The organism is Streptomyces sp. M-16, from assembly GCF_052114405.1.
In the GTDB taxonomy this organism is placed as follows: Bacteria; Actinomycetota; Actinomycetes; order Streptomycetales; family Streptomycetaceae; genus Streptomyces.
Genome location: NZ_JBFRER010000051.1, coordinates 1 through 50,329, shown reverse-complemented (window position 1 = coordinate 50,329; position 50,329 = coordinate 1). Strand labels below are relative to the sequence as shown.

At 73.4% G+C, this 50,329-nt stretch carries 47 protein-coding genes and 2 pseudogenes; 26 read left to right on the top strand and 23 right to left on the bottom strand.

The annotated features are described in order from the left end of the window. Positions 1 to 181 (bottom strand): annotated as a pseudogene (locus tag AB4039_RS23320) (hypothetical protein); the annotation flags it as partial. Positions 182 to 932: 751 nt separating this feature from the next. Here AB4039_RS23320 and AB4039_RS23315 point away from each other — a divergent pair. Both AB4039_RS23315 and AB4039_RS23310 read left to right on the top strand, forming a co-directional pair. Continuing rightward, positions 933 to 1,382, top strand: coding sequence for a hypothetical protein (locus AB4039_RS23315; RefSeq protein WP_442271719.1), 450 nt, complete (start codon positions 933 to 935; stop codon positions 1,380 to 1,382). A gap of 142 nt (positions 1,383 to 1,524) precedes the next feature. Beyond that, positions 1,525 to 1,932 carry a transposase gene (locus AB4039_RS23310; protein WP_442271718.1) on the top strand — a complete coding sequence of 136 codons (408 nt, stop codon included), beginning with the start codon at positions 1,525 to 1,527 and terminating at the stop codon, positions 1,930 to 1,932. Here the strand turns inward: AB4039_RS23310 and AB4039_RS23305 are convergent. Beyond that, on the bottom strand, positions 1,880 to 2,227 hold the full coding sequence (locus AB4039_RS23305; protein WP_442271717.1) for a hypothetical protein: 348 nt from the start codon (positions 2,225 to 2,227) through the stop codon (positions 1,880 to 1,882). The two genes, AB4039_RS23310 and AB4039_RS23305, sit on opposite strands and share 53 nt — an antisense overlap. A 499-nt stretch (positions 2,228 to 2,726) precedes the next feature. On the opposite strand from AB4039_RS23305, the gene AB4039_RS23300 reads away from it, so the two are divergent. Further along, the gene (locus tag AB4039_RS23300) at positions 2,727 to 3,890 is read left to right on the top strand and encodes an HNH endonuclease (protein ID WP_442271724.1); all 1,164 of its coding nucleotides are present in this window, start codon (positions 2,727 to 2,729) and stop codon (positions 3,888 to 3,890) included. Positions 3,891 to 4,376: 486 nt separating this feature from the next. Here AB4039_RS23300 and AB4039_RS23295 read toward each other — a convergent pair whose 3' ends face one another. After that, the gene (locus AB4039_RS23295) at positions 4,377 to 5,342 is read right to left on the bottom strand and encodes a pirin family protein (RefSeq protein ID WP_442271716.1); all 966 of its coding nucleotides are present in this window, start codon (positions 5,340 to 5,342) and stop codon (positions 4,377 to 4,379) included. A 130-nt stretch (positions 5,343 to 5,472) separates the two neighbouring features. Here AB4039_RS23295 and AB4039_RS23290 point away from each other — a divergent pair, with 130 nt between their 5' ends. The 6 genes from AB4039_RS23290 (at position 5,473) to AB4039_RS23265 (ending at position 9,761) form a co-directional block, all read left to right on the top strand. Next, positions 5,473 to 5,853 (top strand): tetratricopeptide repeat protein, encoded by a 381-nt coding sequence (locus tag AB4039_RS23290; RefSeq protein ID WP_266846883.1) that lies wholly within the window; start codon positions 5,473 to 5,475, stop codon positions 5,851 to 5,853. Positions 5,854 to 5,923: 70 nt separating this feature from the next. Then, positions 5,924 to 7,120, top strand: a complete 1,197-nt coding sequence (locus AB4039_RS23285; protein ID WP_442271723.1) for a methyltransferase — start codon at positions 5,924 to 5,926, stop codon at positions 7,118 to 7,120. A gap of 28 nt (positions 7,121 to 7,148) precedes the next feature. After that, complete coding sequence (locus AB4039_RS23280; protein ID WP_266846885.1) at positions 7,149 to 7,904, top strand: MerR family transcriptional regulator; 756 nt, start codon at positions 7,149 to 7,151, stop codon at positions 7,902 to 7,904. Positions 7,905 to 8,128: 224 nt separating this feature from the next. Further along, positions 8,129 to 8,686, top strand: a complete 558-nt coding sequence (locus AB4039_RS23275) for a DUF6230 family protein (RefSeq protein ID WP_030229922.1) — start codon at positions 8,129 to 8,131, stop codon at positions 8,684 to 8,686. Further along, the gene (locus AB4039_RS23270) at positions 8,677 to 9,114 is read left to right on the top strand and encodes a DUF6114 domain-containing protein (protein ID WP_266846886.1); all 438 of its coding nucleotides are present in this window, start codon (positions 8,677 to 8,679) and stop codon (positions 9,112 to 9,114) included. The genes AB4039_RS23275 and AB4039_RS23270 overlap by 10 nt, the downstream gene beginning before the upstream one ends. Beyond that, positions 9,111 to 9,761, top strand: coding sequence for a hypothetical protein (locus tag AB4039_RS23265; protein ID WP_266846888.1), 651 nt, complete (start codon positions 9,111 to 9,113; stop codon positions 9,759 to 9,761). Before AB4039_RS23270 ends, AB4039_RS23265 begins: the two co-directional genes overlap by 4 nt. Before the next feature lie 88 nt (positions 9,762 to 9,849). Here AB4039_RS23265 and AB4039_RS23260 read toward each other — a convergent pair whose 3' ends face one another. The 7 genes from AB4039_RS23260 to AB4039_RS23230 all read right to left on the bottom strand — a co-directional run bounded on the left by AB4039_RS23260 (position 9,850) and on the right by AB4039_RS23230 (position 17,216). After that, a complete protein-coding gene (locus tag AB4039_RS23260; protein WP_442271715.1) occupies positions 9,850 to 10,614 on the bottom strand; it encodes a metallophosphoesterase in 765 nt (254 codons plus the stop codon). A gap of 217 nt (positions 10,615 to 10,831) precedes the next feature. Then, complete coding sequence (locus tag AB4039_RS23255; RefSeq protein ID WP_266846892.1) at positions 10,832 to 10,987, bottom strand: hypothetical protein; 156 nt, start codon at positions 10,985 to 10,987, stop codon at positions 10,832 to 10,834. Between the two features lie 108 nt (positions 10,988 to 11,095). Then, on the bottom strand, positions 11,096 to 12,526 hold the full coding sequence (locus AB4039_RS23250; protein WP_442271714.1) for a dihydrolipoyl dehydrogenase family protein: 1,431 nt from the start codon (positions 12,524 to 12,526) through the stop codon (positions 11,096 to 11,098). A gap of 43 nt (positions 12,527 to 12,569) precedes the next feature. Further along, entirely contained in the window at positions 12,570 to 12,971 is a 402-nt protein-coding gene (locus AB4039_RS23245; protein ID WP_266846894.1) for a thioredoxin family protein, read from the bottom strand. Between the two features lie 81 nt (positions 12,972 to 13,052). Next, entirely contained in the window at positions 13,053 to 14,492 is a 1,440-nt protein-coding gene (locus AB4039_RS23240) for an aldehyde dehydrogenase family protein (RefSeq protein WP_442271713.1), read from the bottom strand. A gap of 151 nt (positions 14,493 to 14,643) precedes the next feature. Then, a complete protein-coding gene (locus tag AB4039_RS23235) occupies positions 14,644 to 15,843 on the bottom strand; it encodes a thiolase family protein (RefSeq protein ID WP_442271712.1) in 1,200 nt (399 codons plus the stop codon). Positions 15,844 to 16,139: 296 nt separating this feature from the next. Continuing rightward, positions 16,140 to 17,216: a LacI family DNA-binding transcriptional regulator gene (locus AB4039_RS23230; RefSeq protein WP_442271711.1), complete on the bottom strand. Its 1,077-nt coding sequence runs from the start codon at positions 17,214 to 17,216 to the stop codon at positions 16,140 to 16,142. Between the two features lie 264 nt (positions 17,217 to 17,480). On the opposite strand from AB4039_RS23230, the gene AB4039_RS23225 reads away from it, so the two are divergent. The 6 genes from AB4039_RS23225 to AB4039_RS23200 all read left to right on the top strand — a co-directional run bounded on the left by AB4039_RS23225 (position 17,481) and on the right by AB4039_RS23200 (position 23,202). After that, a complete protein-coding gene (locus AB4039_RS23225; protein WP_266846901.1) occupies positions 17,481 to 18,734 on the top strand; it encodes an MFS transporter in 1,254 nt (417 codons plus the stop codon). 49 nt (positions 18,735 to 18,783) lie between these two features. After that, complete coding sequence (locus AB4039_RS23220) at positions 18,784 to 19,479, top strand: alpha/beta fold hydrolase (RefSeq protein WP_442271710.1); 696 nt, start codon at positions 18,784 to 18,786, stop codon at positions 19,477 to 19,479. A gap of 117 nt (positions 19,480 to 19,596) precedes the next feature. Then, positions 19,597 to 21,069, top strand: coding sequence for an amidase (locus AB4039_RS23215; RefSeq protein ID WP_266846904.1), 1,473 nt, complete (start codon positions 19,597 to 19,599; stop codon positions 21,067 to 21,069). A 55-nt stretch (positions 21,070 to 21,124) separates the two neighbouring features. Further along, positions 21,125 to 21,343, top strand: coding sequence for an ester cyclase (locus AB4039_RS23210; RefSeq protein WP_266846905.1), 219 nt, complete (start codon positions 21,125 to 21,127; stop codon positions 21,341 to 21,343). A gap of 140 nt (positions 21,344 to 21,483) precedes the next feature. Continuing rightward, complete coding sequence (locus tag AB4039_RS23205; protein WP_266846907.1) at positions 21,484 to 21,828, top strand: hypothetical protein; 345 nt, start codon at positions 21,484 to 21,486, stop codon at positions 21,826 to 21,828. Between the two features lie 96 nt (positions 21,829 to 21,924). Continuing rightward, positions 21,925 to 23,202 (top strand): pyroglutamyl peptidase, encoded by a 1,278-nt coding sequence (locus AB4039_RS23200; RefSeq protein ID WP_442271709.1) that lies wholly within the window; start codon positions 21,925 to 21,927, stop codon positions 23,200 to 23,202. Here the strand turns inward: AB4039_RS23200 and AB4039_RS23195 are convergent. Continuing rightward, entirely contained in the window at positions 23,186 to 24,685 is a 1,500-nt protein-coding gene (locus AB4039_RS23195; RefSeq protein ID WP_266846910.1) for a cellulose binding domain-containing protein, read from the bottom strand. The two genes, AB4039_RS23200 and AB4039_RS23195, sit on opposite strands and share 17 nt — an antisense overlap. Positions 24,686 to 25,065: 380 nt before the next feature. Between AB4039_RS23195 and AB4039_RS23190 the strand changes: the two genes are divergently transcribed. Further along, positions 25,066 to 25,530, top strand: a complete 465-nt coding sequence (locus tag AB4039_RS23190; RefSeq protein ID WP_266846911.1) for a type II toxin-antitoxin system PemK/MazF family toxin — start codon at positions 25,066 to 25,068, stop codon at positions 25,528 to 25,530. Positions 25,531 to 25,696: 166 nt separating this feature from the next. Here the strand turns inward: AB4039_RS23190 and AB4039_RS23185 are convergent, their stop codons facing one another. After that, on the bottom strand, positions 25,697 to 26,509 hold the full coding sequence (locus tag AB4039_RS23185; RefSeq protein ID WP_442271708.1) for a TIGR02452 family protein: 813 nt from the start codon (positions 26,507 to 26,509) through the stop codon (positions 25,697 to 25,699). A 107-nt stretch (positions 26,510 to 26,616) separates the two neighbouring features. Between AB4039_RS23185 and egtA the strand changes: the two genes are divergently transcribed. From egtA to egtD, 4 genes are read left to right on the top strand one after another with little or no spacing between them, the layout of a single operon-like run. Then, a complete protein-coding gene (gene egtA / locus AB4039_RS23180) occupies positions 26,617 to 27,933 on the top strand; it encodes an ergothioneine biosynthesis glutamate--cysteine ligase EgtA (protein WP_266846914.1) in 1,317 nt (438 codons plus the stop codon). Beyond that, positions 27,930 to 29,252 carry an ergothioneine biosynthesis protein EgtB gene (egtB, locus tag AB4039_RS23175; protein ID WP_266846915.1) on the top strand — a complete coding sequence of 441 codons (1,323 nt, stop codon included), beginning with the start codon at positions 27,930 to 27,932 and terminating at the stop codon, positions 29,250 to 29,252. The genes egtA and egtB overlap by 4 nt, the downstream gene beginning before the upstream one ends. After that, on the top strand, positions 29,252 to 30,010 hold the full coding sequence (egtC, locus tag AB4039_RS23170; protein ID WP_266846916.1) for an ergothioneine biosynthesis protein EgtC: 759 nt from the start codon (positions 29,252 to 29,254) through the stop codon (positions 30,008 to 30,010). Before egtB ends, egtC begins: the two co-directional genes overlap by 1 nt. A gap of 11 nt (positions 30,011 to 30,021) precedes the next feature. Beyond that, positions 30,022 to 30,993, top strand: coding sequence for an L-histidine N(alpha)-methyltransferase (egtD, locus tag AB4039_RS23165; RefSeq protein WP_442271722.1), 972 nt, complete (start codon positions 30,022 to 30,024; stop codon positions 30,991 to 30,993). Positions 30,994 to 31,400: 407 nt separating this feature from the next. Here the strand turns inward: egtD and AB4039_RS23160 are convergent. The 3 genes and pseudogenes from AB4039_RS23160 to AB4039_RS23150 all read right to left on the bottom strand — a co-directional run. Further along, positions 31,401 to 31,781, bottom strand: a pseudogene (locus AB4039_RS23160) (lysophospholipid acyltransferase family protein); the annotation flags it as partial. A 146-nt stretch (positions 31,782 to 31,927) separates the two neighbouring features. Continuing rightward, positions 31,928 to 32,746 (bottom strand): GNAT family N-acetyltransferase, encoded by an 819-nt coding sequence (locus AB4039_RS23155; RefSeq protein WP_442271707.1) that lies wholly within the window; start codon positions 32,744 to 32,746, stop codon positions 31,928 to 31,930. 156 nt (positions 32,747 to 32,902) lie between these two features. Then, a complete protein-coding gene (locus AB4039_RS23150; RefSeq protein WP_442271721.1) occupies positions 32,903 to 34,168 on the bottom strand; it encodes an extracellular solute-binding protein in 1,266 nt (421 codons plus the stop codon). 173 nt (positions 34,169 to 34,341) lie between these two features. Here AB4039_RS23150 and AB4039_RS23145 point away from each other — a divergent pair, with 173 nt between their 5' ends. Further along, a complete protein-coding gene (locus AB4039_RS23145; protein ID WP_030241592.1) occupies positions 34,342 to 34,557 on the top strand; it encodes a dodecin in 216 nt (71 codons plus the stop codon). 259 nt (positions 34,558 to 34,816) lie between these two features. On the opposite strand, the gene AB4039_RS23140 is transcribed toward AB4039_RS23145, so the two are convergent. After that, positions 34,817 to 35,311 carry a phosphatase domain-containing protein gene (locus AB4039_RS23140; protein ID WP_266846921.1) on the bottom strand — a complete coding sequence of 165 codons (495 nt, stop codon included), beginning with the start codon at positions 35,309 to 35,311 and terminating at the stop codon, positions 34,817 to 34,819. 118 nt (positions 35,312 to 35,429) lie between these two features. On the opposite strand from AB4039_RS23140, the gene AB4039_RS23135 reads away from it, so the two are divergent. After that, complete coding sequence (locus AB4039_RS23135; protein ID WP_442271706.1) at positions 35,430 to 36,422, top strand: MsnO8 family LLM class oxidoreductase; 993 nt, start codon at positions 35,430 to 35,432, stop codon at positions 36,420 to 36,422. 18 nt (positions 36,423 to 36,440) lie between these two features. Then, complete coding sequence (locus AB4039_RS23130; RefSeq protein ID WP_266846924.1) at positions 36,441 to 38,870, top strand: excinuclease ABC subunit UvrA; 2,430 nt, start codon at positions 36,441 to 36,443, stop codon at positions 38,868 to 38,870. 10 nt (positions 38,871 to 38,880) lie between these two features. On the opposite strand, the gene AB4039_RS23125 is transcribed toward AB4039_RS23130, so the two are convergent. The 4 genes from AB4039_RS23125 to AB4039_RS23110 form a co-directional block, all read right to left on the bottom strand. Beyond that, on the bottom strand, positions 38,881 to 39,534 hold the full coding sequence (locus tag AB4039_RS23125; RefSeq protein ID WP_266846925.1) for a hypothetical protein: 654 nt from the start codon (positions 39,532 to 39,534) through the stop codon (positions 38,881 to 38,883). Between the two features lie 237 nt (positions 39,535 to 39,771). Further along, entirely contained in the window at positions 39,772 to 40,512 is a 741-nt protein-coding gene (locus AB4039_RS23120) for a succinate dehydrogenase/fumarate reductase iron-sulfur subunit (RefSeq protein ID WP_266846927.1), read from the bottom strand. Continuing rightward, entirely contained in the window at positions 40,509 to 42,422 is a 1,914-nt protein-coding gene (locus tag AB4039_RS23115) for a fumarate reductase/succinate dehydrogenase flavoprotein subunit (protein WP_442271720.1), read from the bottom strand. The genes AB4039_RS23120 and AB4039_RS23115 overlap by 4 nt, the downstream gene beginning before the upstream one ends. Before the next feature lie 113 nt (positions 42,423 to 42,535). Further along, positions 42,536 to 43,240, bottom strand: coding sequence for a succinate dehydrogenase cytochrome b subunit (locus tag AB4039_RS23110; protein ID WP_442271705.1), 705 nt, complete (start codon positions 43,238 to 43,240; stop codon positions 42,536 to 42,538). Between the two features lie 94 nt (positions 43,241 to 43,334). On the opposite strand from AB4039_RS23110, the gene AB4039_RS23105 reads away from it, so the two are divergent. Then, positions 43,335 to 44,213 carry a LysR family transcriptional regulator gene (locus AB4039_RS23105; RefSeq protein ID WP_266846930.1) on the top strand — a complete coding sequence of 293 codons (879 nt, stop codon included), beginning with the start codon at positions 43,335 to 43,337 and terminating at the stop codon, positions 44,211 to 44,213. A 189-nt stretch (positions 44,214 to 44,402) separates the two neighbouring features. Here the strand turns inward: AB4039_RS23105 and AB4039_RS23100 are convergent, their stop codons facing one another. Then, on the bottom strand, positions 44,403 to 45,053 hold the full coding sequence (locus AB4039_RS23100) for a TetR/AcrR family transcriptional regulator (protein WP_442271704.1): 651 nt from the start codon (positions 45,051 to 45,053) through the stop codon (positions 44,403 to 44,405). Positions 45,054 to 45,158: 105 nt separating this feature from the next. On the opposite strand from AB4039_RS23100, the gene AB4039_RS23095 reads away from it, so the two are divergent. Further along, positions 45,159 to 46,232: an FAD-dependent monooxygenase gene (locus AB4039_RS23095; protein WP_442271703.1), complete on the top strand. Its 1,074-nt coding sequence runs from the start codon at positions 45,159 to 45,161 to the stop codon at positions 46,230 to 46,232. 407 nt (positions 46,233 to 46,639) lie between these two features. Here AB4039_RS23095 and AB4039_RS23090 read toward each other — a convergent pair whose 3' ends face one another. Both AB4039_RS23090 and AB4039_RS23085 read right to left on the bottom strand, forming a co-directional pair. Further along, positions 46,640 to 48,796, bottom strand: coding sequence for an EAL domain-containing protein (locus AB4039_RS23090; RefSeq protein ID WP_266845877.1), 2,157 nt, complete (start codon positions 48,794 to 48,796; stop codon positions 46,640 to 46,642). Between the two features lie 131 nt (positions 48,797 to 48,927). Beyond that, complete coding sequence (locus AB4039_RS23085; protein ID WP_442271702.1) at positions 48,928 to 49,758, bottom strand: SAM-dependent methyltransferase; 831 nt, start codon at positions 49,756 to 49,758, stop codon at positions 48,928 to 48,930. Positions 49,759 to 50,084: 326 nt separating this feature from the next. Between AB4039_RS23085 and AB4039_RS23080 the strand changes: the two genes are divergently transcribed. Then, the coding region (locus AB4039_RS23080; protein ID WP_442271701.1) for a hypothetical protein at positions 50,085 to 50,329 on the top strand (245 nt) is incomplete at its 3' end.

Here is a 50,329-nt window from a genome sequence, read left to right as displayed (position 1 = left end):
CCGCCAGGATCTTGTCGGCGTTCGGATAACCGAAGTCCTCGATCGCGTAACCAGGGCCCTCGTCCGCGACGGAACCCATCGCCGAGGCGCCGACCGGCGCGCCCGTTCCGGCGACTCCGCCCGCGACCGCGAGCCACGCCAGGGCACCCGCCCCCAGGGCCGCGCCAACAGCGCGGCGCATCGTCTTCCGTGCCTTCATCACTGTCCTATTCGTCGGTTCGGGAGAGCCCCGAAGCAATGAATCAAAGCGGAAGAGAAGGCCGCCGTACGGCGCGGATGGATGAACGCGTACACGAGTCCATCACCCCGCGGAAGCCCCCCGCTCCCGGAATGAGCGTAACTGCACGTTCAGTTGCGATAGCCCCGGAAGAAGTCGGGGTTACGAACTCGGCGGCGGTAAGGGTGGCCGTCGAGAGCCCTCCATATGTAAGCACTCGGCTTGAATTTTCGTCCAACGACACCGAAGTGACGTGCGCCACATCTGGGATTGCGGAGGCCTCGGAGCGCCGGGTTCCGAAGGTGTCATTCCGGAGCATCGGAATTCCTTATTCCGGGGCATCTGCATAAGTTGTTTCGGAGTGCTGGATTCCAGGAATGCAGCCCGGCCGAATGATTCCCGAAGATGGGCATGGCGGCGCGAGTCCCGGGAGGCCGGACCCCAGCCATGCGGTGAAGCTGGCCGAGGCCCATGGGGAGCCCTCCCCTCGGACCGACCGGCGCCGGCTGAGCGGCAGGTACACAGGGGGCTTCCCCGGCGCAACCGGGTTCGGCGGCCGGTCGGCGCAAGGCGATCCGCCGTTCGCGCCTGCTCCTCGGCGCGACGATGGTGATCCTCATGGCCAACCAGGCCGGGCCGTTCGAGCCGGACCCCGCCCCCACGCCATGCAGCCCGCCCCGGTACGAGCACGGACGCGGGCCTGGACGAGCTCGACGTGACCCGCGGCCTGCTCTGGACCGGCCTGGCCGGGGTGGTCTTCGTGATCCTGGTTCCGTCGCGGGTCTCGGTGCGTCCGGGGCTGCTGAGCAAGAGCGGAGTACTGGTGGAGGAAACGGTCCGTGCCGACTCCCTGATCTCGGTCCGGTGGTACGACGGGGTGGCCCAGCGGATGGCCCTCCGCGACACGGAGGGAAGCCGGGTCGAGATCGACCCGACCGTCCTGATCCGGAACCCCGCGATGTGGCACCTCCTCGACATGGACGCCCGCACATCGATCCGGGGCGGCACCCTGCTGAGCGGCGCGGCCGCCCTGCGTGAACTGTCGGAGCGCATCAACCGCGGGATGGCCCACGGCGTGTTCAAGGTTTCCGGTCTGCCCTCGTGGCCTCCACCCGTCCCGGCATGGCCACGGCGGCAGGACGTCCTGCCGTGGCGACCGGGGTGATCATGATCGCGGTCGGCGGTTTCGGCCCGACATCCGATTGGGCATCGACCGCCTGCGGACATCCCCGCCTGGGGCCGGGTCTACGCCTTCTTCCGCCGCTGGCGCGAGCACGGGCTGATCACCGAGTTCCACGACCGGCTGCGTGGGAAGGTCCGGATGCGCGAGGGCCGCGAGGCGGAGCCCACGGCGGGGATCATCGACGCGCAGTCGGTGCGGGCCGCAGCGACCGTGCCGGCCGCTTCACGCGGCTACGACGGCGGGAACCCTCGTCTGGGCCGACGGCGGCTACACCGGCGGCCTCGTCGACTGGTGCCGGGACACACTCGCCCTGATCCTGGAGATCGTCAAGCGGACCGACGGCATGACGGGGTTCGTGGTGCTTCCAAGGCGCTGGGTGGCAGAGCCCACGTTCGCGTGGCTGATGAACTCCCGCCGTCTGGCCCGGGACTACGAGACGCTGCCCGCTTCCAGCGGAGCGGCGATCCGGTGGTCGATGATCACCCGGATGAGCCGGCGTCTGGCACGGCCCCGGACCGCCGTCCGGCACTGAACGCCCCCGACGCCTCGGCGAGGAGCCACCCGCGGGGCAGCGGCACGGCCGACGCCGCTGTTTCCCGCTCCGCCTCGGCCTCGGTCACGGCAGTGGACTCGGCGGCGGACGCGGCCAGGGCTTCTACCAACTCCTCCCGCGCGATCACCCCCCGGTCCAGCTCGATCTCCGCGGCCTCCAGCACCTCAGCCAACCGCGCGTCTTCCTCCCGCAGGCCCTCCACCCGCACCCGGGCAGCAGCCTCCCGCTCCTCCAGCATTCCCAGGCACCGACGCCACCGCGACCCCTCGGTCATGAAGCGGACACAAGACGCCGCATGCCTCCCTCACTCCGAAGGAGACCATGCCTGACCAGCAGAAACCAACGGATCACGTTCGGTTGAGATACGGCTTCTCAAGGCAACCGCCAGAAGGACTCAGCGCACGCCGTTGGTCGTGCAGCCAGCCACCGGAGCGTCAGCTGGCGCTCACTCAGGCCGTTGTCAGTGCCGTGACCTACCTTGCGGCTGGAAGCCGCAGTGGGTGCCGCCCGACGGGCCGAGCAACGGACGGAGGTACTCCCCCGTGAGGACATGTGCCGTATGTACGAAGGACATCAGTCACCGGCATGGGCTGGCGAAGTACTGCTCTGACACTTGCGCCTTGGAAGCACGTCGCCCGTCCGTGCTCATCTGCGAGGAGTGCCACGTGCCGTTCGCCCGCCCCAACCGAGTGGGGGCGCCGCCGCGCTACTGCACCGAGGCACACAGAGTGGCAGCAACGATCCGTAAGCGCAGCGACTACCACACCGTCCGCATGGACGAAGCGCGCCTGCTGCGTGGCAAGAGAACGTGCGAAGTCTGCGGGGCCGACATCACTCACCGCCACCCGAAGGCAAGGTTCTGCAGTGGCCAGTGCCGCTATGACGCACAAGGGCACGTCCCCCGTGAGCCTGCCCTGTCTCGCGAGGAGCGCCTAGTCCGGCGGCGCGTAAGACGTGCCGCCGCACGACCCGCTTGGGTATCGCTTCTGTGCAGGCGTTGCGGCAACACCTTCCTCGTACCCAGTGATCTTCCTGGACGCAAACCGCAGTCCTGCCAGCCGTGCCGCGATCTCGACAAGCCACGGGAGCGCACGGGGCCCCGGTCTTGCAAGGGCTGTGGTCTAACGATTCCGATCGGACGGCGCGCTCTCGCCCTCTTCTGCTCCGCCGATTGCCAGGCCAGCGCAAACAATGCAGCTCAGGCCAGGCGGCGCAAGGTGGAGCGGCTGGAAGGGAAGCCGGACCGGGAGTGCGCGGTCTGCGGTCTGGCGATCGACGTGCGTGAACACGGTCTCCGCTCATACTGCGGCCAGGGCTGCTGGTACAGGGCCAACTACACCCCTCGGCCGAAGGCCGGCGAATGTGCCTGGTGTGGTGGCGCGATGTCTCAGCGTCGGGCTGGCGCCCGATTCTGTGGTCAGGCCTGCCGCTTGAAGGCCCAGTACGAGCGCACTGTGGGTTCCGCTCTTCGTTCGCGCCCTTGCAGCCATTGCGGGCAGCGGATGCCTCTCAGTACGGCGCACCGCATGTACTGTTCGGGCCGCTGCTCCCGCCGCGCCTACTTTGAGGCGAACACGGAAAAGGTACGGGCTGCAAAGCGTCGCGGAAACCATCAGCGCAGAGCGATGCTTGCCCAGGCGAAACGGTACAGGGTCAGCGACCGCGACCTCCTGCGTCTGTGGGCTCGGTACGAGGCCGGGTGCGCGTACTGCGGGGATCGTTCGCGAGCCCTGCACCAGGAGCACGTGGTGCCCATCTCCCGAGGAGGGGTCGACGGAATCGGCAACCTGGTACCGGCTTGCCCCGACTGCAATCTCGCAAAGGGCGACAGGACTCTCATGGAATGGCGGCTCGGACGAAAATCGCCGCGCTACCGCGTCCCATCCAATCGGCAGGACTCGGTTCGGCTCCCGACCAGACCGGCGCGGGTTCAGTGAGGCAGGGTCCGCTGCAGGCGCGATGCGGTGGCCCTTCCCTCCTTCCGGAACTGGGTCACACCACCCTCGCCGACCCGCCGCTGGCGGGGCGCCGGCGCTGGCCTGGCGGACCGAGGAGGGGCTACGGCGTCAGGCGAGTTCCCGGACGTCGAGTGGCAGCCTCCAGGGGTGCGGCTGTGGGCCGCGTGGGCCCGAGCACACCACGAGCAGTCCTCCGGGTGGCGCTCGACGTCGGCAAGCTCGGCGCCCGCCGTGCCCCGCACCGTGCGGCCCGTGCCGGTGACGGTCGGGGTCCCGGCGCCGAACACGGTGTCGAGTACCTGCCGCAGGCGATCCGCCGCAGCCGACCGGGACGCACCCCGCGGGAGGTGCGGCCGCCCGGTCCGCCGTTCGGGCCACGCCAGTACAGCGCACAGTGCCACCGGCAGCAGCCGGGCCTCGACAGCAGCCCTGTGAAGTGCTGCGAGGTCCGCGCAAACCAGCAGGTCAGCGAACCCTTCCTCTCGGCTTCAGGTGCGTGGGGGGCAGGTCCGGGGCAGGAATCGGAGGGCCGTCATAGCCCTTCACCTCACCGAATCGGGACCCGTTCATCCAGTCTTCGCGGGCCTGCGCGATATCGCCGTGTGACCGTCCGATCCAGTTCCAGAACATGACGATCTCCTCCTCGAACGGCTCGCCCCCCAGCAGCATCAGGCCTGCGTCCGAGAGGGCGCGCAGGGGGAGTTCGGTGCGGCCGCAGCCCAGGTAGAGCATCGAGCCCGGGAGGACGGGGACGTCGTCGACGCGGGCCTCGCCCGACATCGACAGGACCGCGTACTCGAAGTCCGGGTCCAGGGGGAGGCGGGTCTCGGTGCCGGCCGCGAGGGTGAGGTCCGCGCCGACGATGGGGGTGTACGCCGTGCCGGGCGAGGTCGCCGTGTCGAGGGTGCCCAGGATCACGGTCGCGGTGAGGCCCGGGGCCGTGACCGTCGGGAGGTCGGCGTGGTGCTGGAAGTGGGGGTCCACGTCCCGGTGGGCGTCCGGCAGGGCCACCCACAGCTGGGCGCCGTGCAGGAAGCGGGCGTGCGGGCGGGGGCTCTCCTCGGAATGGCTGATGCCCCGGCCCGATGTCATCAGGCCCAGCTCGCGCGGGCGGATCGTGGCGAGGCTGCCGACGCTGTCGCGGTGCAGGACCTCGCCCTCGTGCAGCCAGCTGACCGTCTGGAGGCCGGTGTGCGGGTGCGGCGCGACCTGCATGCCGGGCTCGTCCGCGATGTCGTCCGGGCCGTAGTGGTCGACGAAGCACCAGGCCCCCACCATGCGGCGGCCCAGGTTCGGCAGGAGGCGGCGGACCTCGGTGGCCTCCCCGAGCTTGACGGTGCGCGGGCTGAGGAGTTCACGGACCGGTTCGGCGACGACGAAGCCGCGGCCGCCGCAGGTGGCGAGAGCGGGCTGGCGATCGAGATTGCTCATACGCCACAACTTAACGCCGCCGGGCCCGGCGGCTCCCGTTCCGCTTGCCGGAATGTCCGCCCCCGCGACGGTGTTGCAGCCACCGATGACCGACAGCGGCCACGAAAGCGAGCGGAAGGAGCCTGCGGGCATGGACGTGAGGACGGGGAAGATGACGGTGGGCACCGGTGGGGACGCCTACCACCTGCACGGGAGTGCCGCCGAGCGCTGGGAGCGCGGGCAGCTGTTCTTCGAGGCCCGGGAGTACGCGACGGCCGCCCGCGTTCTGGTGTCGGTCGCCGAGGAGTCCCCGGAGCAGCTCGCTCCGCGGCTGCTGCTGGCCCGCGCCTACTACCACTCCGCGCAGCTCTCCCGCGCCGAGTCCGAGCTGCGCGCCATCCTGGAGCGGTGGCCGGTGGAGGAGTACGCGCGCCTGATGCTCGGCCGCACCCTGGAACGGCGCGGCCGGGCCGAGGAGGCCCGCCCGCACCTGCGGCTGGCGGCCGCGATGGCCGGCGAGTTCCCGCAGTAGTGGGCCGTCCGGCCCCGCGTGTGCGGGGCCGGGGGGCGGCCTCGGCTAGCCTGGGTCCCATATGAACCGCCTGACCACGCCATTCGGCTCCTACGAACTCACCCGCTTCCCCGTCGACCCGCGCGACCAGCTCCGCGCCTGGGACGCCGCCGACGAGTACCTGCTGCGTCATCTCGACGCCGGTACCGGCGAGCGCGGCCCGGTGGACCTGGCCGGTGCCGGGCAGGTCACCGTGGTCGGCGACCGCTGGGGGGCGCTGACGACGGCCCTGGCCGCGTACCGTCCCACGCAGATCACCGACTCCTCGCTGACCCGCGCCGCCACCGAGGCGAACCTGGACCGGGCCGGCATCGGCACCGCGAAGTCCACGGTGACCCTGCTGACCTCGCAGGACGCGCCGCCCGAGCGGATCGACGTCCTGCTGATCAGGGTGCCCAAGAGCCTGGCGCTGCTGGAGGACCAGCTCTACCGGCTGGCCCCGCACGTGCACGAGGGCACCGTGGTCGTCGGCACCGGCATGGTGAAGGAGATCCACACCTCCACGCTGCGCCTGTTCGAGAAGATCCTCGGGCCGACGAAGACCTCGCTCGCGGAGAAGAAGGCCCGCCTGATCTTCTGCACCCCCACCGCCCCGGGCGCGGCCCGGCCGGCGGGCGCGGGGCCGTGGCCGGTGACGTACACGGTGGACGAGGACGGGGGCTCGGGCGCCGGGCTGACCGTGGTCAACCACGCCGGGATCTTCTGCGCGGACCGGCTGGACGTGGGCACGCGCTTCTTCCTCCAGAGCATCCCGACGAACACGGACGGGGCCCGGGTCGTGGACCTGGGCTGCGGCAACGGCGTCGTCGGCACGGCGGTCGCCGTCGCCGACCCGGACGCCGAGGTCGTCTTCACGGACGAGTCGTACCAGGCGGTCGCCTCGGCGCGGGCGACCTACGAGGCCAACGTCCCGCCGGGCCGGCGCACGGCGGAGTTCCGGGTCGGCGACGGGGTCGCGATGCTGGAGCCCGGTTCGGTGGACCTGGTGCTCAACAACCCGCCCTTCCACTCGCACCAGGCGACGACGGACGCGACGGCGCTGCGCATGTTCGCGCAGTCCCGCAAGGTGCTGCGCACCGGCGGCGAGCTGTGGGTGGTGGCCAACCGCCACATGGGGTACCACACGCACCTGCGGCGGCTCTTCGGCAACAGCGAAGTCGTCGCGAGCGAGCCGAAGTTCGTGGTCCTGCGGGCGGTCAAGCGGGAGGCGAAGCAGCGCCCCATGTGACCTGCCGGTACGTCCTACACTCGGCCGCGTGAGCAACGGGGCGCGGACGGACACGGGCGGGGAGCGGCGCTACCGCCGCGAGGAGGTGGCCCGGGCGGCGGGCGTCAAGGTGCGCAACCTGCGCTACTACCAGGAGCGGGGGCTGCTCCCGCCGCCGCTCCGCGAGGGCCGGATCGCCTGGTACTCCGACGACCACCTGACCCGGCTGCGCCTGGTCAGCGACCTGCTGGGGCGCGGCTACACCGTCAACGGCATCGCGGAGCTGCTCTCCGCGTGGGAGCAGGGCGGCGGCCTGTCGCAACTCCTGGGCCTGGAGCGGGAAATGACCCGGGACTGGGTGCAGGAGGACCCGGTGTCGATGACCCGGGCCGAGCTGCGCGAGCTGTTCGGCCCGGCGGCTTCGGCCGAGGACACGCGGCGTGCGGCCGAGCTGGGCTACGTACGCCTGGACGGGGACCGGGTCACGTATCCGAGCCGGCGGCTGCTGGAGGCCACGGTGGCTCTGGTGCGGCAGGGGGTGCCGCTGGCGGAGATCCTGGACGCCGGGGAGTTCGTCCAGGCACAGGCCGCCGCGCTCGCGGACCGGTTCGTGGGGCTGTTCCGTCGGCATGTGATCGGCCCGGACGGGCTGGAGCATCTTTCGGCCACCCAGCTGGATCACATCCGCGAGGCGGTGGCGGCCCTGCGGCCGGTCGCGGGTGAGGTGGTGGCCGCGGAGTTCGCGCGGGCGATGGCGCGGCGGGTGGAGGCGGAGGTAGCCGAACTGCTGCGTACGGAGCAGTAGGAGTCGGCCGAAAAGGTGCGCTCACGCAACCTTGCCAACCACCATTGGCACTCTTACATTCAACTCGTCGGTAACAAAGGTGCACAGCCGAGATAAGGGACGATCTCATGGCAAGCTCACCGAACTTATCCGAACCGCCCGGCGGGGAAGGCGTGGCCTCCCCGGACCCCGCGGACACCGCCGACAGAGGTGAGGGCCGGGTCCGCTGGCGCCGCTTCGCCCTGTTGACCCTGCCCGCCGTGGCGGTGACCGCGGGGCTGGGCATCGCCCTCGCCCAGGGAGCGCTCGCCGCCTCCTTCGCGGTGTCGGGGCAGCAGTTCAAGGTGTCGGCGACGAGCCTGGAGGGCGAGGGCTTCGCCCAGTACGGCAGCGTCGACGTCAACGCCCGCGAGGAGCTGATCCCGGTGGCGGTCACCGCCATCAAGGAGGCCAAGCTGCACAGCCTCTGCCAGTCGGTGGTCACCACCCTCCCGGTCATCGGCGACATCTCGCTCAACCTGACCGCGGGCAAGAAGGACCCCGTCGAGGCCAGCAACCTGTTCGTGGACGCGACCCAGCTCGCCGGCGACGCGGTCTTCAAGAACATCGAGATCGGCCGCGACGCCTCCACCCTCGACAAGGGGCCGGCCGAGGCGGTCGGCATGCAGGACCTCTTCGCCCAGCAGGCCGACACGGTCACCATCTCCAACCTGCAGCAGACGGCGTGGGCGACCAACGCCGGCACCTTCAAGCTCTCCGGGCTGAGCATGAACATCAGCAAGGGCAAGAAGGAATGCTTCTGAGCCGCTGGCGGCGGTGGCGGCGCGGCCGGCCCTTCTGGGGCGGGCTCTTCGCGGTCCTGGCCGGGGCCTGGATCTGCGTACTGCCGCTGGCACCGCTGAAGATCATGCTCCAGCAGGGAGTGGCGGGGATCCCGTCCGTCCTGATGGGGATCATCATGATCGTCCTCGGTCTCACCGCCTGGTTCTCCCCCCGGCAGCGCTCCCTCGCCGGGGTCCTCACCACGCTCATCGCCACCGCCGCGCTGGTCCTGTCGAACCTCGGCGGGTTCCTGATCGGCACCCTGCTCGGCATCCTCGGCGGCGGGCTGATGTTCGCCTGGCAGCCGTACGCCGCCCCGCGCACCGGGGGCTCCGCCGCCCCCGCCCGGCCCTCCCCCGCCGGGGACTCCCCCACCCCGCACCCCGATCCCCAAGGAGCACAGCCATGAGCCGTACGCGTACCGCGCTCGCCCTCGGCATGGCGGCCGCGGCCGCCCTGACGGTCGCCTCCGCCACCGCCACCGCCGCGCCGTTACCGCTGGCCGGGTCGACGACCGTCACCCCGGCCGGGCACACCTTCCAGGCCACCCTCAGCGGGAAGGCCACCCTCAAGGCCGGTTCGGTCACGGTGACCTGCACGGTCTCCGTCTCCACCGGCACGGTGCCGGCCGCCCCCGGCAACCACAACGCGGCCGGGCCCGTCTCCTCGCCCATCTCGCCTCCGACCTACAGCTCGTGTACGTCGAGCCTGCCGGGCGTGACCCCGACCGTGACCACCAGCGGCGCCTGGTCGGTGTCCATGCAGAACGGTTCCCCGATCACGGCCACCATGACGGTGCCGACCGGCGGTCTCGTCGTGCACACGACCGGACTCGCCACCTGCACCGTCACCGCCGCCCCCGGCGGTCCGGCGTCCGTCCCGGGCACCTGGGCCAACGGCGCCCCGCCGAGCCTGACCTTCACCAACGCCTCGGTCCCGGTCACGGTGACCGGTGGCTTCGGCTGCCCGACGAGCGCGACCTCGTCCGCCTTCAACGCCGTCTACAAGGTCACCGACACCACCGACCCGGCGCAGCAGATCACCGTCGCCCCCTGACCGGGGCCGCCCCGCGCACCGCCGTCCCACCGTTGCCGGAACCTCCCGGTGACGGTGGGACGACGTACCGCTACGGCTACGGCTACGCCTACGGACGCTCGATGACCACCCGGTAGTGCGTCGTGAGCCGCCCGTCGTCGCCGATCACGTGGAAGGCGACGGCCGGCGGCTCGTCGAGGTGGACGTGGTGGTCGGGATCCGTCTGCTCCTCCCAGGGCAGGCGCAGGGTCGACACCACCCCGGGCGCCACCAGCAGCGGGCGGCCCGCGAAGGTGGTCACGGCCGCCGTGTGGGCGTGCCCGCACAGGAAGGCGAGCAGGTGGGGGTGGCGCTCCGCGAGGGCCGCGAGCCGCTCCTCACCGAACTGCCTGATGTCGTCCACGTACGGGGTGTGCAGCGGGACCGGCGGGTGGTGGAAGGCGACCAGTACCGGGACCTCGTGCGGGGTCCCGGTGAGGATGCCGTCGAGCCAGGCGAGCGTGGAGTCCTCCAGGTACCCGTGGTCCTTGCCGGGGACCGAGGAGTCGCACACGGCCAGGACGAAGCCCTCGCCGCGCAGCACCTGGTCGACGGGGTCCGCGGACGGTTCCTCCTGACCCAGCAGGACCCGGCGGAACGCGCCGCGCTCGTCGTGGTTGCCGGGGCAGACGACGGCCGGATGGCGGGAGGCGAGCGCCTTGCGGGCCTCCTCGTACTCGGCGTCCGTCCCGTGGTCGGCTATGTCGCCGCTGATCAGGACCGCGTCCAGGTCGTACGGGAGGGCGTCCAGGTACTCCAGTACGGCGCGGGTGCGCTCCGCGGCGCGGGTCCCGCCGTCGAAATGGACATCACTGAGCTGCGCGATCACGATCACGAACGGTGGCTCCTTCGTCGCCGGTGCGTGGCCGACACCGGCGCGGCGCGTGGCGGTCGGTCACGGCCCGGCCGGGGACGGCTCGTTCGGCCCATTCAACAGGGTGCGCGGGCAGACCCCGCTCCCGCCCAGGGTGCGGGAACTCCCCGTCGCCCGGCCACGGGGAGTTCCGCCCGGAATCAGGGCCCGACGCGCGGGCACCCGCGCCGGAGCCCGGTCAGGCCCCAGCCGGCCGCCGAGAGGACGACGGCACCCCGGCGAGGGCGGCCACGGCCGTGCCGGTGGAGGCGAGCGGGCCGCCGCCGGCCGGGGCGGTTCCCGTACCGCCGACGGCGCGGCCGGAGCCGGTGGCACCGGCCGCCGTGCGGCTCACCGCGCCCGCCTCCGCCGCCGCGGCCGGGCAGACCCCGAGGCCCCAGGTGCCGCCGCCGTCGGTGACCGCACCGGTAGAGGTGGCCGCCTCACCGGCGGGGGCCCGCCGCTACCCCCGGTACGTCTCCAGCAGCCGCAGCCACACCTCGCTGATCGTCGGGAAGGAGGGAACCGCGTGCCACAGCCGCCCGATCGGCACCTCGCCCACCACCGCGACCGTCGCCGCGTGCACCAGCTCGGCCGCGCCGGGCCCCACGAAGGTGGCGCCCAAGAGCACCTCCCGGTCGAGGTCGACGACCATCCGGGCCCGTCCTCGGTACCCGTCGGCGTACAGGCCCGCGCCGGACACCCTGCCGAGGTCGTGGTCGACGGCGCGCACCCGGTGCCCGGCCCGCTCCGCCTCGGCGAGGGTGAGGCCGACCGCGGCGGCCTCCGGGTCGGTGAACACCGCCTGGGGCAGGGCCTCGGTATCGGCGGTGGCGGCGTGCGCGCCCCAACGGGCGGTGTCCGGGGCCGGCGATCCGGCCGCGCGGGCGGCGATGGCCGCGCCCGCGATCCGGGCCTGGTACTTGCCCTGGTGGGTGAGGAGCGCCCGGTGGTTGACGTCCCCGACGGCGTACAGCCAGTCGTGCCCGGGGACCCGGCAGCTCTCGTCGACACCGATCCAGCCGCCCGGGGTCAGCCCGACCGTTTCCAGCCCGATGTCCTCGGTCCGCGGCGCCCGCCCCGTCGCCATCAGCAGCTCGTCGCCCTCCAGGGTCTCGCCGCCCTCCAGCACCACGGTCACCGGCCCGGTCGGACCGTCCCGTACGACCGCCTCGACCGCCACCCCGGTGCGCACCACCGCGCCGGCCTCGGTCAGCGCCTCGACGACCAGCTCGCCCGCGAAGGGTTCCATCCTCGGCAGCAGCCCCGACCCCCGGACGAGGACGGTCACCCGGGATCCGAGGGCCTGCCAGGCCGTGGCCATCTCGGCGGCCACCACGGAACCGCCCACGATCAGCAGCCGGCCGGGCACCTCGCGGGCGGAGGTGGCCTCACGGCTGGTCCAGGGCCGGGCCCCGGCGATCCCGGGGAGGTCCGGGACCACGGCCCGGGTGCCGGTGGCGACGACCACGGCGTGCCGGGCGGCGAGGATGTGGTGCTCCCCCTCGGGACTGGTGACGGCGACCTTGCGGACCCCGTACAGGCGGCCGTGGCCCCGGTAGAGGTGGGCGCCGATGGAGTCCATCCAGTCGAGCTGGCCGTCGTCCTTCCAGTCACCCGTCCAGTAGTCGCGGTGCGCGAACACCGCCTCCGCGTCGAGCGGCCCCCGGACCGATCCGGCCAGTCCGGGGACCCGGCGTGCCTCCGACCGGGCGAGCGCCGGGCGCAGCAGGGCCTTGCTGGGGATGCAGGCCCAGTACGAGCACTCACCGCCGACGAGTTCGCTCTCCACCAGCGCCGTGCTCAGCCCGGCGGCGCGGGTCCGGTCGACGATGTTCTCGCCGGCCGGGCCCCCACCGAGCACCACGACGTCGTACTCCACCGCTTCAGTCATGCGGTCCAGTGTCACCGCAGCGCGGGGGGCACGTCCCGCAAGGTCAGGCTTCCGGCGTGCCGGGGGTCCCGTCCGCGCCGTCGGCCGGGGCGGACTCGGCGATCTTCGCCCGGACCTCGTCCATGTCCAGGGCGCGGGCCTGCCCGATGAGGTCGGTCAGCGCCGCCTCGGGCAGCGCTCCGGGCTGCGCGAAGATGGCGACCTGGTCCCGGACGATCATCAGCGTCGGGATCGAGCTGATCTGGAAGGCCGCCGCCAGCTCCTGCTGCGCCTCGGTGTCCACCTTGGCGAAGACCAGGTCGGGGTTGGCCTCGGCGGCCTTCTCGTAGACCGGGGCGAACTGCAGGCAGGGGCGGCACCAGCCCGCCCAGAAGTCGATCAGCACGAACGGGTTCTCGCTGACCGTCCGGTCGAAGTTCTCCTTGGTGAGTTCGACTGTAGCCACGGTTTCCGGACCTCCTGATCGCAGTGTGTCCTGCTGGAACGATCGGCCGGCGCCCTGAATTCCGCCGGCCCCGCCGGGTCGCTAGAACGGGTGGGCCGGCGGGGTGGTGCGGGCCGTGGTCCAGCGCAGCTCGGTGAAGGCGTCGAGGTTGGCCTCGCCCCCGAAGCGGGCGCCCGTACCGGAGGCGCCGACTCCGCCGAAGGGGGCCACCGCCTCGTCGTTCACGGTCTGGTCGTTGATGTGCGCGATGCCGGTCGGGATGCGTCCGGCCAGCTCCAGGCCGTGTCCCGCGTCGCGGGTGACGATGCCCAGGGAGAGTCCGTAGGGGCCCGCCGAGGCCAGCTCCACCGCTTCCTCCTCCGTCGCGAAGGAGCGTACGGGTGCCACCGGACCGAAGACCTCCTCCGCGTAGGCGGGGGTGTCGTCGGCCACCCCCGCGAGCACGGTCGGCCGGTAGAACAGGTCCCGGTGGGTGCCGCCCGCGACCAGCTTGGCGCCCTGCTCCACGCTGGCCTCGACCAGGCCGTGGACCCGCTCCAGCTGGGTCCGGTCGAGCAGCGGGCCGAGGTGCACGGGCTCGCGGTACGGGTCGCCGACGGCCAGGGCCTCGGCGCGGGCGGCGAGCCGTTCCACGTACTCGTCGTAGAGCGAGGCGTGGACGAGGTGGCGCCCCGCGGTCATGCAAATCTGGCCCTGGTGGAAGAAGGAGCCCCAGGAGGCCTGTGCGACGGCGGCCTCGACGTCCGCGTCGGCGAGCACGACGAGGGCGGAGTTCCCGCCCAACTCCAGGTGGGCGCGAGTGAGGTGACGGCCCGCCAGTTCACCGACGGAGCGCCCCGCGGCGGTGGAGCCGGTGAAGGACACGACCCGCACGCGCGGGTCGGCCACCACCGCGGCACCCGTCCGCGCCCCGCCGGGCAGGACGTGCAGCAGCCCGGCCGGCAGTCCGGCGGCCGCGAACACGGCGGCCGGCGCGRGGCCGCCGCAGACGGCGGTGCGGCGGTCCGGCTTGAGCAGGACCGCGTTGCCGAGCGCGAGCGCGGGCGCCACGGAGCGGATCGAGAGGATCAGCGGGGCGTTGAAGGGGGCGATCACCCCGACCACCCCCGCCGGCACGCGCCGGGTGAAGGAGAGCCGGGGCGCCTCACTGGGCAGCACCTGCCCGACCGGGCGGGAGGCCAGCGCGGCGGCCTCGTAGCACTCCTGGGCGGCGACGTGCAGCTCGAAGTCCGCCTTGCCGGGAATCGAGCCCGATTCCCGGACCAGCCACTCCCGCAGTTCACCGGCGTGGGCCGTGAACAGGTCCCCGGCGCGGCGCAGCACGGCCGCGCGCTCCGGGTGGCCCGCCCGCGCCCAGTCGCGCTGGGCGGCGCGGGCCCGTACGGCGGCCTCTCCCACGTCGGCGGGCCCGGCGAGGTCGATGGTGGCGAGGGTACGGCCGGTCGCGGGTTCGACGACCGGGGCCGTGCCCCCGGTGAGGGTGGGTCCGTCCTGCCAGAGAGTCGGGTCGAGCAGGGGCATGACGCGGGGCCTCCGGATGGGGGTGGGCGGGGCGGGGGGCGGCAGCACGCGCCATCGTGCCAGACCGGGGGCACCACTTCTGTTCAGTTATTGGGCAGTTGACAGGATCCGGTGACCGGAAACGATCGACTCCCCTGGGGCGTGGGCGGGTTCAGCGCTCCAGGACCAGCGCGATGCCCTGCCCGACGCCGATGCACAGCGCCGCCATACCGGTACCCGAACCGGCCGCCGCCAGCTGGTGGGCGACCGAGCCCGCCAGCCGGGCGCCCGAGGCGCCGAGCGGGTGGCCGATGGCGAGGGCCCCGCCGCGCGGGTTCACCGCGGCCGGATCCAGCTCGGGCCAGGCCCCGAGGCAGCCCAACGCCTGGGCCGCGAAGGCCTCGTTGAGCTCCAGGACGGACAGGTCGGCCAGTCGCCGGTCCGCCTTGGCGAGCGCCCTCGCGACGGCGTCGACCGGTCCGAGGCCGAAGAGCTGCGGCTCGATGCCGGTGACGGCGGAGGCGCTGATCCGGGCCAGCGGCTCGCGTCCGGTGGCGGCCAGCCCCGCCTCGTCGGTGAGCAGCAGGGCGGCGGCCCCGTCGTTGAGGGGGGAGGCGTTCCCGGCGGTGACGGTGCCGGAGCCGTCGCCGCGGAAGGCGGGCTTGAGGCGTGCCAGGGACTCGGGGGTGGACCCCTCGCGGATGGACTCGTCGCGTACGAGGTCCACGCCCGGGTAGCCGACGACCTCGCCGTCGTAGAGCCCGGCGGACCAGGCGGCCGCGGCCTTGCGGTGGCTCTCCAGGGCGAACAGGTCCTGCGCCTCGCGGGAGATGCCGTGCTTCTCGGCGATCAGCTCGGCGCCCTCGCCGAGGGAACCGGTCCACTCGGGGGGCATGGCCGGGTTGGTCATCCGCCAGCCGAGGGTGGTCGACCACATCTGCTGGTGCCCGGCGGGGAAGGCGCGTTCGGGCTTCTGCACCACCCAGGGGGCGCGGGTCATCGACTCGACGCCGCCCGCGATGGCGACGGAGGCGTCACCGACCGCGATGGCGCGGGCGGCCTGGATGACGGCTTCGAGCCCCGATCCGCAGAGCCGGTTGACGGTCACGCCGGGCACCGTCACCGGCAGTCCGGCGAGCAGCACGGCCATGCGGGCCACGTCACGGTTGTCCTCGCCCGCGCCGTTGGCGTCGCCGAAGACGACGTCGTCGATGCGGGACGGGTCGAGGTCGGGCGTACGGTCCACCAGGGCGCGCACCACGTGGGCGGCCAGGTCGTCCGGCCTGACCCCGGCGAGGGCCCCGCCGAACTTGCCGATCGGGGTGCGGACGGCGTCGACGACGTACACGTCGCGGACGGTGCGGATGCTCATGGGGTCGCTCCTGGGCGGATCCGTACGGGCGGCGGCGCGTTCGGTGCCGGTGTGGGCACCGGGACGCACCCCCGGGGCACGCCCGGTGGGGCGCGCCCGCAGTCTCCGCCCCCACGTCGCCGCCTGTCAACGGCCTCCCGGCCACCCTCGGCAGCCACCGGGCCGGCGCCCGGGCGCGCGCACCACAGCCCGCGGCTCCGGCTCCGGCTCCGGCTCGGGGCTCGGGGCTCGGGGCTCGGGGCCCATGACCCGGCGGCCCCGGGCTCACACCCTCCGGCGGACTCGCGCTCCCGGCGTCAGGTGGATTCGCGGTGGACCGCCGTCGCGGCCATCAGATCGTGCCGCCGGGTGATCTCGGACGGCTCCCGCACCGCGCGGTCCACGAGCGAGGCCAGGTGGTCCCCGGTCGGCAGCTCGATCTGGACGGTGCTGAGCCGGGGGCGCAGCAGCCGCCCGATGAGCAGGTCGTCGGCGCCCATGACGGCGACGTCCCCGGGGACGTCCAGCCCCTCGTCCTGCAGGGCGCGCATCAGCAGCATCGCGTACTCGTCGTTGTACGCGAACACGGAATCCAGGCCGAGCGAGCGCCAGCGGCCCGCCAGCTCCGCCGCGGACTGCTCCGTGTAGGCCATCGGCAGCACCTCGGTCCGCGCGCCCTCCACCGACCGGGCCCCGGCCAGCCGGGGTGCCGAGAACAGCTCCAGGCCTTCCTCCTGCGGGACGATCACGCCGATCCGGCTCCGGCCGCGTTCCACGAGGTGGGCGGCGGCCCGTGCCCCGACCTCCGCCTGGTCCATCACGAGGGCGTGGGCCCCCGGGACGCCGACCGGGCCCAGCGTTATCACCGCGCGCGCCCCGGCCCGTTTGAGGGTGGCGACGTTGCGCGCGGACAGACTGATCTCCCCCAGCGAGATCACCGCGACGGGCCGCAGTTCGGCCCACGCCCGCGTCGCCTCGTCACCGCTCAGGCCGACGCTGCCGTACTGGACCACCGTGTAGTCGAGACGGCGCAGGGCCCACTGGAGCTCGTTGAGGAAGGCGCTGTACAGCGGGCCCACCGGGACGTGCGAGCTGGGCAGCAGGACGATGCGGGTGTGCCCGGCGCGCAGGCTGCGGGCCGCGGCGTGCGGGACGTAGCCCAGTTCCTCGGCGGCCTCGCGGACCTTGCGGCGCGTGGGCTCGCTGATGCGTACGGCTTCCGCGTTGTTCAGCACGTACGAGACCGTCGCGCGCGACACGCCGGCCAGGCGGGCGACATCGGCGCTGGTCGGGACGGGTGCGGGTGCCGGTTCGGGGGGCGGGGTGGCCGGGGCCCGGCGGCTGCGCGGCTTCGGCGAGCTCGGGGGGATCGGCGCGTTCGATGAGTGAGACATTGCCGAGGCATCCTTCCAGACCGATCACGCCCGGGGTCTAGCGGATGGCCGGAAACGGGTGCTAGGCAGTGGTTACACGATTCATTGACACGTGTAACCTCCGCCGTCACCACGGCATACGGGCGTCGCCCTCCCCGCTCCACGAGGCAGCGCCACACGTGTCCCGCCGTGCCGCCGCCCCGTCGCGTTCTCCCGCACCCCGCCCTCGCGACGGGGCGGCGCGCACCCCCTCACCCGCTCGCATTCCCTGCCCAGGAGGGCACCGTGGCCCTTTCCTCCCCCGGCACCGGCAACACCGCCGCCACCTCCGACACCTCCGCCGCCCCGGCCCCCGGACGCGGACTGCTCCCGCTGCTGCTCGTCGGCAACACCGCGATGTACTCGCTGTACATCGGCGTCGGCGGCATCCTGCTCGCCCTCCAGGTCGAGCACGTCGACCCGGTGCACAAGGTCTCCGACTTCGGCCTGATCGCGGGGGTCTCGGCGGTCTTCGCGACGGTCTTCAACCCGGTCGCCGGCGCCCTCTCCGACCGCAGCGGACGGCGCAACCCCTGGATCCTCGGCGGCGGCCTCGCCGCCGTGCCCGCCATGTTCCTGCTGGGTCTGGCCGACACCGTCCTGCTCATCGCCATCGCCTGGTGCCTCGGCCAGGCCGTCATGAACGTCTACCAGGCCGCCCTCACCTCGGTCGTCCCCGACCGGGTCCCGACCGCCGCCCGCGGCAGGGCCTCGGCCGCCGTCGGCCTCGGCCTGCCCTTCGGCTCCGCCCTCGGCGCACTGGCGGGTGCCGCGTTCTCCGAGGACCACCGCACCGGGTACCTCTTCTTCGGCGCGCTGGTGGCGGCCGCGGCGGTGCTGTTCACCGCCTGCACGCGCGAGCAACGGCTCCCGGCGCGCGCACCCCTGCCGGTCCGGGCCCAGCTGGCGGCCTTCACCGGTGCCCTGCGCGACCACGACTTCCGCTGGGCGTTCATCGGGCGCGCGCTGCTCGTGCTCGAATACTTCGCGGTCAGCGGCTATCAGCTGTACATCCTGCAGGACCACACCGTGCTGCCGGAGGGGATGAAACCCGAGGCGGCCGTGGCCGTGCTGATGCCGCTGACGAGCGTGGCGATGGTCCTCTCCACCGTCCTGGGCGGCTACCTGTCCGACCGCTTCGACCGCCGCAAGCTGTTCGTCGGCGCCTCGGCCCTGCTGTCGGCGGTGGCGCTGGCGATCCCGGCCGTGTCGGCGAGCTGGTCGGCGATGCTGGCCTTCTCCGTGGTCAACGGCCTGGCCTTCGGCTGCTACATGGCGGTCGACACCGCGCTCGTCACGATGGTGCTGCCCAAGGCCGAGGACGCCGCGCGCGACATGGGCGTGCTCAACATCGCGAACGCGGGACCGCAGATCGTCGCACCGTTCATCGCCTCGGTGATCGTCTCGGTGAGCGGCGGCTACACCGCGCTGTTCGTCATCGCCGCCGTGCTGGCCGTGGCGGGCGCGCTGGCGGTACGGCCGATCCGCGGCGTCCGCTGACGGCTCCCCCACCCCTTCGTACCCACCTACCTCCGAGAAAGGCTCCACCGTGCAGCTGCGCACCCAGACCTGGGGCGAGGGCGACCGCCTCGCCCTCCTCGTCCACGGCATCATGGCCGACCACCGCACCTGGCGCCGGGTCGGTCCCGCCCTCGCCGGGCGCGGCTACCGGGTGATCGCCGTCGACCTGCGGGGCCACGGAGCCAGCGGACGGGGCGAGTACAGCCCCGAGCTCTTCGCGGACGACCTCGCCGAGACCCTGCCCGCGGGCGCCGAGCTGACCCTCGGCCATTCCCTGGGCGGCCTGACCCTGTCCCTCGCGGTGGCACGCCTGAAGCCCGCCCGGGCGGTGTTCTCCGACCCGGCCTGGCACCTGGCCCTTCCCGAACCGGGCCTCGGGCCGGAGCTGTTCGCCGGTTTCAAGACGGCCGACCGCGAGCGGATCCGGGCGATGAACCCGCGCTGGGACGAGGAGGACGTGGACGTCGAACTGAGCACCCTCGCCGTGTGGGACGAGGCCACCGCGCTCGGCCTCGCCCCCCTGGCCGGCCGGGACCTGCTGCCGGCGGCCCCCGTGGTCCCCTCGCTCGTCCAGCTCGCCGACCCGAGCTTCCTCGTCCCGCCGGAGCGGGCCGCACTGTTGGAGGAGCGCGGCTTCGAGGTCCGTACGGTCGCCGGGGCCGGGCACACCATCCACCGGGACGACTTCGACGGATTCATGGCCTCTCTGGAGGGCTGGGTCTAGCGAACACCCCCTGACGCCCAACGGACACACCACGGGCCCGCCCCGCCGGTGGTCCCTTCCGGATCGGGGCCGCATCCCCTTACCGTCGGTACTACCGATCGGTAAGGGGGAGGTCCGATGGCGGGTTCGTTGCATGCGGCCGGTACGACGGGGGCCTTGGGGGGTCGTGCCCCCCAAGGCCCCTCAGGTCTGCTGGAGATGGCCGAGGCCCTGGCCGAAGGAAGGGTCACGGCACGTCGGCTGACCGAGCGTTCGCTGGAAAGGATCGCCGCGTCCCAGGTCTCGCTCAACGCCTTCCGGGTCGTCCGGACCGAGGCGGCCCTCGCCGAGGCGGACGCGGCGGACGCGCGGCTGGCCCGCGGTGAGCGGCTGCCGCTGCTGGGCGTGCCGGTCGCGGTCAAGGACGACATGGACGTGGCCGGGGAGCCCACCGCCTTCGGCTGCCCGGGGGACTTCCCGCCGAGGACCGCCGACAGCGAGGCGGTACGCCGCCTGCGCGCGGCCGGCGCCGTGATCGTGGGCAAGACCCAGACCCCGGAGCTGGGGCAGTGGCCGTTCACCGAGGGTCCCGCCTTCGGTGAGACCCGCAACCCGTGGAACCCGGCCCACACCCCCGGCGGTTCCTCGGGCGGCTCGGCCGCCGCCGTGGCCGCGGGGCTGGTGCCGGCCGCGCTCGGCTCCGACGGTGCGGGCTCGGTGCGGATCCCCGCGGCCTGGACCCACCTGGTGGGGGTCAAGCCCCAGCGCGGGCGCATCTCCACCTGGCCGGAGCCCGAGTCCTTCCACGGGCTCACGGTCAACGGCGTGCTGGCCCGTACGGTGGCCGACGCCGCGCTGCTGCTGGACGCGGCGAGCGGACCCGCCCCGGGGGACCTCCACCGCCCGGCACCGTTCTCGGCGGTGGAAGCGGCCGGCCGGCCGCCGGGCCGCCTGCGGATCGCCCTGTCCTACGGGACGGCCTTCACCGCCTCGGCCACGCCCCTCGCCCCCGTGGTCCGTGCGGCGGTGGAGCGGCTGGCCGGGCGGCTGGAGGCGCTGGGCCACGAGGTGATCCCGGAGGATCCTCGCTACGGCCCCGTCGGTCCCGCCTTCGTGCCGCGCGCGACGGCGGGCGTACGGGAGCTGGCGGCGCGGGTTCCGGACCCCGGGCTGCTCGATCCACGCACCCACGGGGCGGCTCGTACGGGCCGCCTGCTGGGTGGGCTGGCGCTGCGGCTCTCGCGGCGGGCCGAGGGGCTGCTGCGCCGCCGGACCGGGGAGATCTTCGACCGCTTCGACGTGGTGCTGACCCCGACGACGGCCACCCCGCCCCTGCGGATCGGCGCTCTGGCCGGGCTGGGAGCGCTGGCCACGGACCGGTCGATGATCGCCGCGTGCCCGTACGCCTGGACGTGGAACGTGCTGGGCTGGCCGGGTGTCGGCGTCCCCGCGGGGTTCACCCCCGACGGACTTCCGCTGGGCGCCCAGCTGTTGGGCCCGGCGGAGTCGGAGCCGAGGCTGCTGGCGCTGGCGGCGCAGCTGGAGGCGGCCGAGGACTGGGCACGGCACTGGCCGCCGGGGAACGTTCGCCCGGAGTCGGGGCGTCCTTGAACCGCCCCGGACAGCCGCCCGTCCACGCTCGCGGCGGCTTGGATTCGATCTTGCATTGCCCGCCGAGGACGACCGCGTGGTCTTCCGGGTGACCCGGCTCGGACGGCACACCGGGCGGCATCCGCGGATGCCCGAGCCCACGGGCCGCGAGTTCGAGGTCGAGGCCATCTGGCTGTTCACCCTGACGGAAGGGAAGATCTCGCGGATCCGCGGGGTCAGCGACCGGCTGGGGCTCTTCATCCAACTGGGCCGGGACTGGCCCGAGGTCGGCTGATCCGGGCGGGCCACCGGGGCCACGGAGAAGACCGCGACCGCATTATTCGGCCACCTGTCTCATTCGCATATGATTCGGCACGGCCGGCTCGCGGCGCGATCCGGACTTCTCCAACTCCTTGCAGAACAGGTGGCCTTGCCATGCCCAGAAACCTCAAGTTCGCCTCGGTCGCCCTGGCCGGCGTCCTGGCCGCGACCGGCCTGACGGCCGCGACCGCCTCGCCCGCCGCTGCCGCGCAGACCTGCCCCTGGCCGTACGTCTGCTTCCTCGACGGCAACGAGAACATCCTGACGATGTACAAGGACACCGGCTGGCAGCCCACCAGTGCCAAGACCCGCACCGCCCGCTGGGTGACCGACGCGCGCAACCAGGACTGCGCGTACCTGAAGTACGCCAGCGGCTACGTCGACCAGATCCGCCCCGGCCAGAGCTTCGGCCTCGGCTCCGGCGTCGTCGAGATCAACATCACCAACGGCTGCCCCTGATCCTGTGGGCCCCGCCTTCCCCGGCCACCGCGACCGTGGCCGGGGAAGGCCGGATCCCCCTCCCCTCCCGCGCGCCCCTGAGTAACGTCACGTCACATGATGTTCTTACGCCGCGCGGCCCTCGCCGCCGCCTTCCTCGGCGTCACCGCCGTCCTCCCGCCCGCCGCCGCGCACGCGGCCCCCTCCCCCGCCTGCCAGGCCTCCCCGGCCTCGGCCGCCGCCCCCGCACCGGACCCGGAGCAGGCCCGCCTCGCGGACCCGCGGACCGCCGCGTTCCCGGAGCGGGCCGGACTCGACTCCTTCGTACGGCGCTTCCCCGCCGCCCTGTGCACCGCCCGCGACGCCGCCGGGGCGGAACGCCTCCTCGACACGTGGGGCGAGGCGCTGTGGCAGGCCGCCGTGAACCGCGCCCAGGGAAACCGGACCGACGGTGACCTGCCCGCCGGCGACGACCGGCCGCTCTACTGGGCCAGGCTCGCCATGACCGTCCGGCTCGCGCGGTGGCAGCCGGAGTTCCCGGTCGACCGCGCGGCCCTGAAGTCCCGGTTCGAGGACGCCTCGCGCGGGCTCACCTCCAACGGGTTCCGGCCGGCCCCGGGCGTACGGCGGATCTTCGTCAGCGGCTTCGACCCCTTCGGGCTGGACGCCGAACTGCGCCGGGCCAATCCCTCCGGCTCTGCGGCGCTCCGGCTCAACGGCCGCCGGATCACCCTCGCGGACGGGACGACCGCCGAGGTCCGGGCCGTCGTCCTGCCCGTCCGCTACGCCGACTTCGACGCGGGCATCGTCGAGCGCGCCTACGGCCCCCGGCTGGCGGCCGGCCCGCGCTCCGCCGACATGATCACCAGCATCAGCCAGGGTTACCCCGGGATCTTCACCCTGGAGGCCTGGGCGGGCCGGGCCCGTTCGGCGGACCCGTATCCGGACAACGCGGGCGCCCTCTCCGGCGGTACGTACGAACAGCCCGTCACGGCGCCCGGCCTCGGCCCGGGGGCGGAGTTCCTGCGGACGAGTCTGCCCACCGAGGCCATGACCGGCGTCCAGGCGCCCCATCCGGTACGCCTGAACACCGCCGTCACGGAGATACCCGCCGGGCAGCAGGGCCCGGTGGACCGGGCGGACGGACCCACCCCCGGATCGCGCGCCGTGGCGGGCGGAGGCGGCGGCTACCTCTCCAACGAGGTGGCCTACCGCTCCAACCGGCTCCGCCTGGAGCTGCGTCCGGACCTTCCCGGCGGCCACCTGCACACCCCGGTGCTCACGGGACTGCCCGCCGACCCCGGCCGGTTGACCGGGGCCGAGTTCGAGCACAACGAGGACGCGATCACCCAGGAGGTGCTGGAGGTGCTGCGCGCCTCTAACGCAGGGCGCTGAACGCCTTGGTGAAGGCGAGGGGCTGCTGGAGGATCGAACTGCACGTGGCGTCGGCGTGGTTCACCGCTCCGGCCGCGCACTGCTTGTCGCGGGTCGCCGACCACATGGCCAGGCGCCCGATCCCCTTCGAGGCCGCGAACTCGACGAGCTGCGTCGCGTCGGAGACCGAGAAGACCTCCGTCGCGACGTCGTTGACGCCGATCATCGGGGTGACGGCGACGGCCTTCCAGGCCGCCTGCTCCGAGAGCCCGAGCACGCCCTTGAGCTGGGCCTGGGTCGCCGTCGCGGCCTGGATCGCGTACTGGCCCATGTCCCCGCCGTACGCCGGTCCGTAGTCCATCGCCATGATGTTGACCGCGTCGATCCGCACGCCGTTCTTCCTGGCGTCGGCCAGCAGTGCCACGCCCGGCTGGGTCAGCCCCTCGGGCATCACGGGCAGGGTGAACGCCACGTCCAGGCCGGGGTGGGACTTCTGCAGCCGGGCTATGGCCTGGGCGCGGCGCGCGTTGGCGGCGGTGTCCGGCAGGGCGGCGCCCTCGATGTCGAAGTCGACCTTGGTGAGCCGGTACCGGTCGATGACCTTCCCGTACGCGGCCGCGAGGTCGTCGGCGTTCGCGCAGTTCAGCGCCAGTTCGCGTCCGGCGGCGCCGCCGAAGGACACGCGGACGTCGCCGCCCTTGGCACGCAGCGCGCCGATCTGGGCCGCCACCGTGTCGCTCGCCAGGTCGGTGACACCGCCCCACAGCGGGGAGCATCCGCCCCCCGAGGTGACGAAGGCGAGGTGGAACTCCTTCACGCCGGTACGGGCCACGGTGTCGAGCAGGTCGTAGGCCGGGTAGAGGGAGGTGTCGACGTACGGGGCGAAGCGCGCGCCGGCGCCCGGGGCGGGCGCGGGGACGGTCGGGGTCACGGTGGGGGTCGGGGTCGCGGTCGCGGTCGCCGTGGGGGCCGCGGTGGGGGTCCGGGTCGGAGCCGTCGGCGCGGGGGCCGGGCCGCCGGTGGGGCCGCCCGTGGGCCGGCCGCTGGGCTGCGGGGTCGCGCCCTGGTCGACGGAGCACTTCACCCCGTTGATCAGGCACCCCGTCGGAGCGCCGGGGGTGCCGGACCCGCTCGCGACGAAACCGACGGTGACGGAGGCCCCGGGGGCCAGGGTCCGGTTCCAGCTCGCGGGCTTCACGGTGACGCGCTGTCCGGCGACCGTGTGGGTTCCGTTCCACAGGGAGTCGATCTTCGTGCCGGCGGGCAGGTCGAACTGCAGGGTCCAGTCCTCCCGGGCCTCGGCCGTGTTGTTGGTGACGACGTACTGCCCGGTGTAACCGCCGCTCCAGGAACTGGAGGTGGTGTACACCGCGCCGACCGAGGTGGCCTGCGCGGTCCCGGTGAACGCGAAGGCGGCGCCACCGATCACCGCCGCCGCCACGATCGCGCCCGTGATCTTCGCCTTGCCGCTGGTCGTACGGCGGTGACCGACTGTGCTGCCCATCGCGTGCCTGCCTCTGTGTTACCGGGGAGTTGGGGTGCGGCAGCACGCTAGCCTCACGGAATCGGACATTCCGCCCTTCCCGTCCGCCGGCCACGAACCTTAGGTTCCGCTTAAGGTGGCGGTAAGAGGGGGATGAGGAAACGGACTTCCGTACGTACGCCACCACACGCCGGAAGCGAAATGACCGCGCGGGTGCCGGTTCAGGCGAGGCCGAGGGGGCGGCCACCCTGCCCATGGATCCCCTCGTTCGGGCACTCGGTCATGCCGGGACCCCGGCCCGCCACGGTCGGTGAGCAGGGGCTTCACCGTCGCGGCGGGACACGTCCCGGCGCGGGGCGGGCTGCGCGACAGGGGCCGCGAAAGCCAGTAACCTGCGCCGGATGACGGCTCTTTCGCATCACGGCAACAGTCACGTCGAACAGCCCGGCCGGGACGGGGACACCGCCACCACCGAGGCCGATCCGGTCTCCATCGGCCCCGTGCGCACCGAATACGCGCCCGATCCGGACGGGGATCCCGACCCCGGGGAGATCGTGTGGACCTGGGTCCCCTTCGAGGAGAACGACGGCCGCGGCAAGGACCGCCCGGTGCTCGTGGTCGCGCGGGAAGCGGGCGGGCACACGCTGCTCGCCGTCCAGCTCTCCAGCAAGCGGCACGACGCCGACCGCGAGTGGGTGGCGATCGGCTCGGGACCCTGGGACGGCGCCGGACGGGAGTCCTGGGTGGACCTGGACCGGGTACTGCGGGTCCACGAGTCGGGCATGCGCCGCGAGGCGTGCGCGCTCGACCGTGGCCGGTTCCGGCTGGTGACCGACCGCCTGCGGGAGCGCTACGGCTGGCAGTAACCCGGCACCCCCGCGCGGCCGGCGGTCAGGGGTCGGACCTCCCCGCCGCCCCGGGAGCACGGGCCCGCCGCGCTCCGCGTCGGGGAGGTCCGGCCGGGCCGCCCCCGGGCGGCCCGGGGAGGCGTCCTCGGCCCGGAAGGGCGCCCTCGGCCCGGGAAAGGCGTCCTCAGCCCGGGAAGGCCCGTTCGAAGGCCTCGCGGGGTTCGGGGGAGCGGTCCAGGATCCCGAACACCACCTCCTCGAACACCCCTGCGAAGCGGCCGGTCAGCAGCCCCCGGAAGGCCTCCGCCACCTGCGCCGGGTCGTTGCGGAACACCCCGCACCCCCACGCCCCCAGTACGAGCCGTCCGTAGCCGTGCAGGGTCGCGACCTCCAGCACCCGCTCGGCCCGCCGGGCCAGGGCGCCGGGGATCTCGTGGGCCCGCTCCGGCTCCTGGCGGCGGATCGTGCCCGCGTTCGGGGCCGGGGAGGTGAGGAAGCCGGCACGGAACGGGACCTCCAGCAGCTCGCCCCGGTCGTCGCGGAAGACGGGCACCCCCGGCGAGTGAATCACCCGGTCGGTGTAGAAGGTGCTCTTCCCCTCGCGGTGCACCTCGTAGTACTCCGGGGCCTCCAGGAGGGTCTCGTAGAGGGCCGACGCGCGGCACAGCGCCTCCTCCTGCGCCTTGGCCCCGCGCACGTACCCGCCCCCGGGATTGCGGGCCGATGCGAAGTTCAGGACGGCGACCGGGCCGCGCCCCGCGAGGCGACGGGCTGCGACCGTACTGCTCTCCCCCGTCACCTCGAAGACGGTCTCGGCGGCACCCCCGATGGACTCTCCGCCTGGAATGACCTGGTTTGGCCCATATATTCTGGTTCCGGCCTTGGCTTCCGCCAGGTCGGCGGCGAGGGAGATCCGCCGCCCCGACCGCGTCCGGTACCCCCCGGCCGCCAGGATCAGCGCGTTCTCCCGCGCGATTTCACGCAATCTGCTGCTCACGTCGCCATCCTCGGCGCGGACCGCCGGGAGGGCAAAGGCATTTGTGCCCCGGGCACGGGTAGGCAGGGGTGACATCACTGCCGATGACAGGAGGCGAGGTTCCGGTCATGACCGAGGACTCACCCGCTCCCCCAGCGCAGGACTCTGCCCATCCGCCGCTCACCGAGGCGGCCGCCGAGGACCTGGTCCACGGCATCTGTTTCAAGACCGGCCCGCCCCGGCTGGTCGGCGCCGAACTGGAATGGCTGGTGCTCGACGCCGAGCGGCCGTGGCTGCCGCTGCCCCCCGAGCGCCTGACCGCGGGCCACGAGGCGGCCCGCGCCCTGTCCCTGCGTTCCCGCCTCACCGTCGAGCCGGGAGGCCAGCTGGAGCTCAGCTCCGCCCCGGCCGCCTCCCTCACCGACTGCGTGGACGGCCTCCAGGCCGATCTGGCCGCCGTCCGCGCCGCCCTCGGCGACCGCGGCCTGGCGCTGCGGGGCCTCGGCCTCGATCCGCGCGGACCGCAGCGCCGCCTGCTGGCCAGCCCGCGCTACGAGGCCATGGAGGTCTACTTCGACCGGACCGGCCCCGCCGGCCGCGCCATGATGCGCTCCTCCACCTCCGTCCAGGTCTGCGTGGACGCGGGCCACGAGGAGCCCGGCCCGCTCGGGCACGGCCGGCGCTGGCGGCTCGCGCACCTGCTGGGCGCCGTACTGGTGGCCGCCTTCGCCAACTCCCCCGCGCACGAAGGCCCGTACCGGGGCTGGAAGTGTGCGCGGCAGGGCATCTGGAGCGACATCGACACGCGCCGCTCCCTCGCCCCACCGCTGGACACCGAGCCCCGCGCCGCCTGGACGCGGCACGCGCTCGACACCGAGGTGATGTGCGTACGGGCCTGCGGGGACGGGTCCTGGGCGGTGCCGCGCGGGCTCACGTTCCGCGACTGGCTGCGCACCGGCGGCAGCCGCCACGGCCTGCGCCGGCCCACCGCCGAGGACCTGGAGTACCACCTCACCACCCTCTTCCCGCCGGTCCGGCCCCGCGGCCACCTGGAGCTGCGGATGATCGACTCGCAGCCGGGCGAGGACGGCTGGCTGGTGCCCGCGGCCGTCACCCACGCGCTCTTCGACGACCCGGAAGCCGCCGAGACCGCCTACCGGGCCGTGAAGGCCCTGGCCGACGCCTACGGCTGCGCGCGCGCCCCGCGCAACGCCCTGTGGCACACCGCCGCCCGTGCGGGACTGGCCGACCGGGACCTGCGCACGGCCGCCACGGCCTGTTTCGAGGCGGCGGGCGAGGCACTGCCGCGGCTCGGGGCGAGCACGCAGGTCCGGGACACCGTCGGCGCCTTCACCGAACGGTACGTACGGCGCGGCCGCTGCCCGGCCGACGACGCCGGGGAACACGAACTCCTGCACACCGCCGGGAAGGGACAGCGCCCGTGACCACCGAGACCCACCCCGAGACCGGTACCGGGCAGCTGCGGGAGCGGGCCGTCGCCGCCCTGACCGCGGCCCGCGCCCGGACGGCCGCCCTGACCGACGCCGTCGACGACCGGGACCTGACCGCGCAGCACTCCCCCCTGATGTCCCCGCTGGTCTGGGACCTGGCGCACATCGGGAACCAGGAGGAGCTCTGGCTGCTGCGCAACGTGGCCGGCCGCGCATCGATGCACCCCGAGATCGACCCGCTGTACGACGCCTTCGAGCACCCCCGCGCCGAGCGGCCGAAGCTGCCCCTGCTGGGCCCGGAGGCGGCCCGGTCGTACACGGCCGAGGTCCGCGGACGCGTCTTCGACCTGCTGGAGCACACCCCGCTGGAGGGCACGCCCCTGCTCGACGGGGGCTTCGTCTTCGGGATGATGGCCCAGCACGAACAGCAGCACGACGAAACGATGCTGATCACTCATCAGCTCCGGGCGGGCGCGCCCGTACTGACCGCGCCCGACCCCGGGCCGCCGCCGGGGCCGCCCCCGGCCACGGCCGAAGTCCTGGTACCGGGCGGCCCGTTCACCATGGGCACCTCCGCCGAGCCCTGGTCGCTGGACAACGAACGGCCCGCGCACACCCGGGAGACCGACCCCTTCTGGATCGACACGGTGCCGGTCACCTGCGGCGCGTTCCAGGCCTTCATGGCCGACGGCGGCTACGGTGAGCGCCGCTGGTGGGCCGAGGCCGGCTGGGAGCAGATCCGCACGCACGGCATCGAGGCCCCGCTGTTCTGGCACCACGAGGGCGGGCAGTGGCTGCGCCGCCGGTTCGGGGTGACCGAGCCGGTGCCCGAGGACGAGCCGGTGCTGCACGTCAGCTGGTACGAGGCGGACGCGTACGCCCGCTGGGCGGGCCGACGGCTGCCCACCGAGGCGGAGTGGGAGAAGGCCGCCCGGTACGACCCGGCCACCGGCCGCTCCCGCCGCTACCCCTGGGGCGACGCCGACCCCACCCCCGCGCACGCCAACCTGGGCCAGCGCCACCTGCGCCCGTCCCGCGCGGGCGCCCATCCGGCCGGTGCTTCCCCGCTCGGGGTGCGCCAGCTGATCGGCGACGTGTGGGAGTGGACGGCGTCGGACTTCCTGCCGTACCCGGGGTTCCGCGCCTTCCCGTACCGCGAGTACTCGGAAGTGTTCTTCGGGCCGGAGCACAAGGTGCTGCGCGGCGGCTCCTTCGCGGTGGACCCGGTGGCCTGCCGGGGCACCTTCCGCAACTGGGACCTGCCCGTGCGGCGGCAGATCTTCTCCGGCTTCCGCACGGCGAGGGATGTCTGATGTGCCGTCACATAGCCTTTCTGGGGCCGCCCATATCCCTGGGGCGGCTGCTCATCGAGCCTGAGCACTCGCTGGTCCGGCAGTCCTGGGCGCCGCGCCGGCAGCGGTTCGGCACCGTGAACGCGGACGGCTTCGGGGTGGGCTGGTACGCCGAGGGCGATCCCGTCCCGGCCCGCTACCGGCGGGACCAGCCGATCTGGGGCGACCCGGGATTCCCCGACCTCGCCCGGGTGGTGCGCAGCGGGGCCTTCCTCGCCGCCGTGCGGGACGCCACCGTCGCCGGGTCGGACGGGGAGGCGGCCGCCGCCCCCTTCGCCTCGGGGCCCTGGCTGTTCAGCCACAACGGGAGCCTGCGGGACTGGCCGGACTCGGTCGCCGAGGCCGCCTCCGCGCTATCGCCGCAGGAGCTGCTGCAGCTGGCCGCGCGCACCGATTCGGCGCTGGTGTGGGCGCTGGTGCTGCACCGGCTGCGGCAGGGCGACGACCTGGGCACGGCCCTGGCGGAGGCGGTCCGCGAGCTGGCCGGCGCCGCGCCGGGCTCCCGGCTGAACCTGCTCATGACCGACGGCGCGGCCATCGCCGCGACGGCCTGGGGGGACTCCCTCTGGTACCTCTCCGATCCGCCTGCGGGGCGGGTGGTCGTGGCCTCCGAGCCCTACGACGACGATCCCCGCTGGTACGAAGTGCCCGACCGGACCCTGCTGAGCGCCACCCCCGCCCGGGTCACCCTGACCCCCCTCAAGGAGACCAGCCCGTGAACGACTTCCAGATGACCCGGACCCTCGACGAGCACGCCGCCGAGGCCGCGCTGCGCACCGACGTGCTGAGCGGACTGACCCGCTTCCCCAAGGAGCTGCCGCCCAAGTGGTTCTACGACGCCCGGGGCAGCGAGCTCTTCGAGGAGATCACCCGGCTTCCCGAGTACTACCCGACGCGTGCCGAGCGGGAGATCCTGCTGGAGCGGGCCCAGGAGATCGCTTCCGTGTCCGGGGCGCGCACCCTGGTGGAGCTGGGTTCGGGTTCCTCGGAGAAGACCCGGCACCTGATCGAGGCGATGCCCGCGCTGGAGACGTACGTCCCGGTGGACGTGAGCGAGAGCGCGCTGACCGGCGCGGCCGAGTCGCTGCTGGCGGAGCATCCGCGGCTGAGGGTGCACGCGCTGCTGGCGGACTTCACCCGGCCGCTGCGGCTGCCGGAGTCGGCCGGGCCCCGGCTGGTGGTGTTCCTGGGCGGCACCATCGGCAACCTGCTGCCGCCCGAGCGGGCGGTGTTCCTGGCGTCCGTACGGGCCATGCTCTCGCCCGGCGACGCCCTGCTGATGGGCACGGACCTGGTGAAGGACGAGGCCGTGCTGGTGGCGGCGTACGACGACGCCCGGGGGGTGACGGCGGAGTTCAACAAGAACGTGCTCGCGGTGATCGACCGGGAGCTGGGGGCGGATTTCCACACCGCCGACTTCGCCCACGTGGCGGTGTGGAACCGGGAGCACGAGTGGATCGAGATGCGGCTGAGGGCCCGGGAGGCGGTGACGGTGAAGGTCCGGGCGCTGGACCTGGTGGTGCCGTTCGAGGCGGGTGAGGAGATCCTGACGGAGATCTCCGCGAAGTTCCGTCAGGAGGGGGTGCGAAAGGAATTGGCTGAGGCCGGACTGGAGTTGACCCAGTGGTGGACGGACTCGGCGGGACGTTTCGCGCTGTCCCTGTCCGTGGCGGACGGGGTGGTCGCCGGCTCGGCCGGCTGATGCGGCACGGGTGAGGGGCGCTGCTGTGCGGGTACGCCCGCCAGCAGGTCCCGCCCGCCGTGCGACCACGGCTCCCGCTCGCGGCCCGGCTCCCGCGCCCGCTCGCTTTCGCGGTCGTTTTCCCGCTCGCGGCCGCGGTCCGGCTCGGCTCCGTCGAGTACGGCCAGCCGGGCCGCCGCGGCGAGTTCCCGCCGGTCCGGGTGACGGTCCGGCGGGATGCGCGCGAGCAGCCACACCTCGGCGCGGACCCCGCGGGCGCGGGCGATCCGCCACAGGGAGGCGGTCAGCGGGTCGTCCCCGACGAAGGCGGGCGCCCCGGCGACCTCCCCGTCCGCCAGCCGGTAGCGCAGCCGCACCGGCTGTACGGGAACCCGCGCGTCGAGCGCCGCCTGGAAGGCGGCCCGCCGGAAGGGCCCCTGGGCGCGCCCGCACCAGGTGGAGCCCTCGGGGAAGACGGTGACCCGGTCCCCGGCCAGCAGGGCCCGGGTGACGGTCGCGACGGTCTCGGGCAGGGCCCGGATCCGGTCGCGTTCGATGAACAGGGTCCCCGCCCGGGCGGCGAGGGCGCCGAGCACCGGCCAGGCCCCGATCTCGCTCTTGGCCAGCATCCGGGACGGCAGGACGGCCGTGACCAGCGGGATGTCCAGCCAGGAGATGTGGTTGGCGACGATCAGGCGGCCCCCTTCCCCGCCGGGGGCGCCGTGCACGGTGATCCGTATCCCCAGGGCCCGCAGGAGCGCGGCCGACCAGGCCCTGATCAGGGCGCGGCGGGGGCGGACGGGGAGCATCCGCACCGGTGCCGCGGACGGGACGGCGAGCAGGAACAGGGCGAGGGCGGTGGCGAGCCGCAGCACCGCCCTCGGGATCCCCGCCGCCCGTCCCGGGTGGTCCGCGCAGGCCTGCGGGGTACAGGGCGCCGTGGGCAGCCAGACGCTCATGCGCCCGGGGCGAGCGAGAGGAAGTGGTTCAGGTAGCGCGGGTTGGTCCGGCGCAGGGAGAGCAGTACGTACAGGTCTGCGCAGCCGAATCCGGCGTCGAGGGCGGGCTCGCCGCAGACCCAGGCGCCCAGGCGCAGGTAGCCGCGCAGCAGCGGCGGGAGCTCCATGCGTCCGGGGACGGTGACGCCCTGGGGGCTCCAGGGGAGGTGGGGGGCGACCCGGTACTCCTGCGGGGCGAGGTTGCGGGCCAGGACGGTCTCCCGGGTGGCGGCGGCCAGCACCCCGCCGTCGGCCAGCGGGATCGAGCAGCAGCCGGCCAGCCAGTTGTGGCCGGAGCGCTCCATGTAGCGGGCGAGCCCGGCCCAGATCAGCGCGATGACGGCGCCGTTGCGGTGGTCGGGGTGGACGCAGGAGCGGCCGACCTCGACGAGGTCGGGGCGGATCGGGGCGAGGGCGGAGAGGTCGAACTCACCCTCCGAGTAGAGGCGGCCGGCGACGGCGGCGCGTTCGGGCGGGAGCAGCCGGTAGGTGCCGACGACCTGCCCGCTCTCCTCGTCGAGGACGAGGAGGTGGTCGCAGAAGGCGTCGAAGGAGTCGGTGTCCAGGCCCGGCTCGGGGCCGTCGAGGCGGGCGCCGAGCTCACCGGCGAAGACCTGGTGGCGCAGGCGCTGGGCGGCGCGCACCTCGTCCTCGTCACGGGCGAGGCGGACCGCGTACCGGGGGGTGGCCGGGGCGGGCGGTGCGAGGGGGGACGGTGCGGGCGGCGCGAGGGGGGACGGTGCGAGGGGGGACGGGGACAGGGGTGCGATGGTCATGGCTGCTCCTGATCCGGGCACGTGGAGCCGGGCCGCAGGTGGGCGGGCCCGGCTCCTTTACTTCTTCCGTGACCGGCTGGATTCGACATGACCGCTCAGCGGCACTTGGATGTGCGGACGCTGAACTCAGCGGACCGGGGCTCCGGCGTACGGGTGTCAGCGGTCGGAGCTGAGGACCCTGCTGACGGTGTCGGAGGCCGTCTTCGCCGCCGCCGCGGCGTCCTGGCCGCTCAGGACGGCCGTCATGTACGCCTTGATGGGGTTCTTGGCCTCCACCTCCGCCCAGCGCGCGGACTTGGGGGTGGCCCGGCCCTGGGCGGCGCCGGGGGCCATGGCGGCGGCGCCGTCGTTTCCGGCGACGACGTGCGCGAGGGTGGTCTTGTTGGGGACGTAGCTCATCGTGCGGGCGAGTTCGGTCTGCCACTTCTCGCTGACCAGCGCGGTGATCAGGTCGACGGCGTGGGCGCGCTGCCGCGTCTTCTCCGGGATGATCAGGTCGGAGCCGCCGGTGAAGACGGCCCCGGGCTTCTCGGGCGTCTTGCCGGGTATGGGGAAGAAGCCGAGCTTGCCCTTGAGGGCGGGGTTGGCGGCCTCGATCTGGGCGGCCTGGCCGGGCGGGGCGATGATCTGGGCGACCTGGCCGCGGGCGAAGACCTCGGACTGCGGGGGCGTCTCCTCGTCGGCGCCCTTGGGTCCGTCGCCGAGGCCCTGGAGCTGCTTGTAGAAGTCCATTCCGGCGAGGGCCTTCTCGTCGTCGAGGGTGCCGACCCACTGGCCGCTGGTCTCCACGGCGAGGTCGCCGCCCTCGTCCCAGATGAACCCGGCGAGGACGTACCAGTTCTGGCCGGGCAGGTAGATGCCCTGCTGGTCGCCCTTGTCGAGCTTCTGGGTGTCGGCGATCCATTCCTGGCGGCTCTTGGGCGGGGTCTTGATCCCGGCGCCCGCGAACAGGTCCTTGTTGTAGATGACCACCCGGTTGGCGGCGTACCACGGGACTCCGTACTGGGCCCCGTTGATGCTTCCGGGGTCGGAGAGGCCCTTGAGCCAGTCCTTACTGCCCCATTCGCGCAGGCCCTCCAGGGTGAGCTCGGAGAGGCCGCCGGTCTCCACGTACTGGGCGACCTGGGTGTTGCCGACCTCGATGACGTCGGCGCTCTCCCCGCCCTTGCCCGCGAGGACGGCGTTGACCTTGCCGCCGATGCCCTTCCACTCCTGGATCTTCACGTCGAGGTCGATGCCGGGGTGTTGCCTCTCGAAGTCGGCGGTGAACTTCGCGATGAAGTCGTCGGAGGCGCTGCCCTTCATCAGCCAGAGGGTCACCTTCTCGGAGCCGCCGCCCGAGCCGGCCGACTGGCCGCCGCAGCCGGTCAGTGCGGCAGCCGCCGCGAGCGCCGTACACACGGCGAGGGAGCGCATCTTCACGAGGGTCACGGGGGTCACCTTCTGGGGATGGATCTCAGATGGCTTGAAATTGGCATAGACCAATGGGTGGGTCAACCCCCTTTCACCCGGGACTGTTCACGCAAAGTTCGCGGACCCGGCCTTACTGGGGCACCGTGGAACAAGGCAACAGCGACGACTGGCGGGAGAGCACCGTGTCCAACCACACCTACCGGGTGACCGAGATCGTCGGCACCTCCCACGAGGGCATCGATCAGGCCATCCGGAACGGTCTGGCCCGTGCGGGCCAGACCCTCCGGAACCTGGACTGGTTCGAGGTCACACAGATGCGCGGGCACATCGAGAACGGGCAGATCGCGCACTACCAGGTAGGCCTGAAGGTGGGCTTCCGCCTCGACGGCGAGGACTGACGGGCGCTGGAGCCTGGATCGAGGGCGACGGTTGCGAGCACGGCGAGGCCGCGGCGGGCGTCGGCGACGCGGGCCGTCCTGCCGGGCGGGTCCACGCGGGCAGGGCACAGGCGCTCGGGTCCACGCGGGCAGGGCACAGGCGCGCGAGTCCACGCGGGCAGGGCACGGGCGCACGAGTCCACGCGGGCAGGGCACAGGCGGGTGGGCGCAGGCGAGTGGGGCGGAGGCGGCCACCGCGGCGTGCGGCGGCCGCCGGCGCTCAGGTGCGGCCCTCGCCCTCCTGGGCGTCCTTGAGCTCCGGCGCCTCCGCCGCCCAGTCCGCGAGGACCACCCGGAAGCCGGCTGCGCGGGCGGCCTGGCAGACGAGTTCGTCGTCGTCGACGAGCATGCGCACCTCACGGCCCCGGGCGAGCCGCTGGAGCACCTCCAGCTTGGTCTGCCGGGCCGGCCGCCGGTCCTGGTTGCCGCGCATCCATATCCTGCCCCCGGGCAGGCCGTGCCGGACCAGCCAGTCCTCGGTGTCCGCCCGGCACCGCTCCGGCCGGCCGGTCAGGTACACGACCTCGCAGTCGGCCGCGCTCTCCACCGCGAGCGCGATGCCGCGCGCCAGCGGCGGATCGGCCGGGGCCGCGCCGAAGAAGCCCTCCCAGTCACGCGGCCGGCCTTCCAGGAAGTGCTGGCGGTGGCCGGTGTCGGCCAGGGTGTTGTCGATGTCGAACACGGCCAGCGGGCGGCGGGATGCGGTCTCGGTCATGACGGCAGCGTAGGCGCCGCCACCGACAGCGGGAACCGAGCGGGCGGGACCGGTCCCGGAGGGGGCTCCGGCCGTCCCGTGCCGGGAATCACCACCGGCGCCACGCGTTGAGACCTGTGTGATCACAAGAATTTCGATCCTGGACCGGTCCCGCACCCGCGAAGGGCACCCCGCCCCCGAGGCGCTGCGCGACACCGTGGAACTGGCCCGCGCGGCGGAGGAACTCGGCTACCACCGCTTCTGGGTGTCCGAGCACCACAGCGTGCCCGGGGTCGCGGGCTCCGCCCCCACCGTCCTGGCCGCCGCCGTGGCCGCCGCGACCCGGCGGATCCGGGTCGGCACCGGCGGGGTCATGCTGCCCAACCACCAGCCCCTGGTGGTCGCCGAACAGTTCGGGGTCCTGGAGGCGCTGTTCCCCGCCCGGATCGACATGGGCCTCGGCCGTTCGGTCGGCTTCACGGGCGGCATCCGCCGGGCCCTGGGCCGGGACACCGGGGACGCCGACCGCTTCGAGGAACAGCTGACCGAGCTGCTCGGCTGGATCGACGGCACCCAGCGGGCCCACCCCGAGGTGCACGCCCGCCCCGCCGAGGGGCTGCGCATACCGGCGTACGTCCTGGCCACCGGCGAGGGCGCGGGGATCGCGGCCCGCGCCGGGCTGCCGCTGGTGGTGGGCGACCTGCGGGCCCGCGCCCGCGTCACGGAGGCGGTCGAGCGCTACCGCGCGGAGTTCCGTCCCTCCGCCCGGCGCTCCACGCCCTACGTGGTGGTGTCGGGGACCGTCGCGGTCGCCGCCACCGAGGAGGAGGCCCGGCGGATCCTGGTCCCGGAGGCCTGGTCGCTGRCCCACTCCCGCACCCGCGGCGCCTTCCCGCCCCTGCGCCCGGCCGCCGCGATCGAGGCGATGGAGATGACCCCCAAGGAACGGGAGCTGTACGAGGGCGCCCTCGCCGGGCACGTCGCCGGCACCGAGGAGCAGGTCGCGGCGGAACTCGCCCGGATCGCGGAGAGCACCGGGGCGGACGAGCTGCTCGTCACCACCTCCACGTACGACCGGACGGCCCTGCTGGACGGCTTCGCCCGGCTGGCCCGGATCGCCGGGCTGTCGTAGGGCCCTAAACTGGGGCGAATGCGCCACTCCCCCGATGCCCCCGGTCCCGCCGTCCCCGGTCCCGGTCCCGGCCGCGAGACCGTCGACCCCTGCGTACGGGTGCGGGGTGCCCGGGAGCACAACCTGCGCGGGGTCGACGTCGACATCCCCCGCGACACCCTGACCGTCTTCACCGGGGTCTCCGGCTCCGGGAAGAGCTCCCTCGCCTTCGGCACCCTCTACGCCGAGGCGCAGCGCCGGTACTTCGAGTCCGTGGCTCCCTACGCCCGGCGCCTCATCCACCAGATCGGCGCTCCGAAGGTGGACGCGGTGACGGGGCTGCCGCCCGCCGTCTCCCTGGAGCAGCGCCGCTCCTCCCCGGGCTCGCGCTCCTCGGTGGGCACGGTGACCCTCCTGTCCAACTCCCTGCGGATGCTGTACTCCCGGGCCGGTACGTACCCCCCGGGCGCGCCGCGCCTGGACTCGGACGCCTTCTCCCCCAACACCGCCGCCGGTGCCTGCCCTTCCTGCCACGGGCTCGGGCGGATCCACCGCACCAGCGAGGAACTCCTCGTACCGGACCCGGCGCTGTCGATCCGTCAAGGAGCCGTCGCCGCCTGGCCGGGCGCCTGGCAGGGCAAGAACCTGCGCGACATCCTGGAGGTGCTCGGCCACGACGTGGACCGGCCGTGGCGGGAGCTGCCGACGGCGGAGCGCGAGTGGATCCTGTTCACCGAGGAGCAGCCGGTGGTCACCGTGCACCCGGTGCGGGACGCCGACCGGATCCAACGGCCCTACCAGGGAACCTACATGAGCGCCCACCGCTACGTGATGCGGACCTTCTCGGACACCAAGAGCGCGACCCTGCGGGCTCGGGCCGAGAAGTTCCTCACCGACGCGCCGTGCCCGGTGTGCGAGGGGCGCAGGCTGCGGCCGGAGGCCCTGGCGGTGACCTTCGCGGGCCGCACGATCGCGGAGCTCGCGGGGCTCGCGCTCAGCGAGCTGGACGGCGTACTGGCGTCGGCCGGGACCGAGGACGAGGCGGCCCGGGTGCTGGCCGAGGACCTGCGCGGGCGGATCGCGCCCGTCGTGGAACTCGGGCTCGGCTACCTGAGCCTGGACCGGACCGCGCCGGCCCTGTCCGCGGGCGAGCTCCAGCGGCTGCGGCTGGCCACGCAGCTGCGGTCGGGGCTGTTCGGGGTGGTGTACGTCCTCGACGAGCCGTCGGCGGGACTGCACCCGGCCGACACCGAGGCGCTGCTCGGCGTACTGGACCGGCTCAAGTCGGCCGGGAACACCGTCTTCGTGGTGGAGCACCACCTGGACGTGGTGCGGCACGCGGACTGGCTGGTGGACGTCGGACCGCTGGCCGGGGAGCACGGGGGCCGGGTGCTGTACAGCGGACCGCCGGAAGGGCTCGCGGGGGTGGCGGAGTCGGCGACGGCCCGCCACCTCTTCCCGCGGCCGGAGGGGGCGGCGGACGCCCGGCCGGTCCGTACGGCCACCGGGACGGTCCGGGTCACCGGCGCCGACCGGCACAACCTGCGCGATCTGACGGTGGAGTTCCCGCTCGGGGTGTTCACGGCGGTGACCGGGGTGTCGGGTTCGGGCAAGTCCACGCTGGTGGGTCAGGTGCTCGCGCGGGAGGTCGACGGGCGGCTGGCGGAGGCGGACTTCCCGGTGCGGCGGCTGGTGGAGGTGGACCAGAAGCCGATCGGACGGACGCCCCGATCGAACCTGGCCACGTACACGGGGCTGTTCGACGTGGTGCGCAGGCTGTTCACCGCGCTGCCGGAGTCGAAGGCGCGCGGCTGGAAGGCGGGCCGGTTCTCCTTCAACGTGCCGGGCGGACGCTGCGAGACCTGCCAGGGCGAGGGCTTCGTATCCGTCGAGCTCCTCTTCCTGCCCAGTACGTACGCCCCCTGTCCGGTCTGCGCGGGCGCCCGGTACAACGCCGAGACGCTGGAGGTCCGGTACGCCGGGCTGGACATCGCGCAGGTCCTGGGGCTGACCGTGGAGGCGGCGGCCGTCTTCTTCGCGGACGTCCCCGCGGCGGCGCGCAGCCTGCGGGCGCTGGCGGACATCGGTCTGGGCTACCTGCGGCTGGGGCAGCCGGCGACGGAGCTCTCGGGCGGCGAGGCGCAGCGGATCAAGCTGGCGACGGAGCTGCAGCGGCTGCGCCGCGACCACACCCTGTACCTGCTGGACGAGCCGACGACGGGTCTGCACCCGGCCGATGTGCGGGTGCTGCTGGGGCAGTTGCACGGGCTGGTGGACGCGGGGCACTCGGTGGTGGTCGTGGAGCACGACATGGAGGTGGTGGCGGGCGCGGACTGGGTCGTCGACCTGGGTCCGGGCGGCGGCGCGGAGGGCGGCCGGGTCACGGCCTGCGGCCCGCCCGCGGAGGTCGCCGCCCGCGGCGAGGGCCGTACGGCCGGCTACCTGGCCCGCGCGCTGGGGCAGGCGTAGGCCGGGTGTCCTACGCGTCTCCCGGCAGCAGGTGCTGCGGGAGTTCGCGGAAGGCCCACTGGCCCCGGGTGCGGGTGAGGACCCAGACGAGGTCGTAGCGGTCGGGCCAGGCCGTGGGGAGGCCGCGGGCCCGGTCCGCTCCGAGGGCGTGGAGCAGCCGGGGGATGCCGGTGTGCTCCCAGCAGACGAGGACGGGCATCCGGGCGGCCAGCACCTCGCGGGCCAGGTCCGATTCGGCGCCGAGGGCGAATTCACCTCGTACGGGCATCCGCAGGGCGGCGGCCAGGGGCTCCAGGGTCTGTCTGCACCGGGCGGGGGCGTTCGCGGGCCCGCCGGTCGCGAAGAGCACGGCGGGCCGGGGCAGCCGGGCGCCGGCGGTCGGCGCGAACAGCAGGTGCAGCTCTTCGGCGCGGCGCACGCCCCGGACGGCGAGGTGGCCGGGGTGCTCGACGCCGTCGTCGTCCTCGCCGGTGTCCCCGGCGTAGGGCTTCTCCGCGTGCCGCATCACCATGACGAGGGCGTCCTTGGGGGGCGGCTGGGGGCCGGCCGCCGGACTGCGGGAGGCGTCCTCGGTGGCGCATCCGGCGGCCGCCAGGGGGGCGAGTGCCGCGGCGGCCAGCACGCTGCGTCGGCGCGGTCCGGACCCGGCGGGGGCTTGTGGCATGGGGTCCACTGAAGCGCACGCCCCGGGCTCGGCCGGGGCGCGGCGCGGCGCGGGGCCCGTACGAGCGCCCGGTCGGCCGATCGGATCAGCCGATCGGCCCACCGCCCGAACGGCCCACCGCCCGATCGGACGATGGGCCCACCGGTGGCGGAACGGCGCTCCGGCCGGGCCGGCCCGGACCGCGGGGCCCACCGGTGGTGCGGGCCGCGGGGGCCCACCGGTGCCGGCCGCCGGGCCTCAGCCCTTGCGGACCGCGCGGAGCCATTCCTTGTTCATCGCGGCGATCGACGGCAGCGGGATGCCCTTGGGGCAGGCCGTGGCGCATTCGCCGGTCAGGGTGCAGCCTCCGAAGCCCTCGTCGTCCATCCGGGCCACCATGTCCAGCACCCGCGTCTCGCGCTCGGGGGAACCCTGCGGGAGCACGTTGAGGTGGTTGATCTTGGCGGAGGTGAACAGCATCGCGGAGCCGTTGGGGCAGGCTGCCACGCAGGCACCGCAGCCGATGCACTCGGCGTGCTCGAAGGCGGAGTCGGCGTCGGGCTTGGGCACGGCGGTGGCGTGCGCCTCGGGGGCGGATCCGGTCGGCGCCGTGATGTAGCCGCCGGCCTGGATGATCCGGTCGAAGGCGCTGCGGTCGACGACGAGGTCCTTGACCACGGGGAAGGCCGAGGCCCGCCATGGTTCGACGTCGATGGTGTCCCCGTCGGCGAAGGAGCGCATGTGCAGCTGGCAGGTGGTGGTGCGCTCGGGCCCGTGGGCGTCGCCGTTGATGACGAGGCTGCACGCGCCGCAGATGCCCTCGCGGCAGTCGTGGTCGAAGGCGACCGGGTCCTCGCCGCGCAGGATGAGGTCCTCGTTGAGGGTGTCGAGCATCTCCAGGAAGGACATGTCCTTCGAGATGCCGTCGACCTCGTAGGAGGCCATGGCGCCGGGGGCGTCGGTGTTCCGCTGGCGCCAGACGCGCAGGGTGAGCTTCATGCGTAGCTCCGCTGGGTGGGGTGGACGTACTCGAAGACGAGGTCTTCCTTGTGCAGGACGGGTGCGGCCGCGGTGCCGCGGTACTCCCAGGCGGCGGCGTAGCCGAACTCCTCGTCGCGGCGGGCCGCCTCGCCGTCCGGGGTCTGGGACTCCTCGCGGAAGTGGCCGCCGCAGGACTCGGCGCGGTGGAGGGCGTCGAGGCACATCAGCTCGGCGAGTTCGAGGTAGTCGACGATGCGGTTGGCCTTCTCCAGCGACTGGTTGAACTCCTCGCCGCTGCCGGGGACCTTGATGCGTCGCCAGAACTCCTCGCGGATCTCCGGAATGCGGTTCAGCGCCTTGCGCAGGCCCTCCTCGGTGCGGGCCATCCCGCAGTACTCCCACATGAGTTCGCCGATCTCGCGGTGGAAGGAGTCGGGCGTGCGGTCCCCGTCGACGGCGAGCAGCTTCGCGAGGCAGTCGCGGGTCTCGCGGACGGCGGCCGCGGCCTCGGGGTGGCTGTCGTCGACCTCCTCGTGGTGCGGGTGGCGGGCGAGGTAGTCGTTGATGGTCGAGGGGAGCACGAAGTAGCCGTCGCCGAGGCCCTGCATGAGGGCGGAGGCGCCGAGGCGGTTGGCCCCGTGGTCGGAGAAGTTGGCCTCGCCGATCGCGAACAGGCCGGGCACGGTGGTCTGGAGGTCGTAGTCGACCCACAGTCCGCCCATCGTGTAGTGCACGGCGGGGTAGATCCGCATCGGGACCTCGTACGGGTTCTCGGCGGTGATCCGCTCGTACATGTCGAAGAGGTTGCCGTACTTCTCGGCGACCTTGTCGCGGCCCATGCGGCGGATGGCGTCGGCGAAGTCGAGGTAGACGCCCTGCCCACCGGGGCCGACGCCGCGGCCCTCGTCGCAGACGTTCTTCGCGGCGCGGGAGGCGATGTCGCGGGGCACGAGGTTGCCGAAGGAGGGGTAGATCCGCTCCAGGTAGTAGTCGCGCTCCGCTTCGGGGATCTCGGCGGCGGGGCGGGTGTCGCCCTTGGCCCTGGGGACCCAGATGCGACCGTCGTTGCGCAGGGACTCGCTCATCAGGGTGAGCTTGGACTGGTGGTCGCCGGTGCGCGGGATGCAGGTGGGGTGGATCTGGGTGAAGCACGGGTTGGCGAAGTACGCCCCGCGCCGGTGCGCCCGCCAGACGGCGGTCGCGTTGGAGTTCATGGCGTTGGTGGAGAGGTAGAAGACGTTGCCGTACCCGCCGCTGGCCAGCACCACGGCGTCGGCGTAGTGGGTGGAGATCCTTCCGGTGACCAGGTCGCGGACGACGATGCCGCGGGCGACTCCGTCGACGGTGATCAGGTCGAGCATCTCGGTGCGGGCGTGCATCTCGACGTTCCCGGCGGCGATCTGCCGCGACAGCGCCTGGTAGGCGCCGAGCAGCAGTTGCTGACCGGTCTGGCCGCGGGCGTAGAAGGTGCGGGAGACCTGGACGCCGCCGAAGGAGCGGGTGTCGAGGAGGCCGCCGTACTCGCGGGCGAAGGGGACGCCCTGGGCCACGCACTGGTCGATGATCTCGACGGAGATCTGGGCGAGGCGGTGGACGTTGGACTCGCGGGCGCGGAAGTCCCCGCCCTTGACGGTGTCGTAGAAGAGGCGGTGGAYGGAGTCGCCGTCGTTGCGGTAGTTCTTCGCGGCGTTGATGCCGCCCTGCGCGGCGATCGAGTGCGCGCGGCGCGGGGAGTCCGAGAAGCAGAACTGGACGACGTGGTAGCCCTGCTCCGCGAGGGTGGCGCCGGCCGCGGCGCCCGCCAGGCCGGTGCCGACGACGATGACGCGGTGCTTGCGGCGGTTGGCGGGGTTGACGAGCTTGGCCTCGAAGCGGCGGCGGTCCCAGCGCTCTGCGATCGGGCCCTCGGGGGCCTTGGTGTCGGCGATCGGGTCGCCGGTCGTGTAGTCGGCGTAGGCGCTGTGGGCCGCGTGATCGAAGTGGTCGGCGTGACCGGAGTGATCGGTGGAGTCGGTGGGGTCGGTGGGGTCGGTGTTCACGGTCAGCTCACCATTCCGGTCATGACGGCGACGGGGACGGACACGAAGCCCGCGAAGAGGACGAGGGCCAGGGCGTTGGCCAGGAACTTCAGCGTCCGCTCGCGCCGGGCACTGCCCGCGCCGAGGGTCTGGGCCGCGCTCCAGAAGCCGTGGCGGACGTGGAGGCCGAGGGCCGCCATCGCCACGATGTAGATGGTGTTGCCGTACCAGGTCGAGAAGGTGGCGAGGACGTTCTCGTAGGGGTGGCCGGCCCAGGCGCGCTCGTTGACGGTGAGGGTGGTGAGGTCGAGGAGGTGCCAGACGATGAACAGGGCGAGGATGATCCCGCCCCAGCGCATCGTGCGGGTGGCGTAGCTCGCGCGTCGGCGCTTGTGTGCGTACTTCACCGGGCGTGCCTTGATKTCACGCCGGCTGAGCTGGTAGGCGCACACGGCGTGGGCGACGACGGCGGCGACCAGGACCACGCGCACGATCCACAGGGCCCACTCGTGGTGCAGGAACGGGGAGCCGAGGGTGCGCAGCCAGTGGGCGTAGCCGTTGAACTCGTCCGCCCCGAAGAAGATCTTGAGGTTGCCGAGCATGTGCACGACGAGGTAGCCGAGCATGATCAGGCCGGATACGGCCATCACGGACTTCTTGCCGACGGTGGAGTCCCAGATGGTGCGCGTGGTGGACGGCCGTCGATCCGTCCGCGTTGCCAGAGCCATGCCACGACCGTAAGGACCAAGGTCCCGAAAGGTCCAAGACATGGTGGAGCTGATCGCGATAGGCAGCACCTATCGTGGGCGCTAGCCTGGTCGTATGCAGTTCCAGCAGCTCGTCTATTTCGTGGCCGTCGCCGAGACCCGGCACTTCACCCGCGCCGCCGAGCGTGAGCACGTGGCGCAGCCGTCGCTGTCGCAGCAGATCAAGGCGCTCGAACGGGAGCTGGGCGCCGAACTGTTCAGCCGCGCCCGGGGGAACATCGCGCTCACCGACGCGGGCGAGGCGCTGCTGCCGCTGGCGCGGCGGATCCTGGCCGACGCGGACACGGCGCGGCTGGAGGTGCAGGAGCTGGCGCAGCTGCGGCGCGGCCGGGTGCGGCTCGGCGCGACGCCGAGCGTCTGCACGGGCCTGCTGCCGGCGGTGCTGCGGGCCTTCCACACGGCGCACCCGGGGATCGAGCTGCTGATCGAGGAGAGCGGTTCGCTGGACCTCGTACGGGAACTGGCGCGGGGGGTCCTGGACCTGGCCCTGATCGCGCTGCCGCTGCCGCCCTCGGCGCCCGCGCTGACGACGGTGGAGCTGCTGACGGAGGACCTGGTGGTGGTCTCGTCGGCCGACCTCCCGCCGCCGGCGGGCGGGCGGGAACCGGCCATCGCGGACCTGCGCGACGAGCCGATGGTGATGTTCCGCCACGGCTACGACCTGCGGGACCTGACGGTGGCGGCCTGCCGGGCGGCGGGCTTCGAGCCGGTGTTCACGGTGGAGGGCGGCGAGATGGACGCCGTACTGGGCTTCGTGCGGGCGGGTCTGGGCATCGCGGTGGTTCCGGCCATGGTCGTCGACACCGCCGGTCCGGGCCTGCGCGCCACCCGGCTCGCGGGCTCGCCGCTGCGCCGCACGATCGCGCTGGCCCACCGTACCGACGTGGCACCCCCGCGCGCGGCGCGCGAACTGAAGCGCATGCTCGTCGGCTGAGCGGCCGGCGCCGGGCGCGTCCCGCGCCTTCCCCGGCCGCGGATCCTTCCGCGCGGTGGCGCCGTCACCACGCCCGTGCGCCACTCCCCTCGCGCCGCGAGCGGCACGATCTCCTCGGGGAGGCCGGGTGAGGCACCCCTCTCCTGCCGGCCGTCCCGTCCGAGCGCTCCACGGGGCCGCCGAACACCGTCAGTTCGGACGTCTGGGCGGGAGCAGCGTCCGGTCGAAGCCGTCGGCCAGCATGCCGAAGGCCTGGTCCGCCTCGGCCACGGCAGCCGGATGGACTTCGTCGACGGTGGCGCCCGCCGCGAGGCGGCGCCAGTTCTCCCGGCCCAGCTCGTGGCGGACCGCCACCAGGTGCGTGGCGGCGAGCCGGGCGGCGAGCGGCGGCACCGACTCCGCCTCCAGGGCGGCGGCGAGCAGCTCGACCTCACGGGCCGTGTAGTGGGCGATCCGGGCCTCAAGGCTCGTGGTGGAGTAGAGCAGCCCCTGGAAGGCCAGCACGTTCGGGTGATCACAGAGGCCGGTGATCGGGTCGCGCTCATCGAGGGCCGTCAGGAAGTGCGCGTGCACGGCCCCCACCGGTGTGAGGCCCGCGTCCCGGTCGCGCACGATGCGGGCCACCTCGTCCTGATGGTCGGCGAACCGGTCGAGCACCAGGTCCTCCTTGGTCGGGAAGTACCGGAACAGGGTGGGTTTGGACACCTCGGCCGCGGCGGCGACATCGGCCACGGACACGGCGTCGAAGCCCCGTTCCAGGAAGAGTTCCAGCGCCGTGGCCGCCAGCAGGCGACGCGTACGCAGCTTTTTGCTCTCGCGCAGACCCGTCGTGTTGTCCATGCGTCCACCGTACCACAGAATCATGACCGGGTTAATTTCGTGACCGGGTTGCTTTTTCGCCCCCGAGGCGCTTCCCTTGTGTCATCGACAGCGAGAGGACATCCGATGACAGACGTACTGGTCGTGGGCTCCGGCCCCACGGGGCTGACCCTGGCCTGTGAACTCGCCCTGAGGGGAGCCGCCGTCCGCGTCATCGAAGGACGCGGCGCACCACACCGCGAGTCCCGCGGCAAGGGGCTCTGGCCGAGCAGCATGGACGTTCTCCGAGGGCTGGGCGCCGCCGAGCCCCTGACGACCATCGGAAGCAGCGAGGTGGTCCTGCGCAAATACTTCGACGGAGCACATGTCAACGACACCCCCATGCCCGGCAGCGGCCTGCTGATAGGGCAGTGGCAGATCGAAGAGGCACTGCGCGACCGCCTCGCCGACCTGGGCGTGCGGGTCGAGTACGGGTCCCGGCTCGCCGGGATCACCCAGGACGCGGCGGGCGTCCGCGCGGAGCTGGCGGACGGCGCCACGATCGGAGCCGGCTATCTCGCCGGGTGCGACGGCGGGCGCAGCACCACCCGCAAACTCCTCGGCATTCCCTTCGAAGGCAGGGGGGAGGAGGAGCCCGCGATGGTCATCGGGGACGTCCGTGCCCCCGGGCTCAGCCGGGACTTCTGGCACCAGTGGTTCACCTCGGAAGGTGACGGGATACTGCTCTGCCCGATGCCGGGGACGGACACCTTCCAGTTGCAGGCCGCGCCCGAGAAGCACGAGCGGGGCGGACTGCTGCCGGCGTCGCTGGAGGGCTTCCAGCGGCTCTTCGACCGGCATGCCCGGATGCCGGGGATCCGGCTCGCGGATGCCACGTGGCTCTCCGCCTGGCGGGTCAACGTCCGCATGGCCACCCGGATGCGGGTGGGCCGGGCCTTCCTCGCCGGGGACGCCGCGCACGTCCACCCCATAGCCGGCGGGCTGGGCATGAACACCGGCATCCAGGACGCGGCCGCCCTGGGCCGGACGCTGGCCGGAGCCCTGGCCGGGCAGGGCGGGGAAGGCGCGCTCGACGCCTACGAGGCCGAGCGGCTGCCGGCCGCGGCGGATCTCCTGGCCGACACCACTGCGCGGCACCGGCGGGTTCTGGCCGCGGTCCGCGAGCCGGGCCGGGGTACGGAGGTCGGCATGAACCGGTAACCCGGGAGGACCCCCGACCGCCCTGGAAAGGTCCCGGCCTGCCCGGCTCGGACCGGGACCCGCCTGATGTGGCCGTGCCCGCTCGCCGGCCTGGCCCGACCCGGCTCGGACCATGACCCGGCCCGGCCCTGCCCGATCCCCCACTCCACCCCACCCCACCCGGCTCGGGCCATAGCCCGGCGGCCCGGACCGGACCCCGGCCTGGCTCGGCCGACCCGGGCCGGCCGGGCGGAGGCCGACACGAGCCGGCCTGCCACGGCCGGGCGCGGGCCGGCCCGGCGGGTCAGGGTGCGGGCCTGCCGACCGGTCAGGGGGGTGGGCCAGCCGACCGGTCAGGGGGGTGGGCCTGCCGACCGGTCAGGGGGTGGGCCGGCCCGGCTGGTCAGGGTGCGGGCCGACCCGGCGGGTCAGGGGGTGGGCACGGCGTCCGAGAGGGAGAGGGCGTGGATGCGGTCCGGGGCTCCGGGGCGGGCGTAGTACCAGCCCTGGGCGGTGTCGCAGCCGAGGGCGCGGAGCTGGGCCGCCTGGACGCCGGTCTCCACTCCCTCGACCGTCACCGCGAGTTCGAGGCTGTGGGCCAGGGCGACGATGCCCTCCACGATCTTGACGTCGACGGGGTTGGCCGGCTGCTGCTGCATTCCCTGGGTGAAGGAGCGGTCCAGCTTCAGGACGCTGACCGGGAGGCGGCGGAGGTTGGCCAGGTTCGAGTAGCCGGTGCCGAAATCGTCGAGGGCGATGTCCACGCCGAGGGCGGCGAGCCGGCGCAGTGGCTCCAGGAGTTCGTCGTCGGCTCCGATCAGCGCCGATTCGGTGACCTCCAGGCACAGGGAGCCCGGGGCCAGGCCGGAGCTCTCCAGCACGCGCACGGTGTCGGCGACCAGGCCCGGGTGGTGGAGCTGGGTCGGCGAGAGGTTGACGTTGACGCGCAGGGTCGCCCCGCCGTGCTGGCGCTGCCAGTTGCGGGCCTGGCGGACCGATTCCTCCAGGACCCAGCGGCCGAGCGGCACGATCAGTCCGGTCCGCTCCGCGAGCGGGATGAAGCGGTCCGGGCCGAGGACCCCGTACTGCGGGTGCGACCAGCGCACCAGCGCTTCGGCGCCGTGCACGCTGCCGTCGTGCATGTGCACCAGCGGCTGGTACTCGATGAAGAACTCGCCGCGTTCCAGCGCGGCCGGCAGGGCGTTGGTCAGTCCGTGCCGGGTGATGGCGCGGGCGTCGGCCTCCGCGTCGGCGAACTCGAAGCGGTTGCCCCCGGCCGCCTTGGCCCGGTACATGGTGATGTCGGCGCTGCGCAGCACCTCCGCCGCGGTGCGTTCGCCCGCCCGGCCCTCCACGATGCCGATGCTGCCGCGCACCGTGAGCTCCCGGCCCTCCAGCCGGATGGGGGTGGACAGCGCGGAGAGGATCCGCACCGCCAGGTCCGTCACCTTCTCCTCGCTGTCGGCGGCGGGCCCGGTGGTCAGGGCGACGAACTCGTCGCCGCCCAGGCGCGCGACCACCTCGCCCGGTCCGGTCGCACAGCTCTGGAGCCGGTCGGCCACCTCAACCAGCAGCCGGTCGCCCGCCGAGTGGCCGAGGCTGTCGTTGACCGCCTTGAACCCGTCGAGATCGAGGTAGCACAGGCCGAAGCGGGTGGTGGGCGCTCCGCCGAGGGCCTTCTCCAGCCGCTCGAAGAACAGCGTGCGGTTGGGCAGCCCGGTGAGCGCGTCGTGGGTGGCCTCGTAGCGCAGGCGCAGGTTGAGCAGGCGGCGTTCGGTGGTGTCCTCCATCAGGGCCAGCTGGTACTGGGGGACGCCGTCGGCGTCGCGCAGCAGCGACACCGTCAGGTTGGTCCACAGGACGGTCCCGTCGTGCCGGTAGTAGGGCTTCTCCACCCGGTAGTGCTCGCGCTCCCCGCGCACCAGCTCCCCGTACATCCGCCAGACGTGCGGGGTGTCGTCGGGATGTCCCCATTCGCTGACGTTGCGGCCCCGGACGTGGCCTTCGAGGCCGCCGAACATCTGGAGCAGGGTGTCGTTGACCTCCAGCACGTTGCCCTGCAGGTCGGCGATGCCGATCCCGACGGCCGCGCCCTCGAAGACCGCCCGGAAGCGTGCCTCGCTCGCGTGCAGGGCCTGCTGTGCGTCGATGCGGGCCGTCAGGGCGGAGCGTGCGATGGCCTCCTGCTCCCGCAGCGTCCGCTCGCGCAGGGCCCGGGCGAAACCGGCGGCGATGGCGTGCTGGAGCCGCGCGCAGCGGGAACGGTACTCCTCGGTCCCCTCGGTCCCGGAGCCGTCCGGCCCGCAGTAGAGGACCAGGTAGGACTCGACCACGCCCAGGGTGCCGGCCAGCGCCTCGGGGTCGGTGCAGTGCACGGCGACCAGTTCGGCGCCGACGCGCTGGGCGACACCGGCGTCGAAGGGCCGGGCGTGGAGGGCCTCGGTGAGGGTCCGGGTCAGGGGGACGAGGTGCCGTTCGAACTCGGGCCGGGTCAGCGAGGTGGCCGTGACGGGGAAGATGGCCCGTCCCCAGATCGTCGCGAAACGCGCGATCCGGTCCTCCAGGCCGCTGCGCAGCTCGCGCAGCGGCGCCCGGCCCGAGTGCGGGCCGGGCGTTTCCAGGGGTGCCGGCGGGTCCTGCGGGGGCGTCGCCCGGCCGGCGTCCGCCTCGCGGGACGGACTCGGGATGGCGGGTGGCGGGGTCGGAGCGGGGAGTCTCACGCCTTGCGTCCCACGCCGCCGTAGCCCGAGAAGGCGTACGGGTCCTCCGGAGCCTCGCCCTCCGCAAGCGGACCGGTGCGGTCCGGACGCCAGTCGGGCATCGACACGAGGCCCGGCTCCAGCAGTTCGAAGCCGTCGAAGAAGCCGCTGATGGCGTCGTGGTTCCGCATGACCAGCGGGTTGCGGATGCCGCGGTAGACGCCGACCGTGCCGGACGCGACCTCCTCGGTGACCGGAATGCCCTCGTAGGAGGCGTGGGTGAGGATCAGCAGGCTGCCGGGGGCCAGCGCTTCGCGCAGCTGCGCGACGGCGGCGTAGGGCTCGTCGGCGTCCTCCAGGAAGTGCAGGACGGCGACCAGCAGCAGCGCGACGGGCCGGTCGAGGTCCAGCAGCCGGGCGGTTTCGGGGGCGGACAGGATGTCCTGCGGCTTGCGCAGGTCGGCGGCGACGACGCCGGAGCGCTCGTCACCGGCCAGGACGGCCTGGCTGTGCGCCACGGCCACCGGGTCGTGGTCGACGTAGACCACGTGGGCCTCGGGGCTCGCGGCGTGGGCGACCTCGTGGACGTTGCCGAAGGTCGGGATGCCGGAGCCGATGTCGAGGAACTGTGTGATGCCCTCGGCGACCGCGTGGCGGACGGCGCGGCGCATGAATGCCCGGTTGGCCTGCATGATCTTGGGGAGCCCCGGCATGAATTCCATGGCCCGGCGGGCCGCCTGGCGGTCGACCTCGAAATTGTGGGAGCCGCCCAGGTAGTAATCGTAGATGCGGGACACGCTCGGCACCGATATGTCGATGCCTGGCGGGGCCCAGGCGGGGCGTTCCATCGGGGTCTCCAAGCCGTCGTCGTGCCGGTCCGTCCGGGGGGTGGGACGGGGGTCGGACTCCTGTCCGAGCCGAATGTACTGATCATTTGCCAACGGAGCGAGTAAAAGCGGAAATTGGCGGTCCGTTCTTGGTCACACACCAAAGGCACGTGCAGGTCCGGACACCCGTGGTGAAGAAACCGACAAATACCTTTTGAGATTTGATCGGAGGGCGATCCGAGGCGCTCCGGAGCTGGCTCAAACCTCTACGGTGCCAACTCCGCCCGTTCAGGCGAACCGGTTCCGTGCCCCGCGCGCGCGGGCGCGCGCGGCCGCATGCTCCCCGGGTGAACAGAGCCTGTGCCAGGCGCCTGCTGGCGGTTCCGGTCCTGCTGTGGGCGGCACTGTCCGCCTCACCGGCCGTGGCCGATAGCTGCGCCTACGCGACGATCGACGCCGGGGACGGCCGGACCGTCCTGGAGGCGTTCGCGGCCGCCGGCGGCGGCGCGGACGGCGACGGCCGGGGTGGCGGACATCACCACGACGGACACGGCGGCGGGCACGGCGGCGGCCACCACTGCCCGCCGCCGCC

Bases quoted from the DNA above. Each gene is read 5' to 3' on its own strand.
- AB4039_RS23100 (WP_442271704.1), bottom strand. From the start codon at position 45,053: ATGGACAACACGACGGGTCTGCGCGAGAGCAAAAAGCTGCGTACGCGT.
- AB4039_RS23125 (WP_266846925.1), bottom strand. From the start codon at position 39,534: ATGCCACAAGCCCCCGCCGGGTCCGGACCGCGCCGACGCAGCGTGCTG.
- AB4039_RS23205 (WP_266846907.1), top strand. From the start codon at position 21,484: ATGCCCAGAAACCTCAAGTTCGCCTCGGTCGCCCTGGCCGGCGTCCTG.
- AB4039_RS23295 (WP_442271716.1), bottom strand. From the start codon at position 5,342: ATGAGCAATCTCGATCGCCAGCCCGCTCTCGCCACCTGCGGCGGCCGC.
- AB4039_RS23290 (WP_266846883.1), top strand. From the start codon at position 5,473: ATGGACGTGAGGACGGGGAAGATGACGGTGGGCACCGGTGGGGACGCC.
- egtC (WP_266846916.1), top strand. From the start codon at position 29,252: ATGTGCCGTCACATAGCCTTTCTGGGGCCGCCCATATCCCTGGGGCGG.
- AB4039_RS23190 (WP_266846911.1), top strand. From the start codon at position 25,066: ATGACGGCTCTTTCGCATCACGGCAACAGTCACGTCGAACAGCCCGGC.
- AB4039_RS23235 (WP_442271712.1), bottom strand. From the start codon at position 15,843: ATGAGCATCCGCACCGTCCGCGACGTGTACGTCGTCGACGCCGTCCGC.
- AB4039_RS23155 (WP_442271707.1), bottom strand. From the start codon at position 32,746: ATGACCATCGCACCCCTGTCCCCGTCCCCCCTCGCACCGTCCCCCCTC.
- AB4039_RS23140 (WP_266846921.1), bottom strand. From the start codon at position 35,311: ATGACCGAGACCGCATCCCGCCGCCCGCTGGCCGTGTTCGACATCGAC.
- AB4039_RS23195 (WP_266846910.1), bottom strand. From the start codon at position 24,685: ATGGGCAGCACAGTCGGTCACCGCCGTACGACCAGCGGCAAGGCGAAG.
- AB4039_RS23085 (WP_442271702.1), bottom strand. From the start codon at position 49,758: ATGGAACGCCCCGCCTGGGCCCCGCCAGGCATCGACATATCGGTGCCG.
- AB4039_RS23120 (WP_266846927.1), bottom strand. From the start codon at position 40,512: ATGAAGCTCACCCTGCGCGTCTGGCGCCAGCGGAACACCGACGCCCCC.
- AB4039_RS23270 (WP_266846886.1), top strand. From the start codon at position 8,677: ATGCTTCTGAGCCGCTGGCGGCGGTGGCGGCGCGGCCGGCCCTTCTGG.
- AB4039_RS23250 (WP_442271714.1), bottom strand. From the start codon at position 12,526: ATGACTGAAGCGGTGGAGTACGACGTCGTGGTGCTCGGTGGGGGCCCG.
- egtD (WP_442271722.1), top strand. From the start codon at position 30,022: ATGACCCGGACCCTCGACGAGCACGCCGCCGAGGCCGCGCTGCGCACC.
- AB4039_RS23130 (WP_266846924.1), top strand. From the start codon at position 36,441: ATGCGCCACTCCCCCGATGCCCCCGGTCCCGCCGTCCCCGGTCCCGGT.
- AB4039_RS23305 (WP_442271717.1), bottom strand. From the start codon at position 2,227: ATGACCGAGGGGTCGCGGTGGCGTCGGTGCCTGGGAATGCTGGAGGAG.
- AB4039_RS23200 (WP_442271709.1), top strand. From the start codon at position 21,925: ATGATGTTCTTACGCCGCGCGGCCCTCGCCGCCGCCTTCCTCGGCGTC.
- egtA (WP_266846914.1), top strand. From the start codon at position 26,617: ATGACCGAGGACTCACCCGCTCCCCCAGCGCAGGACTCTGCCCATCCG.
- AB4039_RS23095 (WP_442271703.1), top strand. From the start codon at position 45,159: ATGACAGACGTACTGGTCGTGGGCTCCGGCCCCACGGGGCTGACCCTG.
- AB4039_RS23300 (WP_442271724.1), top strand. From the start codon at position 2,727: ATGGACGAAGCGCGCCTGCTGCGTGGCAAGAGAACGTGCGAAGTCTGC.
- AB4039_RS23215 (WP_266846904.1), top strand. From the start codon at position 19,597: ATGGCGGGTTCGTTGCATGCGGCCGGTACGACGGGGGCCTTGGGGGGT.
- AB4039_RS23105 (WP_266846930.1), top strand. From the start codon at position 43,335: ATGCAGTTCCAGCAGCTCGTCTATTTCGTGGCCGTCGCCGAGACCCGG.
- AB4039_RS23265 (WP_266846888.1), top strand. From the start codon at position 9,111: ATGAGCCGTACGCGTACCGCGCTCGCCCTCGGCATGGCGGCCGCGGCC.
- AB4039_RS23230 (WP_442271711.1), bottom strand. From the start codon at position 17,216: ATGTCTCACTCATCGAACGCGCCGATCCCCCCGAGCTCGCCGAAGCCG.